The following is a 57671-nucleotide window of genomic DNA, read 5'->3' as shown; positions in this document are numbered from 1 at the left end:
ACTTTCATAAAGGTGGCTCCCTATTAAATACTATTGCTGGAATGGCGTTGTTGTTTTCTGCAACCAAGATAGCAATACATAATGTTTTATTGGTGAACTGAGTTCACAAAGAAATATTTGATCATCATCTCATTTTATCACTAAGCTTAAGTAATACCAATCGACCTAACAGCCTGATCATATAAAGAAAGGCTGTATCGATATTAATTAATGATGTTGCCGAGCTTATTAATTTCAATGAATTTAATTATTTGCTAATAAGTGCAATAAATTTAGCGTTATTATGGTCAACTAGGAGCATGGTAGTGAACCTTTTATGCTTAAGTCAGCCATAAACCAATATGTAATTTTGCTCGAAATTTTAACTTAATGAATCATTAGGTTGTGTTGTGTATTTTCTCGGAGTATTCATGCCCACTGTTAAACGTTATTTTTTGTTATTATTCTCTCTTTGTATTTTTTCCATTAATGCATTAGCACTGGCACCTGAAACAGGATGGATAAGTAATCTTAATCATCTTCCTGTCAAAGTTAATTTACAGCTCACTGGTCAAGCTCAACAAAATACAGCCAATGCATTGTTAAATGTAAATCTCGATGCAGATTGGAAAACCTATTGGCGATCACCTGGTGAAGGTGGCGTTGCACCTACTTTTGAGTGGGAAGCTGAATCGACTAATATAAAAGCATTCGACTGGTCTTGGCCTACTCCAAAACGCTATCCTGTACTAGGTGTTGAGACTGTGGGGTATAAAGATAAAATTCACTTTCCTCTGCATATTACTGTTAACGATCCCGAACAACCTAGTCGTTTAAAGGGGACGCTGACATTAGCTTCATGTACCACAATTTGTGTATTAACAGATTATAATATAGATCTGCGTTTTGATTTGGCTCAATTGAGCATCAATGAAGACATTGCTTTTGCTTATGCTCAGGCTGTAAGTAGTGTGCCTATCCTCGTAGACCAAAGTGCCATTGATACACAAAAAAATAATGCGAATATTACGCATATCACTAGTTCTTGGGATCAGTTCAATCAACAAGTGGTCGTACAGCTATCTCATCAAATAGGTTGGCAGCAACCCGATCTTTTCATTGATAGTAGCGACGCTGAACTAGACAATGTGTTTTTTTCTAAGCCTACTATCTCAGTGTCTGAGAAACAGGTTACTGCGACCTTTGCCGTAAGCAGTTGGGGAGGAGAAGTTGATTTAAGTAATGCCAATGTGAATATCACGGTGGTAGACGATAGTGTTGCTGTTGAAGTTGCTACCACATTAGGGAAGCAAATTATTTCAACTAATGAAGAGTCCATTGCATCGATTTTCTTGATTGCATTATTGGGTGGGTTAATTCTCAATATCATGCCCTGCGTATTACCGGTATTAGGTATGAAGTTAAGCTCCGTGCTAGGCGTCGAAGCCAGTCAACGAGGAAAAGTGCGTAAACAATTTTTAGCCTCTAGTGCGGGTATTATTAGCTCTTTTTGGCTGCTAGCTGCTTTCTTACTCGTTCTTAAGTTGTCAGGTGAAGCATTAGGTTGGGGTATTCAATTCCAAAGTCCTTACTTTATTATTTTTATGATTATCGTGACGGCCTTGTTTACTGCCAATATGCTAGGTTTATTTGAAATCCAACTACCTTCTTCGATGCAGACTTGGTTAGCGAAAAAAGGTGGAAACTCTTATCTTGGACACTATCTACAAGGTATGTTTGCTACCTTATTAGCGACTCCTTGTTCGGCCCCTTTCTTAGGGACTGCGGTAGCGTTTGCCTTAGGCGCGAGTGCTTGGCAGCTATTTGCAGTCTTTACCGCCTTAGGGATGGGGATGGCATTACCTTGGTTATTAATTGCTTTATTTCCTAGCATCGCATTATTAATGCCTAAACCAGGTAAATGGATGGGAACAGTTAAAAATGTGTTTGGTGTGTTAATTTTAGCCACTTGTTTATGGTTAGTGAGCCTACTAAGTAGCTTTATTAGCGTGTTTTATACTGTTTTAGTTGCATTGTTAGTATTGCTTTTATTGGCTGTCTTGATTATTAAAAAGCATGGTAAACGTATCTTTTTTATTATCTTCAGCATTTTTATGATGGTCGTTTCTGTTGTATTAATTGTTGGGAGCTTAACTGCTAAACATTGGGCCAATCCTTTACAGGATGAAATTAGTTGGGTGCCATTAGATGCACAAGTTATTCAACAGCAGGTTGATCAAGGTAACGTTATTTTTGTGGATGTCACCGCAAAATGGTGTGTCACTTGTAAAGCTAATAAAGTAGGGGTTTTATTACAAGATCCTGTGTATAGCGCATTACAAGAAAGGGGAGTGATCGCAATGAGTGGAGATTGGACTGTGCGATCGGACTCTGTCACTGCGTATTTACAATCATTTGGGCGCTATGGTGTACCTTTTAATATTGTTTATGGACCTGCCGCACCAAACGGTATTGAGTTATCGACCATTTTAAATAGCGAAGATGTCATTAATGCAATGCAACAAGCAAAAGGGCAGTAGGGTGACAGAGAAGAAGCTCAAAAGGACATGGTTGTCACGACTTAAAACCGTGACAATGTATGGGCTTTTTATACTCGCTGTGGGTTGGGGAGCTGACTTCTGGCGAGCTCAGTCAATTGTTTCAGGAAAAGCACCTGAGTTAGTTGCAATGAGTATCCAAGGAAAACAAGTCGACTTAATAGCGATGAGTCAAGACAAGCCAGTATTGGTTTATTTCTGGGCAACTTGGTGTAGTGTTTGTAGCACTGTTTCACCTTCAGTTGATTTTGTGAGTGGCAATATGCAAGTTGTTACCGTTGCATTAAACTCAGGCGACGATATGCGTATTCAGCAATACATGAGTGCAAAAGATTATGACTTTACTGTGCTTAATGACGCTACAGGATTAATTGGACGCGCATGGGGGATTAGTTTGACGCCAACCTTGATGGTGATAGATAAGGGGCAAATTACTTCTGTGACAACCGGGTTTACTAGCCCCTTTGGCATGTGGGCGAGAATGTTATTAAGTTAAGCCTTTCAAATTCAGCCTTTCTTAGATTCAAATAATAAAAAACTAACATTAATCAGTTATTAATTAATGTTAGTTTTAAGTTTTAAGTTTTAAGTTTTAAGTTTTAAGTTTTAATTTAACCGTTACTTCTTAATTTAACAGTTATTTATCAAGCGTAGGGCCGGCAGATAATAATACCTTACCTTCTTCCTTGTCCGTATAACGTGCAAAGTTATCAATGAATAGATGTGCTAGTTTTTCAGCTTTCTCATTCCATTCCGATGCATCGCTATAAGTATCTCTAGGGTCTAAAATATTGCTGTCTACATTAGGTAATGCAGTCGGTACTTCTAAGTTAAATAGTGGAATCGTTTTAGTTTCAGCATGTTCAATTGATCCATCTAGAATCGCATCAATAATCCCGCGTGTATCTTTAATTGAAATACGTTTACCAGAACCATTCCAACCCGTATTTACTAAGTACGCTTCTGCACCACATGCTTCCATTCGTTTTACTAATTGTTGTGCGTATTGAGTTGGATGTAAGCTCAAGAATGCTGCGCCAAAACAAGCAGAAAATGTAGGAGTCGGCTCTGTGATACCACGTTCAGTACCAGCTAACTTGGCAGTGAAACCAGATAAGAAGTGATATTGAGTTTGTGCTTTAGTCAATTTAGAAACCGGTGGTAAAACCCCAAATGCATCTGCTGATAAAAAGATTACTTTTTGCGCGTGTCCACCTTTAGAAATTGGTTTTACTATGTTTACGATATGATCTATCGGATATGAAACACGTCCATTTTCAGTTTTACTTGCATCGTCATAATCAACTTCACCTTGCTCATTAATCATCACATTTTCTAGTAAAGCATTACGTCGAATTGCACCATAAATATCAGGTTCAGCTTCGGCACTTAATCGAATAGTTTTCGCGTAACAACCACCTTCAAAATTAAATACACCATCATCATCCCAGCCATGCTCATCATCACCGATTAATGCACGTTTAGGATCTGTTGAAAGTGTTGTTTTCCCTGTTCCTGACAAACCAAAGAAAATTGCCGTATCGCCAGCTTTGCCTATATTTGCAGAGCAATGCATTGACGCCATACCATTCAGCGGTAATAAATAGTTCATCACAGAGAACAAACCTTTTTTCATCTCTCCGCCATACCAAGTGCCACCAATTACTTGTATTTTTTCTGTTAGATTAAAGGCAACAAAGTTTTCTGAGTTGAGGCCATTTTTTTCCCAATCGGGATTAGTTGTTTTAGAGCCGTTCATTACAACAAAATCGGGTTCAAAATCAATTAGTTCTTCAGCAGTTGGGCGAATAAACATGTTCGTTACAAAGTGTGCCTGCCATGCAACTTCCATTATAAAACGTACTTTTAAACGAGAGTTGGCATTAGCACCACAATAGGCATCAACAACGAACAAGCGCTTACTAGAGAGTTGTTTTGATACAAGGCCTTTTAGGTGTGCCCAAGTATCTTGATCAATTGCTTTGTTGTCATTTTTACCCTGATCACTCCACCAAACGGTATCGCGAGTTGTATCATCTTTTACTATATATTTATCTTTCGGTGAACGACCAGTAAAGATGCCTGTATCAACTGCAACAGTGCCATTATTAGTAATCGTACCTTTTTCATAACCACTTAATGAGTCTGCAGTTTCTTCTGTAAACAAGGTTTCATAACTAGGGTTATAAAGAACTTCTGAAACATCGGTAATACCGTACTGTTGTAACTGTTTGGTCGATAGTGCTATTTGGGTCATAGTTAGCTCCATTATGACGTGTAATTTTATTGTAAAAGAAATGAAAACAAGAGTGTGTAGGGTAGGGGAATTGAAGTTATTTTTGTGGGAGCAGGCTCAAATAATCGATTAAAAAAAAGCCACAATAAAAATTATTATGGCTACTTCGTGATGTGACAACAATAGTTGATCAAATTAGTGTTTTTGATCCGTAGAAGTGAATAAAATCTGTAGATCTTTTTCCTTAAATGAATAAGTGGTTGCGCAATATTCACAACGCATATCAATACTCTCTTGTTCTTCTAAAATTTCTTTTATTTCAGATTCTTGAAGAGATGCTAAAGACGATAAACAGCGTTCTTGAGAGCAGCCACACTTAAAGCTAATGGGTTGTAGCTCAAATAAACGTACTTGTTCTTGATGATACAAACGGAATAATAGTTCTTCATTACTTAAGGTAAAAATTTCTTCTGCTTTAATGGTGCCGGCTAATGCACAAACATGCGCAAAATCTTCTTCATGCGTATCGCTGTGTGCAGGTAACGTTTGTACTAATAATCCCGCTGCTTGTGCTGGTGTTGCTTGACTATCGGCAAATAAACTAATTTTAGTCGCTAATTGCTCTGACTGTACAAAATAATCTTCTAAACACGCCGCTAAACTATCTTTTTCTAATGCCACTATACCTTGATATCGTTCACCGTTCTCTGGTGTGATAGTTATCATCAGGTTGCCTTTTCCAATTAACTGTAAAAAAGATAAACCAGTGGTATCGCCTTGATAACGCGCCGTACCACGCACTTCTAAATCTTGATTTGCATTAATGACAGCCATGCTCAGTGGACCATCACCCTGTATTTGAACGGTGATTTTTCCCTCAAATTTTAACGTTGCCGTTAATAAACTGGTGGCAATTAACAATTCACCGATGGTATTAGCTATTTCAACGGGATAGTCATGGTTATTGATGCATTGTTGAAAAGCTGTGTGTGCTTGTGCAATTTCGCCGCGAATTTCAAAATCATCAAATAGGAAGCGTTGTAGTTGGTCTGTCATAGTTTCTCTCAATATTTATTCTGCAACGATTAATCAAAATTCGCTGTGTTACGTTGTGTTTTTGCGTGTATTAATTCACGGCGTTCTTTTTTATTGGGCTTACGGTCTGGATGTGGTGCATTTTGTAAACTGAGTTTACGTAAAACTTGGTATTGTTCTCGCTTAGCGATACTTTTTTCTGTTTCTTTATAAAGCGTTTGCGCAATTGGCGCACCGCGACGCTGTTCTGAAAGGGCTTCAATGCAGACTTCAAATAAAAGCTCACCCTGTCGAATTGACAATAATGCCCCTAACTCTACATTTTTGCTCGCTTTACAGCGTTGGCCGTTATAATGGACTTTACCACCTTGCACCATTTCACGAGCTAAGCTGCGGGTTTTATAGAATCTCGCAGCCCACAACCATTTGTCTAATCGTACCGTTGTTTCTTTCATATTTTTCACTCAAAAGCGGATTTTAGTTTAGCAAAAATCAACTTTGTTATTAAGTTAAAAGAAAATAATGAATTATTAAGGTAATTAAATTGGGGCAAAATTTGATAAATCAAGGCATAGTTGTGTGATAATGCTATATTCAAAGGGCTATTCTATCGCCAACTAAAGCATAAAGTTCCAGGATAGATCTCATTATTTGAGCTTACCTAGTTATGTTGATTTATAAAGATTGGCGTTGGCATTAGTATGGTAAATAAGAATGGTTAATATTCAGTGTAAATAAATAGGATGTAAAGAGTGGCGATAATATCCCTACTACCGAAAATAATATTGGCAGTTATCTGTGCTTTAATCGCCTATCAGATAGCGTTATTTACTTGGGCTGTTTATCCCATAAAAGACAGCACATATGAGTGGACTCCTCCTTCCATTGACCCAAAGACAAAAGCGGTAGCATTAAACTCTCAAAAAATTCAGCAGCAGCATTTATTCGGAGAATTTCAAGGGCAACGTAAGCAGCCTGTCCAATCTACTCAAACAGATGCGCCTAAAACGCGCTTAAAACTGACTTTAGTAGGCATTGTTGCGGCTTCAGATCCTGAGCTTTCAAGTGTTATCATTGAATATAAAAATGTCCAGGATAGTTATTTTATTGATTCTGAGATTGAAGGGACTGATGCAAGTGTGAGCCAAATATATAGTGATCGAATTATTATTTCGGTAGGTGGTGAGGAACAAACGTTAATATTAGATGGTCTAGAACAAGCCAATAAAAGAATGGCCAGAATTGAAAATGGTCAAATATCTGCAAAAGGTCAAACTAGATCAAGTAAAAGAACTGAAATTGCACTTGATAGGAAGGCATTGTTGAAAAACCCTAGCAAGCTGCTCGATTATATTAGGATCTCCCCCGTTAGAGAAGGCAATCAGATCCAAGGGTATCGTGTGAGCCCTGGTAAAGATCCTAGTTTATTTGAAGAAGCAGGATTACAAGAAGGTGATTTAGCAGTAGAACTAAACGGTATTGATTTAACCGATATCAGCCAAGCGATGGGGCTAATGAAAGAATTCCCCACCATGACAGAAATGAGCTTAACCGTTGACCGCGATGGTGAGTTAAACGAGTTATTTTTTAGTATTCCGTAGTATAAAAATAAGTTTAAGCTGCTGAAACAAGTAAACAATGAGGTTGTTGTAATGATTTTAGGGATAAAGAAAAAATTGGTTGGATTGATCGGAGCCAGTATTTTTGTTTTGTTTTCACAGGCCACTTTGGTACAAGCTGCTGAATATTCAGCGAGCTTTAAAAATGCGGATCTGAATGAGTTCATTAATATTGTCGGTAAGAACCTACAAAAAACGATTATTCTAGACCCAGCTGTGCGTGGAAAAATCAATGTTCGCAGCTATGACTTACTAAATGAACAACAATATTATCAATTCTTTTTAAATGTTTTGGAAGTATACGGATTTGCTGTTGTTGAAATGGATAATGGGGTCCTTAAAGTCATTAAAGCAAAAGATGCTAAAGTAGCCGCAATTCCAGTCGTGGATGATGGAAGTCGCTTTAAAGGTGATGAAATGGTCACTCGAGTGGTGCCTGTTATTAATGTCTCGGTGCGTGAACTTGCGCCGCTATTACGTCAGTTAAACGATAGTGCGGGTGGTGGTAACGTGGTTCATTATGATCCTTCTAACGTTATTATGATCACTGGCCGTGCTTCGGTGGTTAATCGTTTAGTGAAAATTATCCAGCGCGTTGATAAAGCCGGTGACCAAGAAGTTGATATCGTTAAACTAGAGTATGCAAGTGCGCTAGAAATGGTCAATATGATCAATTCTATTCAGCAAACACCAAAAACCTCAAAAAATAGTACGAGTAGTGTACTTAAACCACGTTTAGTTGCTGATGAGCGTACTAATTCAGTGATTGTTAGTGGTGAACCTAAAACACGTGCCCGTGTTATTAAATTAGTGAGGTCACTCGATAACGAATTAAAGAATAATGGTAATACCCGTGTATTTTACCTTAAATATGCCAATGCAAAAGAAGTCGTCGATGTGTTAACAGGAGTTAGTAAAGGCATTGAAGATGCGTCTGGTGGTCAGTCTGGCTCCTCTAAAAACATGTCTTCTTTAAATATTCAAGCGCATGAAGGGACGAATGCCATTGTGATTTCAGCGCAGCCAGCCTTGATGTCATCATTGAGTAGTATTATTCGTCAGCTAGATATTCGTCGAGCACAAGTATTAGTAGAAGCAATTGTGGTAGAGGTATCGGAAGGGAATGGTATCAACTTAAGTGTGCAATGGGCTTCTACGGCAGGTGCTGGAACGCAGTTTAATGATAATGGCATAACCGCGAGCGAGCTTGCAACTGGCGTTTATGCGATTAACAATGATGAAGACGATTATGAAGACCTCGCTTCATCGCTAGCATCAATTGCTGGTGGTGTGGCTGGTTATGTGGGTAGTGATTGGGGAGTAATATTACAGGCACTAAGTACGACAACAGGGTCTAATATTCTTGCTACACCTAGTTTGACTACGCTTGATAATCAAGAAGCTAGCTTTATTGTGGGTGATGAAGTGCCTGTATTGACAGGCTCTACATCTAGTTCATCGAATGATAATCCTTTTCAAACCATTGAGCGTAGAGAAGTCGGTATAAAACTGAAGGTCACTCCGCAAATTAATGAAGGTGACTCAGTGCAAATGGTGATTGAGCAAGAAGTCTCAAACATTAAAGGAAAAACCTCGGTAGATGTTATTTTTGCTACTCGTGCAGTAAAAACTACTGTGTTAGCTAAGTCAGGTGAGACCATTGTTATTGGTGGATTAATTGATGAAACAGTGAATGAAACTGTTGATAAAGTGCCGTTATTAGGTGATATCCCTTATTTAGGGCAGCTTTTTCGATCGACTAAAAGTAGTACTGAAAAACGTAATTTAATGATTTTCTTACGTGCAACCATTATTAGAGATGATCAAACTATGATGGAATTGAGCCAACGTAAATACGGTTTAATTCGTCAAATACAATTAGGTCAAACTGAAGATGGCATTGAATTGATGCCAAATAGTAATGTGCCAGTATTACCTGAATGGGGACAACCTGTTGAAATAGACCCTAACATGTTCCGTAAAAATCAAGAATATAATAAAGCGAAGCAAGAGGCGGCACAAAACAAAGAAGAGACAGGTCAAGTGAATGAGTAATTTAAGCGATATCGACGCGATTGACGAGGCTGAAGTAGTCGAGTTTACTCCTTCAGGACAGTTGCCTTTTGCTTTTTCCAAAAAGCATGAATTAGTCATGCAGCACAATGGACAACAGAGTGAGTTGTGCTTTAAAAAAACGCCGAATGTTGAGCTATTGATAGAAGTACGCCGTGTTATTGGTCAGGCTTTTACGATTAAACAAGTAGAGAGTGATGAGTTTGATAAGTTAGTGGCTCGCGCTTACCAATCATCTTCCTTAGAAACGCAACAATTGATGGAAGATTTAGGCGCTGACGATTTCTTTACTTTGGCCGAAGAGCTGCCAGCTAACGATGATTTATTAGAAGCTGAAGATGATGCTCCGATTATTAAATTAATTAATGCGATGTTAGGTGAGGCGATTAAAGAAGAAGCGTCTGATATTCATATTGAAACCTTTGAACAAACATTAATTATTCGTTTCCGTATTGATGGTGTATTAAGAGAAATATTAAAACCACATCGTAAATTAGCAGCACTGTTAGTGTCACGTATTAAAGTGATGGCAAAACTGGATATCGCTGAAAAGCGCATTCCACAGGATGGTCGTATTTCATTACGTATTGGCGGTCGCGCAGTAGATGTACGTGTATCAACTATGCCTGCAAGTCATGGAGAGCGTGTTGTACTACGTTTATTAGATAAAAATGCAGTTAAGCTAGAGCTTTCTACATTAGGCATGACCAAAGAAAATCACGTATTATTACAAAATCTTATCCATAAACCACATGGTATCGTATTAGTGACCGGGCCCACTGGCTCGGGTAAAAGTACTACGCTTTATGCTAGCCTATTGGAGATCAATTCTAGAGATAGAAATATCCTCACAGTCGAAGATCCTATTGAGTATGCCATCGATGGTATTGGTCAAACTCAAGTAAATACCAAGGTTGATATGACATTTGCTCGTGGTTTACGTGCTATTTTACGTCAAGATCCTGATGTTGTGATGATTGGTGAAATTCGAGACCTTGAAACTGCTGAAATCGCAGTACAAGCGAGTTTAACTGGGCATTTAGTATTATCTACATTACACACCAATTCTGCAGTAGGTGCGGTGACCCGTTTACGTGATATGGGCGTTGAACCCTTTCTTTTATCTTCTAGTATTTTAGGTGTACTAGCGCAGCGGTTAGTGCGCCGTTTATGCCCACAATGTAAAGCTCCGCATTCAGCAAGTCCTTCAGAAAAAGAAATATTAGGTATTACTGAGCTTGAAGAGGCCACTATTTATCGCCCTGATGGTTGTCGTCAATGTAACCATACTGGATATCGAGGGCGTACCGGGATCCATGAACTGTTAGTCGTTAATGAGGTGGTGCGTGAATTAATTCATACCGGGGCTGGTGAGCAAGCTGTGGAACGAGAAATTCGTAAAACCTCTGCGAGCATTCGAGATGACGGAATTAAGAAAGTATTACAAGGTCAAACGACGTTAGAAGAAATTTTACGTGTGACAAGAGAGGATTAGTGTGGCTACTTTTTCCTATAAAGCGTTAGACGCAAAAGGCAAACAAACTCAAGGAACACAAGAGGCAGACTCTGCTCGAATGTTGCGTCAACAATTGCGTAATGTAGGCTTGATGCCCTTAGAAGTTGAAGCAATAGCCTCAAAACGTAAAAGGGTTGGTAAGGCTTTTATTCAAAGTAAAATAAAAACTGCTGATTTAGCTTTGATCACTCGTCAGCTATCTACCTTAGTTGCTTCTTCCATTCCCCTTGAAGAGTCATTGCAAGCAGTAGCGGAGCAATGTGATAAGCCTAAAATTAAAAGCATGCTAGCGTCGGTACGTGGTGGAGTAATTGAAGGTCATACACTCGCAGATAGTATGCGCAATTACCCTATGATTTTTGATGATCTATTTTGCGCGATGGTCGCGGCGGGAGAAAAATCAGGACATCTAGAAAAAGTACTAGATAGGCTCGCTGATTACGCCGAACAACGACAAGAAATGAAAAGTAAGATGATGCAAGCGCTGATTTATCCGCTCGTATTAACCTTAGTGGCTATCTCTGTTGTTGCTATTCTATTAACGTCAGTAGTACCGCAAGTGGTTGGACAATTTCAGCATATGGGAGCAGATTTACCTGGGTCGACACTTTTTTTGATTGCGGCTAGTGATGCAGTAAGCGCCTATGGTTTGTACTTTGTAGGCTTCTGTATTATTGCTTTGTTGTTGTTTAAACATCATTTGCGAAAAGCGAATAACCAATTACGCTTCGACCGGTTTTTATTACGTATTCCGGTTGCAGGGAAAGTCGCAAATGAATTAAATACAGCACGATTTGCACGTACATTAAGTATTTTAAATAGCAGTGCTGTGCCATTGTTAGAGGCAATGGGTATTGCCGGTGATGTATTAAGCAATCAATATATTCGCTTAAAAGTGAAGGAAGCCGCTGAACGTGTTCGTGAAGGAACAAGTTTGGGGAGAGCATTAGATAGTACTAAGTTGTTTCCTCCGATGATGTTACACATGATCGCCAGTGGAGAAAGAAGTGGTGAATTAGGTAATATGTTGGAACGATCTGCCGATAATCAAGACAAACAGTTTTCGGCACAAGTAACATTAGCACTAGGGGTATTTGAACCTGCGCTCGTTATCTCAATGGCGGGAGTGGTTTTGTTTATTGTTACAGCCATTTTACAGCCAATTTTGGCTCTTAATAATATGGTTTCAGGATAACTGAACTATACAATTTATATAATAAAAAAAGGTGAAAGCGTGAAAGATTTAAAACCAAAAATGAAACAAAAAGGTTTTACATTATTAGAAATCATGGTGGTTATCGTTATTTTAGGTGTATTAGCAGCAATGGTTGTACCTAACTTAATCGGTAATAAAGATAAAGCAGATGTACAAAAAGTTAAATCAGACATTATTGCCTTAGAAAATGCATTAGATATGTATAAATTAGATAACAGTGTTTATCCGACAACCGATCAAGGTTTAGAAGCATTAGTTTCAGAGCCAAGCGCATCTCCTGCACCACGTAATTATCGTGAAGATGGTTACATCAAGCGACTTCCTCAAGATCCGTGGGGTAATGATTACATTCTAAATAGTCCAGGTGAGAAAGGTAAAATCGATGTACTTTCAGTCGGTTTGGATGGTGAAGAAGGAACTGATGATGATATCGGTACATGGAACCTCAATGATAAATAATGCATAAATGTATTTGTGGCCATTCCAATGCATAATGTGAAAGGTTTCACTTTATTAGAAGTCATGCTGGTATTAGTGTTAATGGGCATGATTTCTGTTGGCGTGGTCATGACATTAACCAGCTCAGGTAACACTGCGCAAAGCAGCCAATGGCATGCGCAACGTTTTAGTACTTTATTACAGCTAGCACAGGATCAGGCATTAATTTTAAATACTGAATTTGGTATTGAGTTTAATGAGCAAGGTTACACTTTTGCTTTTTATAACTTTAGTAAAAGACAATGGCAACCTTTAGTAAACTCGCAGATCAATGGTTACATAACATTCCCAGACAATATTAGTGTCGAATATAATCTAGTGGGCAACGTTTGGGGGGAGTTAGAACAAGCACAGAAAAAAGCGGACTCTGACACTTTTGTAGAGCAATCATATCTAGTTAACATTGACGGTCAAACAAGACAGTCATCTATTAACCCACATGTTTTTATTATGTCTAGTGGTGAAGTGACACCTTTCAGCTATCAATTTTCTAGTGCAGAGAATGTATCGCGTAAAATAACCGTTAAAGTGGGTATGAGCGGTCAAGTTGAATTAACTAATGAGTGATTTATGAGCAAATTGTTCACTTATCAAGGTATTAAAAAACATCAAGGCATGACGCTATTAGAAGTGATGCTAGCGTTAGTGATTTTAGCCTCTGCTGGTATTGCGGTAATGCAAGCCGCATCACAATCATTAAGTAATCAAAGTTATTTACAGCAAAAAACATTCGCAATGTGGGTAGCAAGCAACCGCCTTGCAGAGCTTAAATTACAACAGCAGTGGCCTGAATTACACTGGCGTCGAGAGGAAGTGGAGTTTGCGAATACTAAGTGGTATCTGCGCTTTCAAGGTGTAGCAACAGGTAATACGGATTTCAGGGCATTAGATGTTGAAGTGAGTGACCAAAAAGATGGGCAAGCGCTTGGGTATATAAGGACTTACATTGCCAAACCATAAGTACCATCAGCAGGTTAAACAAAATGGTTTTACCTTAATTGAAATTTTGATTGCCATTGCTATTTTTGCAACATTAAGCCTCGCTGCTTACCAGATATTGCAAGGTGTTTTACGCAGTGGAGAAATCAGCCGTGAGCATGATAAGCACTTAGTTGAAATTCAGCGTGGTATGTTATTAATTGAACGTGATTTTGTACAAATGGTGGCACGCATTTCACGAACAGGTAATGCCGAAGATGAAAAATTACAAGTATTGTATGTGGGAAAAAAAGTATTGGATTCAGATTCTGAAGGCATAGAGTTTAATCGCTTAGGTTGGACTAACCCACTTAATTTATTGCCTCGTTCAACTATTTTACGAGTAGGTTATCGCGTTAAGAATAATCAATTACAGCGTTTGTATTATTTACACCCAGATATTGTCGCGGGAGAGAAACCGGAACAACAAGTAATATTAAACGATGTTAATAGTTTAAGTTTTAGATTTTGGGATGATGATTGGATAGATACTTGGAATGCAGATAAAACAATACCTAAAGGTATTGAAATGACGATTAACAGCCAACATTACGGTGAATTAAAGCGAGTTTTTATATTGCCTGATAGTACGGTAGAAGATTAATGGTGAAACATCATAAGCAACGAGGTATTGCATTAATCACTATTTTAATGATTTTAGCCATCATGGTGACCATTGCTGCCACTATGACAGGGCGAATGACCTCTAGCTTATTGCGCACAGAAGGACTTTCGTATTCAGAAAAAGTATATTGGTACGGGCAAGCGACCGTGGATTTTAGTCGCATGGTATTAGAAGATGATTTTGCCGATAGCGAAGTGATTAGTCTAGATCAAATATGGGCCACGCCAGATATCGTTTTTCCTGTCGACGAAGGATCGATTACCGGCAACATGGTAGATTACCGTCGCTGTTTTAATATTAATGCCATTGCCCAAGCTGACCAAGATGATACTCGTGCTTTACCTATTAGCCAATTTCAAATATTACTGATTTCGCTAGGTGTTGAAGAGTATGCTGCTGAAATAATTGCAGAGTCTACGCGGGATTGGCTGGATAACAATGATACTGTCGATGTTTCACAGGGTGCAGAAGATAGATATTACGAGTCAGTGGGAGTACCACATTTAACCGCTAACCATTTGATGGTTGATGTTTCAGAGTTAAGAGCAATACAAGGGGTTACTGATCAGATTTATGAACGCATAAAACCTTTTTTATGTGCTCTACCTGCATCAAATCAGTTGATTAATGTGAATACGGTTAATAAAAAACAACCACAAATACTATTTGCTTTATTTCCACCTGAATTGCTTATTACAATAGAGGATATTCAATCTATATTAGACGATAGACCAATTAGTGGTTGGGCATCTGTTGATGAATTTTTAGCATCAGAATTAATTGCCGATAAGTTAATACCTGATGTGATCAGTTCACAGTTAAGTGTCACGAGTGATTTTTTTCAATTATTTGGTTTAGCAGAGTTTGATCAGCGAGTAATGGTTTTCAAGCTATTATTTAAAGTAGAGAATAAAAAAGCGACGACTATTCGTTTCCAATATGCAGGAGTTGAAGAGGTGGTTGGCATGGAGATGTTCAAGTGAGTGAACAATTAATTATCCGCTTAGCAAGTGAAGCACACCAAACTATCCATTGGTTAGTTTGGTCTGAAAGTGAAAAAGAGATCATTGCGTCGGGTGATTTAGATAATGCACAGGCATTGAAATTGTTAGCGGAAAAAGCACAGTCTCGTAAAGTTATTTGCTTAGTGCCAGGCGTCGATGTCACATTAAAATCAGTAGTGATTAAAGGGACCTATACACGTCAAATGCAACAAGCTCTGCCTTATATGTTGGAAGATGACTTGGCTAGTGATGTTGATAAGTTACACTTTTCAGTTTTAGCTAAAAAAACAGACTTAGTTGAAATTGCCATTTGTTTTAAAAGTAAATTAACAATGTGGTTGGGTTGGTTAGCTGATGCCGATATTTTTTGTCAACGTTTGATTCCAGAGGCATTAACACTGCCCCTACCTACGGAGCAACAATGGCAAGCATTACAACTTGATAACCAATGGTTAATACGTACCGATGAATATCAAGCTTGGTGTTGTGAAAGTGATATGTTAAATAACATTTTGCAATTACATTTATTAGATAAACCAGAACAGCAAATTGAAAGTTATAGTGCCATTCCCCATGATTGTATAGGCCAGTGGCAGCAAAAAGCAGTTGTATTGCCGATGCAATTGTTAGCAGAGGGGTGTCTTAATAATTCTATTAATCTGTTAACTGGTGAGTTTAAAGTTAAAAAAGAAAGTAATTTTCAATTCGCTAAGTGGAAGCTACCTGCAATTGCCGCTGCTATCTTGTTTATTGTGGTATTAATTAATGCTGTTATCACCACAAAACAAGCAGCTCGAGAAACCTTATTAGTAAAACATCAAGTAGAAACTCTCTACCAAAAAGCTTTTCCTAATCAATCACCTTTACGATACAGCCGAATTAAGAAAAAATTGAAAAGTTTGTTGGCTGAATCATCGATTGGTACACAGGCAGATGGTTTGTTACCGATGTTAAATGATTTGCTTCCAGTTTTTCAAGCGGTACCGAGCTTACAAATTTCAACGTTAAAATTTAATCGTGCAAACCAACAAATAAGTTTAGCGGTTAGTGCCGATAGCTTTCAGGCCTTTGAATTACTCGCCAAAAAAGTTCCTACTAAATATACGCTTGGCCAAGGGGCATTGAGTAATAATAAAAACCGTGTCAGCGGTGTATTAACGGTGAGGGTTAACTAATGTTTGAACAAATCAAAGAGTGGTGGGATAACATTTCAGAAAGAGAGCAACAGCTGACCTTTATTTCGCTGGTGGTTATATTCATTGCGATTATTTATTTTCTTATTTGGCAACCTATTGCGACTAATTTAGCAGAGAGTCAGCAAAAACTACAAAGTAGCCAACAAACATTACATTGGGTAGAAAGTAATGCTAATAAACTCGTTGCTGCGGGTGTTGGAAATAATAAGACAACGGCGAGAAAACAAAATTTATCACAGTTGATTAGTAGTACTGCAAAGCGTAATAAAATTGTTATTTCTCGTATTCAAAACCGTAATGGCAGCGTTGATATTTGGATTAATCAAGTTGAATTCAACCAATTCTTAAAATGGATCACTGCATTACAAAATCAATACCAAGTACAAGTTAATAGTGCTGATTTAAATCAGGATAAAATACAAGGTATGGTTAAGATTAACCGTTTGTCATTAAGTTATTAGCATTGTAAAAGGGTTCAAATGAAAGTCAAAATAGCGGTACTTGTTGTATTGGTTTACTGTGGTAGTTTATTAGTTAATCTACCTGCTGCTGCTGTTGTCAGCTGGATGCCAGCTTCAACGGTTAAAATCAATAATGTTTCTGGTAGCCTATGGAATGGACAAGCCAAACAAATTATCATCAACCCTAAGGTTACGCTCCATAATGTGCAATGGAATGTTCAATTAAAAGCATTATTGAATTTAGCAATAGGTGCTGATGTCTCCTTTTATAATGGCCCTAATAAAATGTCAGGCAAAGGTTTTGTGCAATATGGTTTAACAGGTGCAAGCGCATCAAATGTTATGGTTGATTTAACCTCCGCAGAATTACTCACATTGATACCAACTAAATTACCAGTAAAAATAGAAGGTGATTTTTCTGCAGTTATTCAGCAGATAAAGCAAGGTGACCCTTACTGTGAGCAATTACAGGGAACAGTGGTATGGCATAATGCCTTTGTTTATAGTCAAATGGGTAATGTAAATTTAGCTTCTCCTTCCGTAGACTTAGGATGTGATAATGGCAATATTACTGCTTTTGTCACTCAAGAATCTGAGCAATTAAATACAAACTTAGATATTAATCTTGGCGAGGGCGGTATCTACCAATTAAATGGTGAAATTCAAGGCACAGATAAACTCCCCCCATCGATAGCACAATCATTAACTTGGATTGGTCCTAAAAACGACAGCGGTGCAACCACTGTTAGTTTTAAAGGTGTGTTATAAGCGGTCTACGTTGTCTGAATTTACTTGCGAGCTCTTCGACGTGCAGTCTAAAATCGCCTTGACGTTCAGTTCACTGATGATTGTAAGTGGAATGGTGAGTGGGATGAATAAATGTCGAATTTTAGAGGCCTGTGGTTTTTTATTGTTACTTCGAACAGTACGTCCTTTGTCCATTTCTGAGCTTTTTAAATAGGTTTAAAATCATTAATCTATTCAAACTGATAGTAGTCGCATAAATTCCTATAAAAACGGCGCTAAAGAGAAACAGCCCCTAGTAATTATCCATGTATAAATATACACTGTGTTTGTTTACAGTTTTTTATTGCTTGGAGTTCATAATGAAAGAATTAACCAAACGCCAAGGCGAAGTCTTAGACGTTATTAAAGATCAGATTGCAAAAACTGGCATGCCTCCTACGCGTGTTGAATTAGCGAAAATACTTGGGTTTAAAAGCGCCAATGCAGCAGAAGAGCATTTGAAAGCTTTAGCACGTAAAGGTGCAATTGAAATATTGTCAGGCACCTCTCGTGGTATTCGTGTTGTTAGCGACCATAAAGATAATGAAATAGTGGCCGATGAAGGTTTACCTTTAATTGGCAAAGTCGCTGCTGGTGAACCTATTCTTGCTCAAGAGCATGTAGAAGCACATTACGATGTTGACCCCGCTTTATTTCATCCTGCGGCAGATTTTTTACTGCGCGTTGAAGGTGAAAGCATGAAAGATATTGGTATTATGGATGGCGACTTATTGGCTGTACATAAAACTCAAAACATAAACAATGGCCAAGTTGTAGTTGCGCGTGTTGAAGACAATGTCACCGTAAAACGTTTTTATCGTGATGGTAAGCAGATAACATTAAAAGCAGAAAATGCTTTATTTGATGCGATAAAGGTCGACTTAGAGTATCAATCTTTTGATATTGAAGGGATTGCGGTCGGGGTTATTCGTACTGCAGATTGGATGTAATTGGCAATTAGTGTTATTAATAACCCTCTTCCAAACTTATAGTGTGAATTAAATGAAACGTTTAATAATAATTTTTAGTGCGCTGTTAATGATTTTATTTTTTATTATCGGTAGCACCCAATCTTTTCATTTAGTTCACAGTAAAACTGCCAGTAAAAATGATGCCTTAGTGTTACAACAGACACGGCAGCCATTACCTGAATTTGCCTTTGAAAAAGCTGGGGAAGTCGCTTTTACCAACCAATCTTTAAAAGGAAAGTGGACCTTATTTTTTGTGGGTTATACTTATTGCCCCGACGTTTGTCCAACCACATTAGCAGACCTAGACCGTATTTACCCAAGCTTAGCCAATGATCAAAATACAACCACACAAGTTGTATTTATTTCTGTTGATCCTAATCGAGATAAAGCAGAACAACTGGCAGATTATGTGCACTATTTTAATAAAGCATTTATTGGTGTAACCAGCACCCATCAACAACTTTGGCCATTTGTTACTCAATTAGGATTGATTTATAGCTTGGTTGAAGAGGGAGAAACTGATGATTTTTATTTAGTTGACCATAGTGCTTCTATTGTTCTAATCAATCCTGAAGGTGAGTTTCATGCTACGTTTAAATCGACAATTAATGCACAGGGCATTAATCATGTTGATATGGATTTAATGGTTGAAGACATTAAAGCAATACAAGCGAATTATTAAAAGCGCTAATGGATTTAGCCTCATTTAGGGTTGCTGCTAAATCAGTAAGGGCTGTTTACCGTTGAGTTGATGTATAAACTAAACGGTAGGTGATCGCAGTTTATAACTTTTTTGTCCAAAATAATGCACTACCAAACTCAGGATCCAGCTGATAATCAGAAAAGCCAAGGCGCTGATAAGCTTTACAAGCAATGGCATTACCACTTAATACTTCTAGCGTTATTTTGCAGCAATCCTGCTGTTTTGCGACTTCTTCAATTTTTTCAAATAAATGTTTAGTAAGGCCTTGGCCTCTAAAATCATTGTGTACGACAACATCATGAATATTAAATAATGGCTTACAAGCAAAAGTAGAGAAGCCTTCTATCGCAGTTAGTAATGCAGCTGGATGCTCATCACTAAAAATTAAAACAATAAAAACATCATTCCTAGCAAGCAAGTTTGCGATTAAGTTCTCTTTGGCAAAGTCACTCAAATCTTCACCTCCACCCATAGGGTCACAAGCATAATGCGACATTAAGCTTAAATAAGCCTGTGCATGTTGTGGATTATGTAAGTCCGCTACAACCGTTTGAATATTAAGCATTACTATTCCTTTTATTTTTAATTATTGGTGTTTTTTTAGTCTAACTAATGTATCAAAATTATTCTACATAAAGTGAGGGCAAGCTGGTGGAAGCGCTAGCATCGATAAAAATAATCAAGGATCAACATAGGAAGTAGTTAACTTTTGACAATAATTGAGGTCAAAAAATAGAGATAAAAAATAAATACAGCTGCTAAATTAGATTTAAGTATTCAAAATAGTTACTTTAGTGTTAGACTTCTAGATGTCTAAAAGGCCATTTTAAGGGAGTAATTATGCCAATTCGTATTCCAGATGATTTACCTGCATCAAGTATTTTAAAATCTGAAAATATTTTTACGATGTCAGAAACACGAGCTAGTCACCAGAACATTCGTCCTCTGCGCGTTCTGATCCTTAATTTAATGCCTAAAAAAATTGAAACTGAAACGCAACTCATGCGTTTATTATCTAATACTCCCTTACAAGTTGATATTGAACTGTTACGAGTGGACGCTAGAGCAACACGAAATACACCGCAAAAGCATTTAGATAAGTTCTACGGTGACTTTGAGCGAATCAAAAATCAAAAATGGGATGGCTTTATTATTACTGGCGCACCACTTGGCACCATTCCATTTGAAAATGTATATTATTGGGAAAAGTTCACGGAAATAGTTAACTGGTCTCGCCATAACGTTACCTCAACGCTATTTTTATGTTGGGCGGCACAAGCAGCATTAAACATACTGTATGGATTAGAGAAAGAAACCCGTGATGATAAACTCTCTGGTATTTATTCACACCGAACGTCACATCATCATCATCCACTAGTAAGAGGGTTTGACGATGAATTTTGGGCGCCATTATCTCGTTATGCTGAATTTAATAGCCGTACTATTAAAGATAAAACAGATTTAACAGTATTTGCAGATGCGCCTGATGCGGGAGTATATCTTGCGGCAAGTCCTGATTGTCGTCAGGTTTATATCACTGGGCACCCCGAATACGATGCAAATACACTAAATAACGAATATTTAAGAGACCTTGAAGAAGAGCTAGATCCGGTCATGCCAATTAACTATTATCCGAATGATGATGAGAATGAAATTCCACATGCAATTTGGCGTAGCCATGGAAACCTCTTATATAGCAACTGGCTAAATTATTGTGTTTATCAGGTAACACCATACGATCTCAGTGACTTAATCTAAATTTTGTAAATAATTTATAAAGATGAAAAATAGTACTGGAAAAGGTAAAAAGCTCTCCTACAATTATTAGTAGCTAAGAGAGCTTAAGAGGAGTAAAGTCAAATATAGGCAATGCTTCTGCGCAGTTAGCAGGTTGGTTATTCAGGAAGCTTAGTTATTAAAATTAGCTTCACAATCGCATTAAATGCACTTGACCAATTTAAGCATTTTCACGTTAACAAACATAAAACGGAGGTATAAGATTATTTTAAATTTTACTCGTACCAGTGTACTGAAACCGCATCAAATACTGAGTTGTTAATTTAAACACTCACCTACCCAACGGGGTAATTAGATACAGTTTTAGAAGTTAATACTGGTTGTATTCATTAATACAGGAGGATTAATTATTTTTACGTTTTATCATTTTATTGAAAGTGGGTGTCGGAGTTAGGAGTTTATATTGATAAACTCATTGCCAACGGGCGTTTCTAACATTCACTTTTATCAAATTAGATAGTGGATTATTTGTAAAGTTTTATTAGTATCAAGTGAATTTTTATTATCGATATTAATGCCTCTTTTAATAATCACAACTCAATTGTTCTTTATATTTTAAAGCGAGCTAAGTAGCTCGCTTTTTTTATATACAATTTTTACGATTCGATTGAAATCTTCCCTTTAAGCTAAGTTGCTTTCCTGCGCTGCCTAGATCACTTCCTTAATATAATTGCTATTACATTAGTGAATATATGACCTGTTTCAACCATCAAAAAATTCATAATTTATAACAGAATATTTCAAGATAGAAATGGCTTTGAAAGGTTATGACTACAAGTTTTATGCTATTATTCACACTCATTTTTTACTCAGAATAAAGTAGCAGGGAACTCTATGTCGATAAGTGATCGTAGTGCATTAATTAAAGCACAGTTAGAAAAGCACATTCTTCTGATCGATGGTGGTATGGGAACCATGATCCAGGACCATAAATTTGAAGAAGCTGACTTTCGTGGCGAACGTTTTAAAGACTGGAAAAGCGACTTAAAAGGCAATAACGATCTATTAGTTTTAACGCAGCCAGAAGTCATTGCTAATATTCACCGTGAATATTTAGATGCGGGTGCAGACATTCTTGAAACCAATACATTTAACGCAACAAGCATTGCTATGGCTGATTATGCAATGGAATCTATTTCTGCTGAAATCAATTATGAAGCCGCACGTATTGCGCGTCGTGTTGCCGATGAAAAAACCGATGAAACACCTGACCGTCCTCGTTTTGTAGCGGGTGTGCTAGGTCCAACAAACCGTACTTGTTCAATCTCTCCTGATGTTAATGATCCTGCTTTTCGTAACGTTACTTTTGACGAACTGGTTGTTGCTTACATTGAATCGACTAAAGCCTTAATTAAAGGTGGTAGTGACTTAATTCTGATTGAAACTATCTTTGATACTTTAAACGCAAAAGCCGCTGTTTTTGCAGTTGAAACGGTATTCGAAGAGCTCGGTTATAAAATTCCTGTGATGATTTCCGGTACTATTACCGATGCATCGGGTCGTACATTATCAGGTCAAACAACAGAGGCTTTCTACAATTCATTGCGTCATGCGGAACCCCTAACATTCGGTTTAAACTGTGCCTTGGGTCCCGATGAGTTACGTCAATACGTACAAGAGATGTCGCGTATCTCAGAAACTTATGTTTCTGCACATCCTAATGCCGGTTTGCCCAATGCCTTTGGTGAATATGACTTAGAAGCCGATGAAATGTCGGTGCATATTAAAGAGTGGGCTGAAAGTGGCTTTTTAAATTTAGTGGGCGGTTGTTGTGGTACAACGCCTGCGCATATTAAGGCGATGGCTGATGCCGTTGCGGGTATCAAACCGCGCGAATTACCAGAGATTGAAGTTGCTTGTCGTTTAAGTGGTTTAGAGGCGTTAACTATTCGTTCTAGTTCACTCTTCCAAAATGTTGGTGAGCGAACAAACGTAACCGGTTCTGCCCGTTTTAAACGTTTAATTAAAGATGAATTATACGATGAAGCGCTTGAAGTAGCGTTGCATCAAGTAGAAGCTGGCGCAGATATTATCGATATTAATATGGATGAAGCGATGCTTGATTCATTATTTGCGATGAAGCGTTTCTTAAACCTATGTGCTTCTGAACCTGATATTTCACGCGTACCAATCATGGTTGATTCTTCTAAGTGGGAAATTTTAGAAGAAGGGCTTAAGTGTGTTCAAGGGAAAGGTATCGTTAACTCAATCAGTATGAAAGAGGGCGTTGATAACTTTATTCATCAAGCTAAATTGATTCGTCGTTACGGTTTTGCGGTAATTGTGATGGCCTTTGATGAAGATGGACAGGCGGATACCCGCGAGCGTAAATATGAAATTTGTAAGCGCTCCTATGACATTTTAGTTAACCAAGTTGGCTTTCCACCGGAAGATATCATTTTTGACCCTAATATTTTTGCTATTGCCACCGGGATCGAAGAGCATAATAACTATGCTGTAGACTTTATTGAAGCAGTGAAAGATATTAAAGATAACTTACCTCATGCAATGATTTCTGGCGGTGTTTCAAACGTATCTTTCTCATTCCGTGGTAACAATCCTGTACGTGAAGCGATTCACGCTGTATTTCTTTATTACTGTATTCAAAACGGGATGGATATGGGGATCGTAAACGCTGCACAGCTTGCGATTTATGATGATATTCCCAAAGAATTAAAAGATGCCGTTGAAGATGTGGTCTTAAATAAACATGCTAATGGCACAGATGCTTTATTAGAACTTGCAGAAAAATACCGTGGTGATGGCGCTGAAAAAGCAGACGAGACCAAAGTATTAGAATGGCGTGGTCTGCCCGTTAATGAACGTATTGCACATGCATTAGTTAAAGGCATTACAGAATTTATTGAAGAAGATACCGAAATAGCACGTCAAAATGTGGATATGCCAATCGAAGTGATTGAAGGGCCATTGATGGATGGCATGAATATCGTTGGTGATCTGTTCGGCGAAGGTAAAATGTTCTTACCGCAAGTAGTTAAGTCTGCACGCGTAATGAAACAAGCCGTTGCTTACTTAAACCCTTACATCGAAGCGACTAAAGCTGTTGGCGCAACCAATGGTAAAGTAGTGATGGCGACGGTAAAAGGTGATGTACATGATATTGGTAAAAATATTGTTGGTGTTATTTTACAATGTAATAACTATGAAATTATCGACTTAGGTGTAATGGTGCCTACTGAGAAAATCATTAAAACAGCGTTGGAACATAATGCGGATCTGATTGGATTATCGGGTTTGATTACTCCGTCATTAGATGAAATGGTATATGTAGCAAAAGAGATGCAACGCCAAGGACTAACGATTCCATTATTGATCGGCGGCGCAACCACGTCGAAGGCACATACGGCAGTTAAAATTGAACAAAATTACGATCAACCCGTGGTCTATGTATCGAATGCTTCTCGTGCGGTAGGTGTATGTCAAAAATTATTGAGTCCAAAGCATAAACCTGAATTTGTTGAAAAATTGAATTTAGATTATGACCGTGTACGAGTACAGCATGCCAATAAACGCCCACGCAGTGCACCAATTGGTTTAACACAAGCACGTGCTAATGCTGCTAAATTAGATTGGGTTAACTATCAGCCTAAAGTGCCTAATAAACTCGGTGTACAAGTATTCAAAAGCCTTCCTATTAGTGTATTACGTGAATATATCGACTGGACACCATTCTTTATGACATGGGGGCTAGCGGGTAAATATCCTCGTATCCTTAAAGATGAAGTGGTGGGCGAAGAAGCAACGCGTTTATTTGCAGATGCATTAGAAATGCTAGACAAAGTTGAAGCTGAAGGTGAAATTAGCGCTTCTGGCATTGTGGGTATTTTCCCTGCAAATAGTGTTGGTGATGATATTGAAATTTATAGTGATGAAACGCGCTCTGAAATTTTACAAGTCAGCAATCAGTTACGTCAGCAAACAGAGAAAAAAGCACCATTCGTAAACCATTGTTTAGCTGATTATATTGCCCCTAAATCATCAGGTGTTGCTGACTATATTGGTGCCTTTGCTGTAACAGGCGGAATTGGTGAACGTGAAGTGGCGGAGCGTTATAAAGCAAATAATGATGATTATAATGCTATTTTAGTTCAGGCCGTATGTGACCGTTTGGCTGAAGCATTTGCAGAGTATTTACATCAACAGACACGTAAAGACTATTGGGGGTTTGCAGCAGATGAAACCTTAAGTAACGATGATTTAATTCGTGAAAAATACCAAGGTATTCGTCCAGCACCAGGTTATCCTGCTTGTCCTGAGCATACTGAAAAAGCGACTATTTGGGCATTGATGAATGTTCAAGAAGAAATTGGAATGGAGCTAACTTCTAGTTATGCGATGTATCCTGGCGCTGCTGTTTCGGGGTGGATATTCTCTCACCCTGAAAGTCGTTATTTTGCTATTGCCGGTATCCAACAAGATCAAGTAGAAGACTATGCACAACGTAAAGGTTGGGATATGTTAACTGCAGAACGTTGGTTAGGTCCAAACATCGGTTAGATCCATAGTTTGTTAATAAAATATTGAAGAATACGGCCAGTTTAGCTGGCTGTATTCTTTTAAAACCTGCCAAATGGCTGAACATATAGTAGCTATAGCTACTTAGTCGTTATGTACTTCAATGTTGAATCCACCCATTATCGTTCATCATCTGAGCGCATATTTTTCACATAGATGTAGGTTTTGGTAAATGAATTAATGTTGTAATCTTGTCTTACTCAGGGTAAATAAATTAATTCAGTGCATGGCTAGAAACTTATTCAAGCTAACGCGTCTCTGCGTATTTTTTATTGGAATGTCTTCAGAGTACCGGAATTTGTGTCGAATCAAAAAATATAGTCCCCTATCTAGAAATTGTCATTTATTTTGATTTTGTTCACATTTTTGATTCAAAGTATCGTCGTTAATTATCCTTAGCAGCAATCTAAAAAGAAGGCTGATACCAGCATTTTATTTCACTCGTTGTGAGTATTTTATTCTTCAGCAGTTTGTTTTAGCTCAGCAGGCGAGTCGGGTGGAGTGTAAGCTAACCCTATGAATAAAGGCGTAAACGATTTTTTTAGCCGCAAAAGGTAATTAGAACGATTATTCCCTATGTTTTTAATCATCTATCCGAAACTGACTGCTCTTTATTTTGAATCAGTTAATAAAATTAGGATCTGTGAGTGAATTAAATTCTCAGTTTTAACATTATGATTTGTTTTGATTTTGTTCACGTTTTTGATTTTAGGTTTAATGGATAATCTTTACTCAACATTAATCTTATGAGAGTGGCTGATGGTAGAGTTTGATCTGAGTACGGATAAGAATCGAATCATTCAGGAGTTTGTTCCTGGTAAGCAGATCACTTTAGCCCACCTCATTGCAAATCCTACTGAAGAGCTATGTGAACGAGTCGGTGTTGATAGCCAAGGAGCGATTGGAATATTGACTCTTACTCCAGGTGAAACATCGATCATTGCAGGTGATATTGCTACAAAGGCTGCTGATGTTGGAATTGGCTTTCTAGATCGATTTTCTGGTGCGTTGGTAATTACTGGTTCAGTTGCTTCCGTTGAAGAGGCCCTTAAAACGGTTATTCAAGTACTGGATGACAACCTTTCTTATACCACCTGTAAGCTAACCCGAACTTAGGTATTTATATGAGCAAAGATGGTTTAGCTAGTATTGCGATTATTGGAGAAGTTGATGCGGGTAAGTCTGCATTATTGGATAAGTTAATTGCTCAGAAAACTGCTACTGGTAAAACTCAGGCTCCTATCTTTTATTGCGGTCATGTTGTTGATACTCCTGGTGAATTTGTAGATAACAGGTCTTGGAACGGCGCTTTATTATCAACAATCGCCAGTGTTAAAACCATCGTTTGCTTACAACCTGCAAATGCGAAGCATTTTGCTGTCCCTAGTGGGCTGCTCAGAGTTTATCCAAATAAAAATATTGTTAGTGTGATTAGCAAAATTGACGCAAACGATGCTGATATTGCCAAAGCCTCTAAGCTATTCAAGCAGAATGGTTTACCTGAGCCATACTTGCAAATTTCGATTTTTGATCAAGCATCGATTGATAGTCTCTATCAACATTTATTAGCGCTGCAGTCCGACCCAGTGCATGTTGTATAAATACCAATAAGGATTGTAGTTAATGAAAATACTTATTTCGGCAGCTGATATTCGACGCGTAAAGTCTGAAAAAAAAACGTATATAGTTGCTCCTGCTAAAGATTTTATTATTACTCCAGAAGCTCGGGATCTAGCCAGTACCAACGAAATTGCTATTCTTGAACACGAAGTTGAGACTAATCTTAATCCTGCCTCTATGGCCACTAAAGAAGTAGAAGCTTCAACAACGTTAACGACCGCACAATCTATACAAGCAGAAATTGAGGCGAGATTACCCAATGTAGATGGAAGCCAAAGTGACTTAATAAAGTCGTTAGTGGCTAAGGCAATGGCTAATTTTGATAGTAAAGCGCCAGCTTCTCCACGTCAGATTAACGATGATGGAATCGTGATGATTCGTGGTAATGCGGTTGAATTAGAGGTGTTTGATGGTGCGCCCGGCAAGAATATTGGATTGACGGATGTTTTAGGCGCTGCAGATGGCAGTAACATGGGGGTGGGTTATATGGGCTGGGAAAATGCTTTTTTTCCTTGGACCCTAAATTATGATGAAGTTAATGTGGTACTCGAAGGTGAATTACATGTGAAAACTGCATCCGGTACTACGATAGGTAAACCGGGTGATGTGGTTTTTATTCCTAAAGGTAGCTCTGTAGAGTTTGGTACACCAACCCACGTCCGTTATGTCTATGTGACCTACCCAGCAGAATGGTCGTAACCAATGACTAGTGTGTCTGACCCTAAATTTATTACTGAAGATTATCTACGTCAGCACTTCGGTTTAGCCCATGGTAGTGAGATTCAACTTACCCCTGGGTGTCGATTCACGCCCGCTGCACATGGGCTTTTGAATGATAAGAATATCAAAGTGCGCTGGCGTGACGAAAAAGGTCAGATGTTTATCGCTGAAAGTAGATCTGTTTCCAATGATGAGTCCGCAGACGTGCTAGTTAAGGTACACCCATTAAAAAGCAATAACATACGTCCTAAGAATGGCTGTTTGTTATGTGGCTCAGAAGTTGTAGATAAGCCTGCACTCATGACGCATCTTAATGACAAATTACTGGTACCCAAAACACATCCTAGAATTGAGCTGCGAGGCAAACTAGATAGCTGCATTAGTTATTGTGTCATCGTACAAACACAGATGGAAGAAAGCCCTCCCATGTTAAAAGGGTTTGTCGCAGATATTCGTTCCTATCTTGGACATGTACTACAAGCTGAAGTAACAGAACGAGAGTTGGAATTACCTGGATTAGGCGATTTTTGTGCTGACACAATTCATCAGTGGTCACATTATCCTCTCAAGTATTTAGAGCATGACCATATGCTACCAGATGTGAGTTATGGACCACTCGTTGCTCAACTGAATTACCTGCGTGCACTCATTCGAGAGCTGGAATTAATTTCTAGCCGAGTCTTTTTAGATGCCAGCATGCAACTTTCTCGTCCGGACATCATTGCTGGTCTCAATAGATTGTCGAGTGCAGTCTACGTGGTCATGATTCTGACCTGGCAATGTCAGAACGGGAAACAATCGTTGTTAGGGGAATTGCATAATGGAACTGCTTGAACGCTGTAGGGCTCAGTGCCGAAAACAGCCGAAGCGCATTGTTTTCCCTGATTCTGCAGATGTCCGTTTGTTGCATGCTGCTAATGAACTTAAATTACAGGGGTTAGCTGAGCCTATTTTGTTAGGTAACCCTTTTATGTTACGTGATCGGGCCCATCAAAGTGGGATTGCAGTACCCAGTTTAACTACTCTGACACCGGAATTTGCAGGTTGTTTTGATCAGATGGTTAGCCTTTATATGGCAAAGCAGAAGAAACCGATTAGCAAAGAGGATGCAGAGGAATTATTAAAACAACCACTGTATTTTTCTATGATGATGGTTGAACAGGGGTATGCCGATATTTGTATTGGCGGCAATATTTCTTCTACTGGTGACATGATCCGAGCCGCTATTAAAGGTGTTGGTGTATTACCTGGAGCCAAAACGGTCTCAAGCTTTTTCTTGATGCTTTCTCCCGATGGCAGTCAAGTGCATGCATTTTCAGATGCTGGGGTGATTCCTGAACCTACAGTCGAACAGTTGGCTGATATCGCCATCGATACAGCCACTAATTATAAGCGTTTAACTGGAATAGAGCCAAAAGTCGCGATGTTGTCTTTCTCGACTAAAGGCAGTGCGAAACATCCGGCTGCCAGTAAGATGCTAGAAGCGACGGAATTAGTAAAGCAGCGCGCGCCAGATTTGATTATTGACGGTGAAGTACAGTTCGATGCTGCATTTGTGCCTTCTGTCGCAGCTCAGAAAATGCCTAACAGTCCTTTGGTTGGGCAGGCTAATGTATTTATTTTCCCGTCGTTAAATGCGGGCAATATTGCGTACAAGGTGGCGCAGCGTCTGGGGGGGTATATCGCCCTAGGGCCTATGCTACAAGGGCTTGCACACCCTGTACACGATTTGTCACGTGGTTGCAGTGCTGACGATATTGTAGACATTGCCGTATTGGCATCAAATATATGTGATTAACATATTAACTTGTTGAATTTTAAGGAGAACATAATGGAAGCACTGGGCATTATTGAAACAAAAGGCATGACTGCATTAATTGAAGCGTCGGATGCGATGGTAAAAGCCGCGCGTGTTGAGCTGGTTGGTTACAAACAAATTGGTTCGGGTATCGTATCTGCCATGGTACGTGGTGATGTGGCTGCCTGCAAAGCAGCAACAGATGCAGGTGCTGCTGCTGCACAACGACTTGGTGAATTGGTTGCAGTACATGTAATCCCTCGTCCGCATTCAGATCTAGAAGGTATTTTTCCAATTTCTAATGCTGAAAAAACGACAGTTCCAGCAACTAAATCGACTAACAAAAAATAATTAACTCATTTTAAGGAAATAAAAATGGATGCTTTAGGTATTTTAGAAACAAAAGGTCTTACTGCACTGATTGAAGCATCAGATGCAATGGTAAAAGCAGCACAGGTTGAATTAGTGGGTTACCAGCAAATTGGTTCTGGCTATGTCACAGCTTTTATCCGTGGCGATGTCGCCTCTTGTAAAGCGGCGACTGATGCAGGTTCTGTTGTCGCTCAACGCCTTGGTGAGTTAATTGCTGTTCATGTGATTCCTCGCCCACACAGTGATCTGGAAAAAATATTTCCAATTAAAGCTAAGTAGTAGCCTCCTTCCAAGCCATATAGGGCTGAAGGTGGTGTTGAATAAAAAGGATAACTCATGAGAATAGCTCGCGTAATTGGCCATGTAATCGCCACAGTACGAAGTAACAACATGAGAATGGATAAGTTGTGTTTAGTTGAGTATATCGATAAACAAGGCAAGTCTTCTGGTGATGTTCATGTGGCAATGGACCAACTTGGGGCGGGTGAAGGTGAATGGGTCTTGGTTGTTGCAGGTAGTTCTGCACGAACTGCTTATAACAGTGCGGAACAAGCCTCCCCAGTTGACCTTTGTGTTGTTGGTATTATTGACATAGTCGCATCTGAAGACGGGCAAATATATTGCAAATAGCAACAGTAAAAATAGTTAAGTAGCGATAACTCGTGTGTAGCGAGTTTGAATAAAAACTTAAACAACACTGGATTTAAGCAATGTGATATAGCGAAAAATTGCAGGAGTATCTCTACATGAAACAACAGGAAATAGAAGAAATTGTCAGACGCGTGGTAACGCAGTTGAGTGGACAGGTTACTGCTCCTGCATCGTTGAATGGTAATGATGGTGTATTTGAAAGTCTGGATGATGCGGTTGCTGCTGCAACTCAAGCACAAAAGCAGATTCGCAATGTCGCAATTCGAGATAAGATTATCCAAGCTATTCGTCGGATGACAAAGAAATATTCGCGTGAGCTGTCAGAAATGGCAGTAAAAGAAACGGGTTTTGGACGAGTTGAAGACAAAATTAAAAAACATCTTTTGGTCGCTTGTCGTACTCCAGGCACTGAAATTTTGGTCCCACAAGCTGTAACCGGCGATGCGGGTATGAGTTTGATGGAAAATGCGCCTTGGGGTGTTATTGCATCGGTGACTCCGAGCACCAACCCAACCTGTACTGTAATCAATAATGCTATCAGTATGATTGCATCAGGCAACTCGATTGTTTTTGCACCCCACCCAGCTGCAAAAGGTGTTTGTCAGCATACGATCCAATTGATCAATCAAGCATCGGTAAGTGTTGGCGGTCCAGAAAATATTTGCACTACTGTTTTGAAACCCTCATTAGATAATGCACGTGCCTTATTTACCTATCCAGGAATTCGTCTTTTAGTGGTTACTGGCGGTGATGCAGTAGTAGATGCTGCTCGCGAAATTACCGATAAACGCATGATTGCAGCAGGCCCTGGTAATCCACCAGTCGTTGTAGATGAAACTGCTGATATCGAACGTGCAGCTATCTCTATTGTCGATGGTGCTTCGTTTGATAATAATATTGTTTGTGCATTAGAAAAAGAAATTATTGCAGTGGACTCAATTGCCGATGAGTTAAAGGCAGCAATGTGTCGCAATGGTGCATATGAGTTGAGCGCTACGCAAGCAGAAGCGATTGCTCGTGTCGTATTAAAAGGATATCCAGGTGATAAACCATCTGCTGATCCTCGTTGGGTTGGTCGCGATGCCTCAAAAATTGCAGCCGCTGCTGGTATCGAAGTCCCGGATGAAGTCCGTCTATTGATATTTGAAGCAGACAAATCACATGTTTTTGCTGTGACAGAACAGATGATGCCTATTTTACCGTTGATCAGAGCGGCTAACGCGGATCAGGCAATTGACTGGGCTGTTGAATTAGAAAATGGAAATCGTCATACCGCTGCTATTCATTCAAAAAATATTGATGTATTAACTCGCATGGCACATGAAATGGATTGTAGTTTGCTGGCAAAAAATGGTCCTGCTCTAGCTGCAATTGGTGCAGGTGGAGAAGGTTGGACTACCATGACTATTTCAACACCAACAGGAGAAGGGGTAACCAATGCATTAACCTTCACCCGCAAACGTCGTTGCACGCTAGTTGACTCCTTTAGGATTGTGTAAATGACAACTACAACAATGATACCAACCATGGTAAATGACACAAAGCAGATCGTCGATAGTCAACGTCTTACTCTGATTGATCAGTATCTGCTGACAATCGAGAAGTTAGTTAATGATGTAACACCCGTGAAAGCACCAGCAACTTGGCAGGTCGGCATTGATCTTGGGACAGCGGATATTCAGACTGTTGTGGTAGATGGTGAAGGAGCTCCTATTGCAGCCTTTCTAGATTGGGCCGATGTGGTTCAGGATGGTGTAGTGGTAGATTATTTTGGTGCGTGTCAGATCGTGCGTAAACAACTAGAAAAAATAGAGCTAAAACTAGGATGCTCTGTGACTGAAGCGGTAACATCATATCCTCCTGGTACCGATGCTCGGATCTCTATCAATGTGGTGGAGTCTGCCGGCGTCGAGGTGACGAAAGTGATCGATGAACCAGCCAGTGTTGCTGCTTTATTAGATATTAACAGTGGTGCCGTGGTTGATGTTGGTGGTGGTACAACGGGTACTGCCATTATCGAAAATGGTGAGCTGGTTGTGTCACTAGATGAACCCTCTGGTGGGCGGCATGTTACCTTGACCATTGCGGGTGGCATGAAGATAACCATTGAAGAGGCAGAGCAGTTAAAACGGGGTGGTGAAAACGATCTAGTTATTGCCTCAATGACTAAACCTGTGATTGAGAAAATGGCTGATATCGTTGCAGGACACATAACAGGCTATCAACCGAATGCTATTTACCTCACTGGTGGTGGCACACTGATCAGTGGTTTTGCTCAAGTATTTAAGAAACGACTTCCAGATATTGACATTATTGAATTCTCCAAAGCACTATATTTAACCCCATTGGCGATAGCTAGTTATGGCTTAATGATCAAAGGGAATAGTTAAGTTATGGAAAAACACATGTCTGCTAACGATATTGCAACCGTGGTAAATCAGACTATCACACAATATTTGAGTGAATCTGGTGAGCAGCAAAAAAAACGACCATGCTCAGGTAAAAGTTTTACCTTCCGCTCTCCAGCAATAACGGTAACAGGTGCTTATTGTGTTAGCCAGTTGGGGGATACGCTTCTAGAATTAGGCGCGACTCATGTGCTACTCGTTGCGGACAAGCTTGTACATCAACTAGGTCTTGTGTCTGGCTGTGAACAATCAATCACTCTTGCTGGTATCGGCTTGACTCTTTTTACTGAAGTGGAAGGAGAGCCGGATACTGTAATTATCAATCAGGGAATCAAGGTCTTAAAGCAAAGTAAAGCTGACTTTGTGGTTGGTATCGGAGGTGGATCTGCACTTGATGCAGCCAAGGGAATGGCGGTGATGATTGATCATCAAGGGCCTTTGGCTGATTTGAAAATTGGTGGTATAGCGTCACGTAAAGTGGGTCTTGGATGTATTCCAACTACTGCAGGTACGGGATCTGAAACGACCGATATTACGGTTATTCAAGATCTAGAGTACGGTATTAAGGTACCAGTAAAAGGACCTGCCTTGGTACCTGATTTTGCATTGCTCGATCCCGTGTTAATGCTAGGGGTGCCCGATCATGTTACTGCTGCGACTGGTATCGATACCCTGACACATGCAATCGAAGCATATGTATCACGTGAGACTAATCCTTTATCTAAAGCTTACGCCTATCACGCAATTGAAACGGTTATTAAATCTCTTCCGGTAGCTGTTGGATGTGGAGATGATTTGGATATGCGTTATGAGATGTCTATTGCCGCATATAAGGCTGGAATCGCGTTTAGTAATGCAGGACTTGGGTTAACTCATGCGATAGCACACCAAATTGGTGCTCAATACCATATACCGCATGGTGTTGCGAATGCGATCTTGTTGCCTTATGTGATGGCATTCAATGCACTGACCTGCGAAAAAGGTTACGCCGAACTGGCCGTTGCGATGGGCATAAAAGTTGAATCCATGACCCAGCGTGAGAGTTGTAATGCGGTTATTCAGATGGTTCGAAGCTTAGTGCAGGATCTAGGGTTACCAAACTCACTAACTGTTTATAATATTAATACAGGTGACTTACCGCAACTTGCTGAAAGAGCAATGTTAGATATCTGCCTCATCGGGAATCCACGCCAAGTCACTGCCACACAAATAGTCGTCTTACTTAATCGCGTACTTGCAAATGACTTTCCTGAAGGGTACTGCTAATGGAACGCAAAATCATTCACAGTGTCGGTATTGATATCGGCACCACAACAACACAAGTAATTTTTTCTGACTTGACTGTGGTTAACCGCGCACCCGCTAGCCAAGTCGCTGTTTATGAATTTGTGGATCGTTATATTTCTTATCAAAGCCCTGTTGTCTTCACGCCAATTAATCATCAAGGCATGATTGATACCGATCGTTTGCGTGTTTTTATTGACAGCCAGTTTGAATTGGCGGGTTTAGCGGGTAAAGGGGTAGAAAGTGGGGCAATTATTATTACTGGAGAGACGGCCAAAGCAGATAATGCGCGTGTCGCTGTGATGGACTTGTCTCAACAGTTAGGTGATTTTGTCGTTGCGACGGCAGGCCCAAATTTAGAATCTGTGATTGCAGGACGTGGTAGTGGTGCACAGAAGTATTCTCAGGATAATCACCAAAAAGTGATGAATATAGATGTGGGCGGTGGTACTTCAAATTTTGTTATTTTTGATTGCGGTCGGGTTGTTGATACTGCTTGTCTCAATATCGGTGGTCGCTTGATTGAGCTTAATGAACAGGGAGGATGTCATTACATTCACAAACCAGGCGTTGCTGTGATCAAAGAGTTGTTTGGTGACAGTTTTAACCCACGTGATTTGACACTTGATCACCTTAATCGTGTCGCAGTTCGAATGGCGGAATTAATTGTTGAACTGATTCAGGGCAAGATGACAAAGCTTACAGCACATTTGCTACAAACTCCTGAACTCAAAGATATTGCTAATATTGATGCAATTTTCTTTAGTGGTGGCGTTGGTGAGTGTTACTACCAACAACAAAAAAAATCATTTGATAGCACTCAATTTGGAGATATTGGCCCCCTATTGGCACGTGCGTTATTACGCAATAGTGCGATCAGTGCAATGCCTATTTGCAAGCCAAGTCAAACATTACGTGCCACCGTTATTGGCGCAGGCGCTTACTCTTTGTCACTGTCTGGATCAACCATCTGGTTATATGCCGATGAACTACCACTAAAGAATATACCCGTCGTGCATCCGGCGATCGATTGGCAACAACCTACACCTGATATATGTAATGAAATTGTGATTGCCGCAGAGCGTATGGATCTGGTGCTAGGTTGTGACCGTTATGTGGTTGCACTGGATACCGGAATGCCTGAAAAATATTATGCGGTTCAACATGCAGCTAAAGAATTGGCCAAGTTTTATCGTGATCATGGCAACCATAATGATCCGGCATTGGTTGTTGTACAGAATGATATTGGCAAAGCATTAGGTATGGAATTACAACCTTTGCTCCTTCCTCAGGCGTTAACGGTTATCGATGAAGTGATAACGCGTGAGGGAGATTATATAGATATTGGTAAAAGTTATTTTGGCGGGGAGATAGTTCCTCTTACAGTGAAATCACTCGCTTTCCCGTCTTAAAAAGGAGTTGTGCATGAAATTGAAAACGAGCCTATTCGGTCAGACTTACCAATTTAAGGATGTTAAAGAGGTACTTGCTAAAGCTTCGGATTTACGTTCTGGTGATATTTTAGCTGGCATTGCCGCAAGAACCGCACAGGAACGAGTTGCAGCTAAGTATGTTCTGTCTGAATTAACCTTGAAAGATCTCAGGGAAAATCCAGTGGTAAGTTATGACATTGATGCCATTACCCGAATCAATCAAGACGGGCTTAACCATTATGTTTACCAACAAATTCAGAATTGGTCTGTTAGTGAATTAAGGGAATACGTGTTATCCGATGAACCTTCTCTGGAAGAATTTCAGCGTTTACGTAAAGGCCTTAGTGCAGAAATGGTATCTGCGGTCGCTAAGATTTGTTCAAATTCAGACCTAATGTACGGTGCGAAGAAATTGCCTGTCGTTTCAAAAGCAAACGGCACTTTGGGGATTCCTGGGCGTTTTAGTTGCCGTTTACAGCCCAACGATACTCGCGATAATGTTGCATCAATCATGGCGCAAACCTATGAAGGGTTGGCTTATGGGTGTGGTGATGCTGTTATTGGGATTAACCCTGTTACTGATAGTGTCGAAAATACTACGCAGATGCTTAACTCTATTCAAGACGTGATCGATAAATGGAATATTCCAACACAGCCTTGTGTACTTGCGCATATTACTACGCAGATGGAAGCGGTACGCAAAGGCGCACCAGGTGGTTTACTGTTCCAAAGTCTTTCCGGTTCTGAAAAAGGCTTAGCCGAGTTTGGTGTTGACATTGATATGTTAGATGAAGCCTATGAAGTAGGCAAAGAGTATTGTCGATTGGCAGGTGACGATATGATGTATTTTGAAACTGGACAGGGTTCTGCATTGTCCGCAGATGCGCACTATGGAGCAGATCAAATGACATTAGAGGCGCGTTGTTACGGTTTAGCTCGACGTTATAAACCCCACATGGTGAATACGGTTGTCGGCTTCATTGGACCTGAATACCTGTATAACCACCAACAAATTATTCGTGCAGGTTTAGAAGATCATTTCATGGGTAAACTTTCTGGTTTGCCAATGGGTTGTGATGCTTGTTATACCAATCATGCAGATACTGATCAAAACTCCAATGAAAACCTAGTCACATTATTGGCCGCATCGGGTATCAATTTTGTTATTGGCATGGGTATGGGTGATGACATTATGTTGAATTACCAAACGACTTCTTTTCATGATACCGCAACGACTCGACAGCTGTTGGGGTTACGTCCTGCACCAGAATTTGAAGCATGGATGGAAACTATGGGGCTGATGGAAAATGGCCGCTTAACTAAAAAAGCGGGCGATCCGTCAATCTTCTTTAAGTAAGGGCGTGGCAATGAACGAACAAAAAATTCAGGACATCGTATCAACTGTGTTATCGCAGTTAGGGGAAACCAGCATTACGCCATCTGCAGTTACTAAAATTGTAGATGCGACCTTAGCTCCTCAACCGACGAAAAATGATGATGCACTACCAGATTTGGGTGGAATAAAATTCAAAAAATGGAACGGTGTCGTTGATGCATTGGATCCTAAAATTAATGATGACCTGATCAATCAGACCGATGCTCGAGTATGTAAAGGCCGTGCTGGGCCTCGTCCGCGTACATCTGCACTTTTACGCTTTCTTGCGGACCACTCTCGCTCGAAAGATACCGTGATTAAAAATGTTGAATCATCTTGGTTACAGGAGCGAAATTTAATAGAAATTCAATCCTGTGCGACCGATAAGGATGAATATTTAACACGTCCAGATTTGGGGCGAAAACTGAATGACGAAGCAAAAAGCTTGTTACAGGAAAAATGTATTAAATCGCCACAGGTACAGGTCATCTTGTCTGACGGCCTGAGCTTAGATGCCGTAACGGTTAATCATGATGAAATTCTACCCGCATTGATGAATGGCTTGAAGAATGCGGGACTTACGGTAGGTTCACCTCTGTTTCTCCGCTATGGTCGAGTTAAAGCGCAAGATGAAATCGGGTTGTTGCTAAATGCGGAAGTAAATATATTGCTTATTGGAGAGCGGCCTGGATTGGGCCAATCGGAGTCGCTCAGTTGTTATGCAATATATAAACCTACTGAAGAAACAGTCGAATCCGATCGAACAGTAATTTCAAATATTCATGCGGGTGGTACACCGCCAGTTGAAGCTGCCGCTGTGATTGTAGATCTTGTCAAAACCATGTTGGCTCAAAAAGCTAGCGGTATTAATTTAAAGCGTTAATAGGAGTTAAGGATGGCTATTTTAGACAAAATTCAATCCTCGGTATTAGCAACGCGAGTGATCGCCTCAGTTGATCCTGCCTATGCAAAAGAGTTGGGCTTGAAACCTCACCATTACAGCATTGGTCTGATCACCTCTGACTGTGACGATGTTACCTACTGTGCCCTCGACGAAGCTACTAAAGCGGCTAACGTTGATGTGGTATATGCCAAATCTTTTTATGCGGGCGCCGACAATTCATCGGGCCCAACATCAGGCGAAGTGATCGGTATCATTGCGGGTAGTTGTCCTGCAGATGTAATAGCTGGGCTTGAGCGCTGTAAAGAATTTATTGAAAATGAAGCGGCTTTTCAATGTGCAGATGAAGCGGGAGAGCTCGTTTTTTTCGCTCATCTAGTTTCTTCGACAGGTTCATATCTATCGAAAGAAGCAGGTATTGATGAAGGTGGAGCACTGGCTTACCTTATTGCGCCACCGCTTGAAGCTATGGTGGGCTTAGATGCAGCGCTCAAAGCTGCCGATGTGAAGCTGATGAATCTATTTGCTCCCCCTTCTGAAACTAACTTTGGTGGTGGTCATTTAGCTGGTTCACAGGCTGCTTGTTTGGCTGCCTGCGAGGCATTTAAAGCTGCTGTTTTAGATATCGCCCAGAACCCAATCGCTAACTAATACGAGAATAACTAAATGGATCAATTCTTACAGAAAATTCAAGCTGGTGGCGTGATCGGGGCCGGTGGAGCTGGCTTTCCTACTTACGTGAAACTCGAGTCTCAAGCGGATGTTGTGATCGCTAACGGGGCAGAATGCGAACCATTACTGAATAAAGATCAGGTTTTGATGCAATGTAGTGCTCCATCGTTGATCGGTGGCATGATGTTAGCAATGCATCAAGTGGGTGCAAGTCGTGGCGTGATTGGTATTAAGAAAAAGCATGCGGACACGATCGCTGTGCTCCGTGATGCCATACCTGACAACATTGAATTGTTGGAGATGGATGATGTTTATCCTGCCGGTGACGAAGCTGAAATGGTTTATGAAGCAACAGGTAACCGTATTCCATCCGGTGGTCTTCCCAAAGACATCGGGGTGATGATCAACAATGTAGAGTCTTTTATCAATCTATTTCATGCGGCACAGGGGATACCTGTTACCGATACTATGGTCACCGTACATGGCGAAGTAAAAGAACCGTTCACTGCTTGGTTGCCGATAGGCATGAGTTATAGTGAAGTCATTGCACTTGCGGGTGGCATCACCTGCGATGACTTTATAGTCGTCGAAGGTGGTCCGATGATGGGCTCTGTTACAGATGACTTAAGCAAACCTATCACTAAAATATCTAGTGGGTTATTAGTATTGCCTGCCAGTTCTCGCGTCGCCACGATCAAAAATCGTAGTGAAGCTGCGCTTCGTCGAATTGGTAAATCGGCGTGTGATCAGTGTTCTATTTGTACTGATATGTGCCCTCGAAATCTGTTGGGTTACCCTATACATCCTCATTTAGCGATGCGCTCATTACAAGTTTCTGCCAATGATAACTCCAGCCTAACACAGGCTGCGCAACCTTGTTCAGAATGTAATTTATGTACTATGTGGTCTTGTCCAGAAGGGTTAGATCCGAGTCAAGTTTGTGCTACGACGAAACGTGACTTACGTGAAAATAATCTACTCATGACGCCCGCCCAGTTACAGGCAAAAACTAAAGATGTACATCCATTAAGGGATTACCGAAAAATACCTACTAAGCGCTTAATGCAACGATTGGAAGTATTGCAATACAGTCATAGGACGGCAAATCTTCTTGAGCCAATGTTAAATTTGGAAAAAGTATCAATACCGTTATCTCAACATATCGGTGTCCCCGCTTTAGCGGTCGTCAAGGTTGGAGACATTGTGAGCAAGGGCCAACTAATCGGAGCTGCAGTGGATCAAGCACTAAGTGTTTCTGTACATGCCAGTATCGACGGCACAGTGACTGAACTCAGTAATATCGTGGTAATTGAACGCACCGCTGACTTAATAAACAATAATTAGAAGAGTGAAAAAATGATAAATGCCATTGGTTGTATTGAATTGAATTCGATTGCGCGAGGCTACGTAGTGGCAGACGCAATGTTAAAAGCCGCAGAGGTTAACATCTTGTTTAACCGCACAATTTGTCCCGGCAAATTTATGGTGATGGTAAGTGGTGATGTTGCATCTATCAATGCCGCAGTTGCGACTGGATTACAGGTTGGTGCAGGTGAGGTTGTTGATGATTTAATCATTGCGAATGTACATCCTGATGTATTTCCTGCCATTTCTGGATCTCGCATTATTGAGCGTTCAGATGCATTGGGAATCATCGAAACATTTTCGGTTGCAGCAATAGTAGAGGCTGCCGATGCAGCGGTGAAAGCGGCAAATATCGAACTGTTAGAAGTACACATGGCAATGGCGATTGGTGGTAAAGGTTTTGTGACCTTCACTGGTGATGTTGCTGCGGTACAGGCAGCTGTGGATGCCGCGGTTGAGTGTATTAAACATAAAGGTGTTTTAGTGAATATGGAAGTCATTGCACAACCACGAAAAGAAATTCTAGAAGGAAAAGTTTAATTTCAAGCTAATACTTGAAAATAAAGCACGAAGAAGAAGTCAAATACCACTTGGAAAATAGGTTTGATGTAGGGATTGAAAGGATGCTGTTCAATTTGGAGGTCTCCGCCAAATAACCTTAACGCCAACATAATAATTTTAATTAAAGGGAAAATTTATGTCAAATCACGAAGAGTCATCAGGTATTGGTTCCAAAGAGTTTATGGAACATCGACAGCTGAAAAAAGGGGTAGCGGGTTGGATGCTACTTGCGACACTCGGCGTATCATATGTAATATCTGGTGATTATGCTGGTTGGAACTTTGGTATCGGAACTGCTGGTTGGGGTGGTATGCTTATTGCCACAATCGCGATGGGGCTGATGTATTTTACATTAGTTCTAGTCTTAGCCGAATTATCAGCTGCTATTCCGACTGCAGGTGGTGGCTATAGTTTTGCTCGTCGAGTTATGGGGCCTGTTGGTGGGTTTGCGACTGGGTTAGCGGTGTTGTTGGAATATGTAATCGCACCAGCTGCGATTGTTATTTTTATTGGTAATTATGTTGAAGCACTAACTGGCTTGAATGGACCAATGGTTTACGCTGTATTCTACATCGTCTTTATCGGTGTGCATTTGGTTGGTGCCGGTGAAGCGATGAAGACCATGATGGTAATTACTGCATTTGCCGTGGTGGCGATCATCGTTACAGCAATAGGTCTGCTTCCGCACTTTGAAGCGGCTAACCTATTTGATATTGCCCCCAATCCAGAAGTGATTGGTTCAACAACATTCTTACCTGAAGGTTGGGTTGGTGTTTGGGCTGCATTACCTTTTGCCATGTGGTTATTCTTGGCGGTTGAAGGTGTACCGCTAGCTGCAGAGGAAGCGAAAGATCCAGCAAAAGATTTACCTCGCGGTATTATTGTCGCAATGGTATTCCTACTCGTTTCAGCTGGGGTTGTATTGTTCCTCGTTCCTGGTGTTGCAGGCGCCTCTGCTGCTGGTGGTTATGGCGCTCCATTGGTTGATGCGTTGCGTGTTGCTTATGGTGAAAACTCAATGTTAGCTAACTTTGTTAATGTTGTTGGTTTAAGTGGTTTAATTGCTTCTTTTTTCTCTATTGTTTATGGTTATAGTCGTTTGGTGTTTGCACTTTCTCGTGCTGGGTATTTACCTGCGTCATTATCCCTTACAACGAAAACTAAAGTACCACTGTGGGGCTTGATCGTACCAGGGATTGTTGGCTTTATTGCCTCGCTTACTGGTGAAGGCGATATGATGATCCAAATTGCTGTATTTGGCGCCACGATCTCTTATGCACTACAAGCTTATAGTTTTATTTTATTACGTCGTAAAGAACCTGAACTACACCGTCCTTACCGAGCTCCTGGTGGTGTTGTGACTGCATGGATCACTATTGTTCTTGCATTGATTGCATTAACATCTTGTTTTGTTTATGACATCCGTGCTGCATTTTGGGCAATGGGACTTTATGCCGTTGGTATGGCATATTTCTTTGTATTTAAACATAAAGAAGTATCAAAACATTCAGCTGCTGAAGAGTTTGCTGCTATTCAGCAAGCTGAAAACGAGCTAGATTAAGTTTCAAATCTTTTACAAATAATGATTCATGATCCTTTTATTTGGTTACGCATGAATAAGCTGTTGCGGTGTTCGCCCGACAGCTTTGTACAAAGATATATATCCATCCCACTTCACGATGCAGACGTTATCTTTTGAAAGTTGTCATTAATTAGACTCAATAATGAGTCTCCTATTTCTGGCAGTTTTCTTTCAAAAAAATCATCTATTTATTATCGAAACTCTTTCGCTTTATTTTTAATAATATTAGCACGATGGCAAGCTGCACCATCTACTACTAAATGAACACAAAGATTAAATGGATGCTGTGCTCTCAGCTTCTCTAAGAAGAAATTAATATATTCACTGTTCACTTTTTCATAACCTTTCACAATGGCTGACCCAATTTAATTCAAATTTATGCAACAATGATGTTTAGTCGCGTTAGGCTTCCTGTTGTTTTAATGCTTTTATCATGACCGGTTCGAATCTATCCTCATGTCACTTTAGTCGAATGAATGGGGGCATTGTATCCATGAATAAAATAGGCTTTTTACCTGAATTGGCTTTAAGGTGATCGTAATATTCAATAAATTTTCAGCATCAAATTTATGAGGGACACCTTTGGGATATTTATAGCTAAATTCATGTTGATGTAACTATTTATTTAACCCAGAAATACTGAATGATATGCGCCAAAGGTCAAAAATATAATCAATAATTTGATAGGAATATCGATAAGTATTCTGGGATAAATGAAGTATTAACGTTTCTGTTTGAGCAATGGATAAATAACCTCGGGAGCTTCCATTTTCAGGTTTTAATTCACCCTTGAAAGATCCTCATTGATATGTCGAATAACACTTATATCATGAATAAGTAACGCTTCGGCAATCGATGGGTAGACCTGCCATTTGAATGGTGGATAATTGCATTAATACGGTCACAAACTTGCTTATCACTAGTTGAATGATGCAACTGCATTAATGTATGTTTTTGGTCAGAGGTTAAGTTGATTTTTTGCATTGAGATAGCATGATCATCATTAGACCAAAAAATTAAGTATCTTCATTGATCTCGGATATAGGTTGCTAAATAACCTCAGTTATGGATAAGCAAAGCGATACAACACCGCTATTTCTGCGGATTTCTTCGTTAAATTACCTATCAATAACCAGTTATTGCTTCAATAATTCGCCTTGAACTACGCAAAACTAGCGACACTGTGTAGCCAAAAAATATAATGTTATGATTTTAAATATAATTTCGCTTTCATTAACCAGAACTGAGGTTAAATAAGAATAAAATTAATGTCGAAACCAAGGTGTTTGTTAATTAATCAAGGTATTTGTTAGTTAACTCTTAATTGGCTCGTTGTTTATTACTTCAACCCTTTCTTGATCAAATAGCGGTAAGGCAGTGTTTCAATTTGTGCTTCTACTAATTGATGTTCCATAAAGCGACAAAAACTAGGGATATCGCGTGTGGTGGCCGGGTCGTCTGCAATAATTTCTAATAAATCACCCGCTTCCAATTTACGTACCGTTTTTCTGATCACCATTACTGGTTCAGGGCAGCGTAATCCAAGTGCATCCAGTTGTTGTATTGCTATATCGTTAGTCATTTTTTTACCGAGTTCTTGTCAAAAATGGATTTTATCATATTCACTCTTATCAAAACCACCATAAAAAAGTTGAAAATAAAGACATCGTGTTATCAGACAAAAAGCTAAGCAGGTTGAGTAATTAAGGCAGGGCTATGACAATATGATTTTTCTACTGCTTTGGTGATTGAAGATTTGGTTACTGAGCTATTTAGTTTTAATGTGGACAGAAGATGAGGATAATTATCAGCAGGGACAGAGCAGAATATAATTAATGATAAAAAAACAGCCCTTTTATATCATTACAAAAGGGCTGCTAAAGCAATATTATGAAATTGCTATTTTAGTTGTTTATTAAACCTTAACCTGTATTACGTAAACCAGCCGCGATACCTGCAATAGTCACCATTAACGCTTGGTCAATATCTGGGTTAATCGTTTCATTTTTCTCACATGAACGTGAACGAGACAATAACTCAGCTTGCAACATATTTAGTGGATCAACATACGGGTTACGTAGTTTGATTGACTCTTTTATCCAAGGTTGTTCTTGCATTAACTGGTGATCTGGAATGGTTTCTAAAACCGTTTCACGTGTTAACTTCAGGTTCTCACGTAGGCGTTCGCCTAAAGGCCATAACTCTTTTGGTACTAAACGTTCTTCATAAAACTTAGTTAACTCTTCATCAGCCTTCATGAATACCATTTCAAACATTTCTAAACGAGTATGGAAGAAAGGCCAGTTAACATACATTTCTTGCAACAGGTCTTTTTTACCTTCGTCGAGTAATGTTTTAAGTGATGTACCTGCGCCTAACCAGGCTGGCAACATCAAACGGTTTTGACTCCAAGCAAAAATCCATGGAATTGCACGTAAACTTTCAACGCCGCCGTTAGGTTTACGCTTAGCGGGGCGGCTACCCAAAGCTAATTTTCCTAACTCTAACTCTGGTGTCACGCTACGGAAATAAGGCACAAAGTCAGGCTCATCACGTACAAAGTGGCGATACTCTTCACATGACTGCTCTGCAAATTGTTGCATTACATCTCGCCATTCTTGTTTTGGTGCTGGTGGTGGCAGTAAGTTAGCTTCTAAAATAGCCGCGGTATAAAGGTTCAAACTGTGTACCGCTACTTTTGGTAAGCCAAACTTAAAGCGGATCATCTCGCCTTGCTCTGTTACACGTAATCCACCTTTTAAAGAACCTGGAGGTTGTGACAATAATGCTTGTTGTGCTGGTGCACCGCCACGACCAATTGTACCGCCACGGCCGTGGAACAATACTAATTGAATGTCGTTATCTTCACTGATTTTAATTAGCGCTTCTTGTGAGGTGTATTGCGCCCAGTTAGCCGCCATTACGCCAGCATCTTTAGCTGAATCAGAATAACCAATCATGACATGTTGCTCACCGTTAATATAACCACGGTACCAATCAACTGCATATAAGCGTTTCATAACGTCGGCTGCATTATTCAAATCGTCCAATGTTTCAAATAATGGAGCAACAGGAATACGGAATGGACAACCGACTTCTTTAAGTAGCAATTGCACTGCTAGCACATCAGACGCTTGGCGAGCCATTGAAATAATATAAATGCCTAAGGCTTCAGGGTCAGTTGCTGCAACAACTCTACAGGTATCTAATACTTCTTGAACGTCAGCGGAAGGCTTCCAAGCAGAAGGAATAAGCGGGCGTTTACTATTTAGCTCTTGTAATAAGAAGGCTTGTTTGTCCTCTTCATTCCAAGCGTTGTAATCGCCAATACCTAAGTAACGTGTTAGTTCAGATAAGGTATCACCATGACGTTCACCATCTTGACGGATATCTAACTTAACCAGGTTGACACCAAAACAGTTTACACGGCGCAAAATATCTAATAGCAACCCGTTCGCAATAGAAGCCATGCCCATATTGATCAGAGAGTTGTAACATAACTCTAATGGCTGTTTAAGCTGCTTAGTTGTGATGATGATATCTTTTGCATTGCTTTCATGGCCTTGCAAGGTTGCGCTTAATGCCGTTAAGGTTTCTTTTAGTTCTGTACGTAATTTACGTAGGATTGCACGGTAAGGTTCATCAACACCTTCACCCACAATAGCGCGTAAAGCTGGATCGCAGTTATCCATTGATAACTCTTTTGTTAGTTCCTGAATATCTTCAAGGTACAAACTGACAGCGACCCAACGACTAGTAATTAATACTTCTTTGGTAACTTCAGCCGTTACAAATGGGTTACCATCTCGGTCTCCACCCATCCATGACGTAAACTTAATTGGCGATGCATCAAGTGGCAATGAGATACCTAAACCATCTTGTAAGGTTTTGTCTAATTCTCGCACATATTGGGGAACTGCTTCCCATAAGCTGTTTTCAATAACCGCAAAACCCCATTTTGCTTCATCAACAGGTGTCGGGCGGTTTTTACGAATGTCATTGGTGTGCCAAGCTTGTGTAATTAACTGTTCAAGGCGTACTAACAGTTGGTCGCGCTCTTTATCAGAGATATCAGTGAGTTCTAAAAGACTCAAGCATTGGTTAATGGCACTGTGTTTGTGGATCAAAGTACGACGTGTTATTTCCGTTGGGTGTGCTGTTAGCACCATATCCATTTTTAATTCAGCAACTGTTTTTTGCATCTCTTCTTCTGAGATATCGCTGCTTTTTAACTTTGAGATTAATTGCTGTAGCGGCTCAGGTGCACAAACGCCAGTATCACAATGGCGAGAAATGCCATGGAATTGTTCTGCGATATTGGCTAGGTTTAAAAAGTGCGTGAATGCACGTGCCACTGGTAATAATTCATGGTCACTTAAGTTTGATAACACTTCAATCAAACGCTCGCCATCTTGGTTATTACCTGCGCGAGATGATTTAGAAAGCTGACGAATGTTTTCAATTTTTTCAAGGAATGATTCACCCAGGTGGTCGCTAATACTTTTTCCAAGTAATTGACCTAATAAACTAACATTGCCTCGCAGGTTTGCATATTCTTCTGTCATCGTACTTCCCTATTCCTGTAATAAAATTACAATTTCTTGTCGTAGAACTAAATAAAATACCACAATGAAGAGGCTAGTCAATCTAGCTTCGCTTGCATTGCGTATTTCTTTTCTTGTAAATAATTTTCTCGTAATTTAATTACGGAAAAAAATACACTTATATTTTATGAACAATAATGTTGAATAAGTTTTGTTATTACCTCTTGCGTTGGTTTTACAAAGGAAAGATCTAAAAATTCATTAGGTTGATGTGCTTGAGTAATATGACCCGGGCCTAGGACGATGGTATCGCAACCTAATGCTTGAATGAATGGCGCTTCAGTACAATAATTGGCGCTGGTCGCTTTATTACCGGTATAAATCTCTGCATTATCGATCAAATCTGAATGAAGTGGGCACTGATAAGATGGGATCGGCTCATGTAAATGAAACATTTCTATACTATTCGGGTAGCGTTTTTCAATTTCAGTTAATGCCTGTTTCACCGTAATAAATAATTCATTAGTGGTGACACCAGGAATTGGACGCATATCAATATGTAATTCACAGCAGCCACAAATACGGTTAGGGCTATCACCCCCAGTGATCGCACCAAAGTTGAGTGTCGGGTAGGGCACTTCAAAGTGTGGGTTGTTATATTTTTCTTTGAAAGTTTGCTGTACTTTCTTAAGTTCAGATAAGACTAAATGCATGACTTCAATGGCATTTAATCCTTTGTCTGGATCTGAGCTATGACCGCTTTTGCCGGTAATGCGGATCCCTTCAGACATGTGCCCCTTATGCATGGTCACCGGTACCATCCCAGTTGGCTCACCAATCACCGCATAATCAGGCTTGAAATGTTTTTGCTCGGAGATCTGTTGTGCACCAGACATGGTCGTTTCTTCGTCTGCGGTAGCTAAAATACGTAACGGTTTGGTGAGTTTGCTTCGGTCAATTGTTTTTAATGCTTCTATAACAAAAGCAAAAAAGCCCTTCATATCGATAGTACCTAAACCATATAAACGGTTGTCCTTTTCTACCACTTGGAATGGATCCGTCTGCCATTTTCCTTCGTCATAAGGAACCGTATCGGTATGGCCTGCAAGCAATAAGCCACCGTCACCTGAACCTAGGGTTGCCACCAAGTTAAACTTTCCCGGTGCAGCTTTTACTTCTATTATTTCGGTACTAAAGCCGAGGTCAGTTAACCATTCTGCAAGTTGATTGATCACGGCAACGTTACTTTGGTCCCATGCACCATCTGTAGAGCTAATGGAAGGTAGTTTGATAAGGTCTTTATATAAGTCGATGAAAGCTGGTAATGACATACTGTTCCTTAATATTGAGCTTAAGCTCATTGTATTAACTCACTGTTCCACTGTTGTGGCTAAAATAAATGATCTATTAATAGGAAAATCACTTATTTTATTGATACAAGATCACACTCTTAATACAACGAGTCATAAAGATGATATTTATTAATGAATAAACCTACTTTGGCATATTCTGTGTTTACTACAATTTTTTACATTACTCCGTGGTGGCTCTAAATACTTAAGCATTTTTATTTTATGCCTGATTGTGCGTAATATTAAAGCTATTTTTATGCTCATAAAAAAATAATGGATTAGCTGACTTTTTATCTTTTATTCAACGCAATCAAATTTATCATTTTATTGGACCTGTAAAACAGGGCGGTAATTAGCTATAACACGGTAATAACCAATAAAAGAATGAATTTAAAAATAAGATTATTCAAATAAAATCGCTTTATATTCATATCCTTACAATAGATTTTTGTGTGGCTTTTATAAGTCAAAATAAACAAATTGATACAAGCAAAAAACAATTTAACATTTTTTATATATTTATTCACATTTATTGAATAAATAGTCACTTTGATTTAGAGTATAGCTTTATATCAAGTGACTCTACCTTTATACTGTTAATCGAGTTTATTTATCACGTATTAAGTTAGTAATTAAACAGGAATTTTCTTTATGTTAAAAGCGATTGTAGTGGGAGCTAGCGGTTACACGGGAGCAGAATTAGCGACGTTTTTAACGCGCCATCCGAGTATCGAATTATCTGGATTGTATGTTTCTGAAGGTAGCTTAGATAAAGGCAAAAAAATCTCCGATTTATACGGCAATTTACGCGGTTGCGTGGATTTACCATTACAACCTCTTGGTGTAAGCGGAATTAAAGCGGCCTGTGAAAATATTGATATCGTTATTTTAGCGACCGCTCATGAAGTGAGCCATGACTTAGCCCCTTTGTTTTTAGCTGAGAATACGGTGGTATTTGATCTATCAGGTGCATTTCGTGTTCAATCAGTAGGTTTCTATGAAAAATATTACGGCTTTACACATCAATACCCTGAATTATTAGCACAGGCTGTTTATGGTTTAGCAGAATGGAACGCTGAACAGGTAAAAGAGACTGACCTAATTGCAGTACCTGGCTGTTACACAACAGCTTCTTTAACTGCATTAAAACCTTTGTTTGAAGCTGGTTTTATTAAACAAGGTATAAAACCAACGATTAATGCGACTAGCGGTGTAAGTGGTGCAGGGCGTAAAGCGAATGTTGCGAGTAGTTTTTGTGAAGTGAGCTTACAGCCTTACGGTGTTTTCACTCATCGTCATAAACCTGAGATTGATCAACACTTAGGCACTGACGTGGTATTTACACCACATTTAGGCAGTTTCAAACGTGGTATTTTAGCCAGTATTAATGTGGTACTAAATGAAGGTGTCACGGCTGAACAAGTAAACCAAGCATATCAAACTGCTTATGCAGATAAACCGATAGTGCGATTAATGGAAGGGACTTTCCCTGCCCTGAAGAATGTAGTCGGCACCCCATTCTGTGATTTAGGTTGGGCGCTTGATGGCCAAGACCTAGTGGTATTTAGTGCGATTGATAATTTGCTTAAAGGCGCTTCTTCACAAGCAATGCAATGCATTAATTTACGTTTTGGTTTTGATATGACGACTTCTATTTTATAAAACGGATTTTCAATGACACAATCACAATCACAATCACAACAAAAACCACTGCTCATTAAGCTAGGTGGAGCAGTATTAGAAAACAATCAAGCATTGACCAATTTATTCACTGCGTTAACGGAATATTTAGCAACACAACAGCGCCCGTTATTGCTGGTACACGGTGGTGGTGTGATTGTTGAAGACGTGCTCAGTAAAATGAACATTAAAAGTGAAAAGAAAAATGGTTTACGTATTACACCATTTGATCAAATTCCTTATGTTGCAGGTGCCCTTGCAGGTACATCAAATAAATTATTGATGGCAAAAGCATTACAAGCAGGTTTGTCAGCTGTTGGCTTATCACTCGCAGATGGCTTTAGTTGTTCAGTAAAACAGATGGATCCAGACTTAGGTGCCGTAGGCATATGTAGCCCTAATAACCCGACACTGATTAATACGTTATTAGCGGGTAACTTCTTACCGGTTATTTCTTCAATCGCAATTGGTGAAGATGGTAATTTATATAATGTAAATGCAGACCAAGCGGCTATTGCTATCTGTGAGCTAGTGGGGGCAGAGTTGGTATTTTTATCCGATGTTGATGGCGTATGGGACGCACAGAAACAGGTTATTCCTGAGTTAAATACGCAACTAGCTGATACACTTATCGCTAAAAATGTGATTCAAGATGGTATGGCTGTGAAAGTAAAAGCCGCATTACAAGCCGCCGATGAATTAGGTTATGTGATGTTAGCAAGTTGGAAGAATCCTGAAAATTTAGTGTCATTGCTTGCAGGTAAAGCAGTGGGAACCAAAGTAATTAAATAAAGATTAAATAGAGAGTGACAATGGAAAATTTATTAACCGGCATGGAAATGACTCAACAACAAGCATTAGACTTGATTGCATTGGGTAAAGATTTAAAAGCAAATCCAAGTAAATATGCACAGGCATTAGCCGGTAAAAGCGTTGTTACTTTATTTGAGAAACAATCACTGCGTACGCGTGTCACCTTTGATATTGGTGTGAATAAATTAGGCGGTCATGCGGTTTATTTAGATCAGACTAATGGTGCAATGGGTAGCCGCGAAGACGTTAAAGATTTTGCCGCAAATATATCTCGCTGGGCAGATTGTATTGTTGCACGTGTATTTGACCACAATACATTGGTTGAGATGCAAGAGTACGCTTCAGTACCTGTTATTAACTCATTATGTGATTTATACCACCCATGCCAAGGCATGGCTGACTTTTTAACCATCTCGCAAAACTACGATGATTTAACAAAAGTGAAATTGGCTTATATCGGCGATGGTAATAATGTTACACATTCGTTATTCATTGCTGGTGCTATCTTAGGTGCAACCGTGACTGCAGTTTGTCCATTAGGACATAGTCCAGATGCACAAATTCTTAAAAAAGCAGAAGAAATCGCAAAAGAAACAGGTGCTACAATTACTGTAACTAATAATATTGAAGATATTAAAGGTTATGACGTTGTTTATGGCGACACTTGGTTATCAATGGGCGATGATACGCCATTAGAGCAAATCAAAGCTAAATTTATGCCATACCAAATTAACCAAGCATTACTTGATGACACAGGTATTAAACATATTTTACATTGTCAGCCTGCACATCGCGGTTTAGACATCACGTCTGATGTAATGGATGGTCCAGCTTCATTGATTTTTGATCAAGCTGAAAATAGAATGCACATACAAAACGCTATAATGCTTACCTTAATTAACAAATAGATGTAGACGAAAGGAAATAATCAATGAGTAAAGTTAAAAAAGTTGTTCTCGCTTATTCAGGCGGTCTAGATACATCAGCAATCATTCCATGGTTAAAAGAAACTTATGATGATTGTGAAATCGTAGCGTTTTGTGCCGATGTGGGCCAAGGAGCAGAAGAATTAGTTGGTTTGCACGAAAAAGCAATTGCTTCAGGTGCTTCTGAATGTCATATCGTTGACTTGAAAGAAGAATTTGTTAAAGACTATATCTACCCAACGATTGCTTCTGGCGCTGTATATGAAGGTACTTACTTATTAGGTACTTCTATGGCGCGTCCAATCATCGCTAAAGCACAAGTTGAAGTGGCTTTAAAAGTAGGTGCTGATGCAGTTTGTCATGGTTGTACTGGTAAAGGTAATGACCAAATCCGTTTTGAAAGCTGTTTTGCTGCACTAGCACCAGAGCTACGAGTTATTGCACCTTGGCGTGAGTGGGATATGGTTTCTCGTGAAGATTTATTGGACTACCTTGCTGAGCGTAATATTGAAACAACAGCAAGCGCGACTAAAATCTACAGCCGTGATGCAAATGCATGGCACATTTCGCACGAAGGTGGCGAGCTAGAAGACCCATACAACGAACCAAGTAAAGGTGTTTGGACATTAACGGTTGATCCGCTTGATGCACCAAATGAGCCTGAATACGTTACGTTAAAAGTTGAAAATGCACGTGTTACTGCGGTTGATGGTGTTGAACTTTCTCCTTACGATGCGTTAATGGTATTAAACGAGAAAGCAGCCGCTCATGGTGTTGGCCGTATCGATATCACAGAAAACCGTACGGTTGGTATGAAGTCTCGTGGTTGTTACGAAACGCCGGGAGGTACAGTGATGGTCACTGCACTGCGTGGTATTGATGAACTAGTACACGACAAACCTTCTCGTCGCTGGCGTGATCAAGTGGGCCAAGAATTTGCTCACTTAGTGTATGACGGTCGTTGGTTTACACCACTTTGTGGTTCTTTATTAGCGGCATCTGAGTCACTAGCAAAAGATGCAAACGGTGAAGTGGTTGTTCGTCTTTACAAAGGACAAGCAACAGCGGTTAAGAAACGTTCTCCAAATAGCCTTTACTCTGAAGAGTTTGCTACATTTGGGGATGACAACGTATATGACCAAAAACATGCTGAAGGTTTTATCCGTTTATATTCACTGTCTAGCCGTATTCGTAAGCTAAACAGTAACAAATAAACAAAAATACCTTTAAAATTCCTGCTCCGATTGTCGGGGCAGGAATTTCTATTTATAAGCGCTTTTAAAAATAAGTGTGTTTATAAATAGAATAGAATTTAATATCAATCCTTTAACGAATCGGTTTGGCATCATTGCCAAGTCAGAATGGAGTAACAAATGGCACTATGGGGCGGACGTTTTAGCCAAGCGGCAGACGTAAAATTTAAATTATTTAATGATTCCTTGAAGTTTGACTACCGTTTAGCTGAACAGGATATTATTGGCTCAATAGCATGGTCAAAAGCGTTGTTAGCGGTAAATGTATTAACTTCTGATGAACAAATTAGTATTGATAAAAGCTTAAATGAATTACTAGTTTCAGTGCAAGCCAACCCAGAGCAAGTTTTACAATCTGACGCTGAAGATATCCATTCTTGGGTTGAAGGGCAGCTAATCAATAAAGTCGGTGATTTGGGTAAAAAACTACACACTGGACGCAGCCGAAATGACCAAGTTGCTACCGACCTAAAATTATGGTGTAAAAAAACCGCCCAAGAGTTAATTGTTCACCTTAATACATTAGAAGCTAAGTTGATTGAATTAGCACGTATCCATCAATCTGTTGTATTACCAGGTTACACGCATTTACAACGTGCTCAGCCGGTGACATTTTCACATTGGTGTTTAGCGTATTTAGAAATGTTAGAGCGTGACCATAGTCGTTTAGAAGATTGTATTGACCGTATGGATACTTGCCCATTAGGCAGTGGCGCATTAGCCGGTACTGGTTATCCGATGGATAGAACTGTACTAGCACATTCGCTAGGCTTTAAACGCGCAACACGCAATAGTTTAGATTCAGTATCAGACCGTGACCACGTTGTTGAATTGATGAGTTGTGCAACATTATCAATGGTACATCTATCACGTATGGCTGAAGATTTAATTTTCTATAACAGTGGTGAGTCTGGCTTTATTGAAATGTCAGATCAAGTGACATCAGGTTCTTCATTAATGCCACAAAAGAAAAATCCAGATGCAATGGAATTGATTCGTGGTAAGTCTGGCCGTGTATTTGGTTCATTAGCAGGTATGTTAATGACATTAAAAGCGTTACCGCTTGCGTATAACAAAGATATGCAAGAAGACAAAGAAGGGCTATTTGACGCATTAGATACATGGGGCGATTGCCTAGAAATGGGTGCAATGGCCTTAACAAACCTTAAGGTTAATGAAGAGCGTACTAAAGAAGCTGCACAAGGTGGTTACTCAAATGCAACAGAATTGGCCGACTATTTAGTAGCCAAAGGGATCCCTTTCCGTGAAGCTCACCATATCGTAGGTGTCGCTGTGGTGTCGGCGATCGAAAAAGGCGTACCATTAGAAGAGTTAACCGTTGCAGAGTTTAAACAATTCTCTAGCGTGATTGAAGATGATGTTTATCCAACCTTAACATTAGAAGCAACGTTAGCTGCGCGTACCGCATTAGGTGGTGTTTCACCACATCAAGTGGAGTTTGCATTAACAGAAGCTGAGCAACGTTTATCTAAACGCGGCAAGTCAGGTATTGTGATTAGATCAGCAAATGTTGACGATATAGACCGTATTGAGTCAATGGTTAATTACTGGGTGGAAAAAGGTGAAAATTTACCACGTGATAAATCAGATTTAGCAAAATCAATTGATGAGTTTGTTGTCACTGAACTGGACGGAATAGTCGCAGGTTGTGGCTCGGTTCATATTTATGACACTGGTTTAGCTGAAATTCGTTCAATAGGTATCGAACCTGGTTATGAAGGTCGTGGCCAAGGTAGTGCAATCGTAGAGCTTCTAGTTAAACGTTCTGAAAAATTAGCGATTAAACGATTGTTTGCATTAACTCGTATGCCAGATTTCTTTATGAAACTAGGTTTTAGTCCTGAAAGTAAAGCAACCATGCCTGATAAAGTGTTAAAAGATTGTGCGATGTTTGTCAGTGAGCATGCTAATAGTGAAAAAGCGCTAGAGTTAAACTACAAAACAAGTATGTTATTGCATAAAGAAATGACTAAAAGTTAAAACAAGAAAAAAGGTATTATTTCTGTTTAAGAAATAATACCTTATCTTATTAAGTAGGCTGGTCTGCACTGGTGTAGATCAACTATATTGAGAATTAACTCTTACTATAAGCACCTAATACAATTTTTAACTGTTATGAAGTACCGCGTCAGGAAAGTGTTGACGTAAAATACGATTTTGAAAGGTATCGTTAAAACGAGCATTAATAATAATGATAAATCGCTCAAAAGGTTGTTGTTGATCGAGTGGTTGCACAGATGAGATGTTATGAAAAACCTCATTATCGCGAATATGCATCATTTCACCCGGCGCTAATGTGCTATCCGCTATTAACTGTTTGCCCGCTTTATCCTTATAGATAGTATTTAACCCCCCAGTTACATTTTCTCTATTAATCACCAGAATACTTAAAAACTGACTACCATCTTGATGGATGCCTTGACCTTGTAAAGGATCTAACGACTGCTTTCCTTTGACACCTGTGATTTGCATCAAGATCGGCTCTTGTGGGTTGATATTCCAAAGTTCCGCCCATGCTTTAATAAACTCTTGCACATCTTCACGCTGTAAAAAGGTCTTATCCATTGCAGGATAGTGACGTAATTTATCAGCCATCGTATCGGCATCGTTATAAGCACCACCCTGTGCCATAGGACAGTTATCTAATGTTTTAAGATCGCCACCCTCAGTAAAATAAAGCCAAGACATACTTTTCCAACGCGTCTCAACATAAGGGTCTTTTGGTAAGTCATGCAAATATTGTTGCCATTCAGCTAAATTTATCTGCTCATTAATATCCGTTTGACTCCAGCTGCGCGCTGCAATATCTCGTTTAACATGCGTTGGCCAATAAGGAAGTTTTGCTAGTAGTGAAGGTATTGCTGGGGTTTGGACATGATCAAAGTATACATTTTTCATCGTATTTCCTTTTATAAATAGATTGTTTAAAGAAAGCCGTTAGAGGTGTTTATGTTCTAACGTGACAAAAGGTATAGCCTTGTTATTTAGGTATCAATTTAGAGGTGTAAAATAAAACCCTTATTAATGCAGAAAGTGAGAGCAAACGAACGCGAGAGACAGAAAAATAATGTGGTAAGTAGGTAGCTGAAAATAAGTAATATTTAAAAATAATGAAATTGAATCATCAAGTGGATTTAGCAGCTTAATATAAAGTGCGTCATTATTGGCTGCTCACTAAAGTTGTTAGAACAATGCGAATTAATAGGTAAGCGGCAATCATTAAGGTGTTAGTAATGTGATCGCTTATTTGAATTGCTGACGGAAAACGTCGCAATCACATAACAACGCTTTAAATAGCTATTATTTATATGAATAAGAATCCAGTGATTACAAAACACAGATAAGAAAGTACAGATAAGAAAATAAGGATAAGAAGATAAAAAAGGATAGAACTGATAAAGGTATAGATATAGGTAATGTAGAGGTGATGAAGAAACGATAGGTTTTGAGTAAAAGAAGTAGCAGTACATGGGGCTTAATATAAAGAGTCCAATATACTGCTTAATAATCTAGCGCGATTTAATAATATAAGTATGAAAGTTGTTTCTACTTATGACTATCACCGTTATGAAGGTGTTTCTTCAAGATACTCATTTTTTAAATTAACATAGTGGCTAGCAGAGCGTTTTAAAAAAGCAAACTCAGCTTCTGTTAATGCACGAGCAGGTTTTGCAGGTGAACCCACATATAAAAAGCCAGAAGCTAATACTTTATTAGGGGGCACTAATGAACCAGCCGCAATAATAACATCATCTTCAATGTGTGCATTGTCTAATATAATGGCTCCCATACCAATCAAAACACGATCGCCAATTTGGCAGGCATGTAACATTGCCTTGTGTCCTACAGTAACGTCTTCGCCAATGACCAGCGAGTAGCCAGTAGAAGAAGCTTCTCCTTTTCTGGCTACATGTAATACAGAAGCATCTTGAATATTGGTGCGAGCACCAACAGAAATAGAATGTACATCACCGCGTAATACACACATAGGCCAAATACTGACATCATCAGCGAGTGTTACATCACCAATAATAGAAGAAAAAGGGTCAATATAAACAGCATCACCGATTGTAGGATAGATATTCTTATAAGGACGTAGTGTAGGAAACATAATAAACCTTCTTGATCGACATAATAAAAGGCCACTATACGACACAAAAGTGTGGATAACAAAAGCAAAATTGTGGATAACTTGTGTTCAAACTAGGTATAAAAATTAATTGCAAATAATCGTAATAAAACACTTGCCAATGTGATCTCAATCCCTATAATGCGACCCCACAGACACGGGATGTAGCGCAAGTTACCCACCGAGTTTGAGAATAGTTTTTAACGTATTAACGCTTCGTAGTTCGCTTCGAAATTAAGTTAAATTAAAACGTTGACAATGTTCGAAAGGCGCGTAATATACGCCGCCTAGCCGCAAGGCACGCTCTTTAACAATTTAATCAAACAATCTGTGTGAGCACTTGTTGTTGATGTGATTTCAAAAAAATCAAAAATGTAATTCTTCTGCTTGCAGAAAGTTACAGCCTTTCTTGTAAAGGCAACAT

The 57671-nt window shown here is 39.5% G+C and carries 52 protein-coding genes (1 of these 52 cut by a window edge); 41 read left to right on the top strand and 11 right to left on the bottom strand.

Going from position 1 to position 57671, the window contains the following annotated elements; translation table 11 throughout:
• Positions 1 to 8 carry the 5' portion of a 2-hydroxyacid dehydrogenase gene (locus H592_RS0105000; RefSeq protein ID WP_028867814.1) on the bottom strand. Its footprint begins 982 nt before the window's first position, so 8 of the gene's 990 nt are visible here — the first part of the coding sequence; the start codon lies at positions 6 to 8; the stop codon falls past the left edge of the window.
• A gap of 402 nt (positions 9 to 410) precedes the next feature.
• Between H592_RS0105000 and H592_RS0104995 the strand changes: the two genes are divergently transcribed.
• Both H592_RS0104995 and H592_RS0104990 read left to right on the top strand, forming a co-directional pair.
• Positions 411 to 2519, top strand: coding sequence for a protein-disulfide reductase DsbD family protein (locus tag H592_RS0104995; protein ID WP_028867813.1), 2109 nt, complete (start codon positions 411 to 413; stop codon positions 2517 to 2519).
• Between the two features lie 31 nt (positions 2520 to 2550).
• A complete protein-coding gene (locus H592_RS0104990) occupies positions 2551 to 3033 on the top strand; it encodes a protein disulfide oxidoreductase (protein WP_028867812.1) in 483 nt (160 codons plus the stop codon).
• Positions 3034 to 3174: 141 nt separating this feature from the next.
• On the opposite strand, the gene pckA is transcribed toward H592_RS0104990, so the two are convergent.
• From pckA to hslR, 3 genes are all read right to left on the bottom strand, one after another.
• A complete protein-coding gene (gene pckA, locus H592_RS0104985; protein WP_028867811.1) occupies positions 3175 to 4794 on the bottom strand; it encodes a phosphoenolpyruvate carboxykinase (ATP) in 1620 nt (539 codons plus the stop codon).
• 174 nt (positions 4795 to 4968) lie between these two features.
• Positions 4969 to 5829, bottom strand: coding sequence for an Hsp33 family molecular chaperone HslO (gene hslO / locus H592_RS0104980; protein WP_028867810.1), 861 nt, complete (start codon positions 5827 to 5829; stop codon positions 4969 to 4971).
• A 29-nt stretch (positions 5830 to 5858) separates the two neighbouring features.
• On the bottom strand, positions 5859 to 6263 hold the full coding sequence (gene hslR / locus H592_RS0104975; RefSeq protein ID WP_037070927.1) for a ribosome-associated heat shock protein Hsp15: 405 nt from the start codon (positions 6261 to 6263) through the stop codon (positions 5859 to 5861).
• Positions 6264 to 6560: 297 nt separating this feature from the next.
• On the opposite strand from hslR, the gene gspC reads away from it, so the two are divergent.
• From gspC to H592_RS0104905, 14 genes are all read left to right on the top strand, one after another.
• Entirely contained in the window at positions 6561 to 7409 is an 849-nt protein-coding gene (gene gspC / locus H592_RS0104970; RefSeq protein ID WP_028867808.1) for a type II secretion system protein GspC, read from the top strand.
• Positions 7410 to 7460: 51 nt separating this feature from the next.
• Positions 7461 to 9482: a type II secretion system secretin GspD gene (gspD, locus tag H592_RS0104965; protein WP_028867807.1), complete on the top strand. Its 2022-nt coding sequence runs from the start codon at positions 7461 to 7463 to the stop codon at positions 9480 to 9482.
• Positions 9475 to 10995 carry a type II secretion system ATPase GspE gene (gene gspE, locus H592_RS0104960; protein ID WP_028867806.1) on the top strand — a complete coding sequence of 507 codons (1521 nt, stop codon included), beginning with the start codon at positions 9475 to 9477 and terminating at the stop codon, positions 10993 to 10995. Before gspD ends, gspE begins: the two co-directional genes overlap by 8 nt.
• Position 10996: 1 nt before the next feature.
• The gene (gene gspF, locus H592_RS0104955; RefSeq protein WP_028867805.1) at positions 10997 to 12211 is read left to right on the top strand and encodes a type II secretion system inner membrane protein GspF; all 1215 of its coding nucleotides are present in this window, start codon (positions 10997 to 10999) and stop codon (positions 12209 to 12211) included.
• A 60-nt stretch (positions 12212 to 12271) separates the two neighbouring features.
• On the top strand, positions 12272 to 12691 hold the full coding sequence (gene gspG / locus H592_RS0104950; RefSeq protein ID WP_037070963.1) for a type II secretion system major pseudopilin GspG: 420 nt from the start codon (positions 12272 to 12274) through the stop codon (positions 12689 to 12691).
• A gap of 27 nt (positions 12692 to 12718) precedes the next feature.
• Complete coding sequence (gene gspH, locus H592_RS0104945) at positions 12719 to 13297, top strand: type II secretion system minor pseudopilin GspH (protein ID WP_156916074.1); 579 nt, start codon at positions 12719 to 12721, stop codon at positions 13295 to 13297.
• 3 nt (positions 13298 to 13300) lie between these two features.
• On the top strand, positions 13301 to 13690 hold the full coding sequence (gspI, locus tag H592_RS0104940) for a type II secretion system minor pseudopilin GspI (RefSeq protein ID WP_051368997.1): 390 nt from the start codon (positions 13301 to 13303) through the stop codon (positions 13688 to 13690).
• A complete protein-coding gene (gene gspJ / locus H592_RS0104935; RefSeq protein ID WP_028867801.1) occupies positions 13677 to 14312 on the top strand; it encodes a type II secretion system minor pseudopilin GspJ in 636 nt (211 codons plus the stop codon). Before gspI ends, gspJ begins: the two co-directional genes overlap by 14 nt.
• Complete coding sequence (gene gspK, locus H592_RS0104930; protein WP_028867800.1) at positions 14312 to 15316, top strand: type II secretion system minor pseudopilin GspK; 1005 nt, start codon at positions 14312 to 14314, stop codon at positions 15314 to 15316. Before gspJ ends, gspK begins: the two co-directional genes overlap by 1 nt.
• Positions 15313 to 16512, top strand: a complete 1200-nt coding sequence (gene gspL, locus H592_RS0104925) for a type II secretion system protein GspL (protein ID WP_028867799.1) — start codon at positions 15313 to 15315, stop codon at positions 16510 to 16512. The genes gspK and gspL overlap by 4 nt, the downstream gene beginning before the upstream one ends.
• Complete coding sequence (locus H592_RS0104920; protein WP_028867798.1) at positions 16512 to 16994, top strand: type II secretion system protein M; 483 nt, start codon at positions 16512 to 16514, stop codon at positions 16992 to 16994. The genes gspL and H592_RS0104920 overlap by 1 nt, the downstream gene beginning before the upstream one ends.
• 18 nt (positions 16995 to 17012) lie before the next feature.
• Positions 17013 to 17762 carry a type II secretion system protein N gene (locus H592_RS0104915; RefSeq protein ID WP_028867797.1) on the top strand — a complete coding sequence of 250 codons (750 nt, stop codon included), beginning with the start codon at positions 17013 to 17015 and terminating at the stop codon, positions 17760 to 17762.
• Positions 17763 to 18100: 338 nt separating this feature from the next.
• On the top strand, positions 18101 to 18730 hold the full coding sequence (lexA, locus tag H592_RS0104910) for a transcriptional repressor LexA (protein ID WP_028867796.1): 630 nt from the start codon (positions 18101 to 18103) through the stop codon (positions 18728 to 18730).
• Positions 18731 to 18782: 52 nt separating this feature from the next.
• Positions 18783 to 19433 (top strand): SCO family protein, encoded by a 651-nt coding sequence (locus H592_RS0104905; RefSeq protein ID WP_028867795.1) that lies wholly within the window; start codon positions 18783 to 18785, stop codon positions 19431 to 19433.
• A gap of 100 nt (positions 19434 to 19533) precedes the next feature.
• On the opposite strand, the gene H592_RS0104900 is transcribed toward H592_RS0104905, so the two are convergent.
• Positions 19534 to 20019, bottom strand: coding sequence for a GNAT family N-acetyltransferase (locus tag H592_RS0104900; protein ID WP_028867794.1), 486 nt, complete (start codon positions 20017 to 20019; stop codon positions 19534 to 19536).
• A gap of 275 nt (positions 20020 to 20294) precedes the next feature.
• Between H592_RS0104900 and metA the strand changes: the two genes are divergently transcribed.
• The 20 genes from metA to eat all read left to right on the top strand — a co-directional run bounded on the left by metA (position 20295) and on the right by eat (position 42508).
• Positions 20295 to 21212 (top strand): homoserine O-acetyltransferase MetA, encoded by a 918-nt coding sequence (gene metA / locus H592_RS0104895; protein WP_028867793.1) that lies wholly within the window; start codon positions 20295 to 20297, stop codon positions 21210 to 21212.
• Between the two features lie 873 nt (positions 21213 to 22085).
• The gene (metH, locus tag H592_RS0104890) at positions 22086 to 25769 is read left to right on the top strand and encodes a methionine synthase (RefSeq protein ID WP_028867792.1); all 3684 of its coding nucleotides are present in this window, start codon (positions 22086 to 22088) and stop codon (positions 25767 to 25769) included.
• Between the two features lie 777 nt (positions 25770 to 26546).
• Complete coding sequence (eutS, locus tag H592_RS0104885; RefSeq protein WP_028867791.1) at positions 26547 to 26903, top strand: ethanolamine utilization microcompartment protein EutS; 357 nt, start codon at positions 26547 to 26549, stop codon at positions 26901 to 26903.
• Positions 26904 to 26911: 8 nt separating this feature from the next.
• On the top strand, positions 26912 to 27388 hold the full coding sequence (locus H592_RS0104880; protein WP_028867790.1) for a EutP/PduV family microcompartment system protein: 477 nt from the start codon (positions 26912 to 26914) through the stop codon (positions 27386 to 27388).
• A 22-nt stretch (positions 27389 to 27410) separates the two neighbouring features.
• Entirely contained in the window at positions 27411 to 28106 is a 696-nt protein-coding gene (gene eutQ, locus H592_RS0104875) for an ethanolamine utilization acetate kinase EutQ (RefSeq protein ID WP_028867789.1), read from the top strand.
• A 3-nt stretch (positions 28107 to 28109) separates the two neighbouring features.
• Complete coding sequence (gene eutT, locus H592_RS0104870; RefSeq protein ID WP_028867788.1) at positions 28110 to 28961, top strand: ethanolamine utilization cob(I)yrinic acid a,c-diamide adenosyltransferase EutT; 852 nt, start codon at positions 28110 to 28112, stop codon at positions 28959 to 28961.
• On the top strand, positions 28948 to 29925 hold the full coding sequence (pta, locus tag H592_RS0104865) for a phosphate acetyltransferase (protein ID WP_028867787.1): 978 nt from the start codon (positions 28948 to 28950) through the stop codon (positions 29923 to 29925). Before eutT ends, pta begins: the two co-directional genes overlap by 14 nt.
• A gap of 33 nt (positions 29926 to 29958) precedes the next feature.
• On the top strand, positions 29959 to 30276 hold the full coding sequence (gene eutM, locus H592_RS0104860) for an ethanolamine utilization microcompartment protein EutM (protein ID WP_028867786.1): 318 nt from the start codon (positions 29959 to 29961) through the stop codon (positions 30274 to 30276).
• A 24-nt stretch (positions 30277 to 30300) separates the two neighbouring features.
• On the top strand, positions 30301 to 30576 hold the full coding sequence (gene eutM, locus H592_RS0104855; protein WP_028867785.1) for an ethanolamine utilization microcompartment protein EutM: 276 nt from the start codon (positions 30301 to 30303) through the stop codon (positions 30574 to 30576).
• Positions 30577 to 30633: 57 nt separating this feature from the next.
• A complete protein-coding gene (locus tag H592_RS0104850; protein ID WP_028867784.1) occupies positions 30634 to 30927 on the top strand; it encodes a EutN/CcmL family microcompartment protein in 294 nt (97 codons plus the stop codon).
• Positions 30928 to 31043: 116 nt separating this feature from the next.
• A complete protein-coding gene (locus H592_RS0104845) occupies positions 31044 to 32447 on the top strand; it encodes an aldehyde dehydrogenase family protein (protein WP_028867783.1) in 1404 nt (467 codons plus the stop codon).
• The gene (gene eutJ / locus H592_RS0104840; RefSeq protein WP_245600365.1) at positions 32448 to 33338 is read left to right on the top strand and encodes an ethanolamine utilization protein EutJ; all 891 of its coding nucleotides are present in this window, start codon (positions 32448 to 32450) and stop codon (positions 33336 to 33338) included.
• A 15-nt stretch (positions 33339 to 33353) separates the two neighbouring features.
• Positions 33354 to 34622: an iron-containing alcohol dehydrogenase gene (locus H592_RS0104835; protein WP_245600364.1), complete on the top strand. Its 1269-nt coding sequence runs from the start codon at positions 33354 to 33356 to the stop codon at positions 34620 to 34622.
• Entirely contained in the window at positions 34622 to 36052 is a 1431-nt protein-coding gene (locus tag H592_RS0104830) for an ethanolamine ammonia-lyase reactivating factor EutA (protein ID WP_028867780.1), read from the top strand. Before H592_RS0104835 ends, H592_RS0104830 begins: the two co-directional genes overlap by 1 nt.
• Before the next feature lie 13 nt (positions 36053 to 36065).
• Entirely contained in the window at positions 36066 to 37430 is a 1365-nt protein-coding gene (locus H592_RS0104825; protein WP_028867779.1) for an ethanolamine ammonia-lyase subunit EutB, read from the top strand.
• A gap of 10 nt (positions 37431 to 37440) precedes the next feature.
• On the top strand, positions 37441 to 38331 hold the full coding sequence (gene eutC / locus H592_RS0104820) for an ethanolamine ammonia-lyase subunit EutC (RefSeq protein ID WP_028867778.1): 891 nt from the start codon (positions 37441 to 37443) through the stop codon (positions 38329 to 38331).
• 12 nt (positions 38332 to 38343) lie between these two features.
• Positions 38344 to 39000 carry an ethanolamine utilization microcompartment protein EutL gene (gene eutL / locus H592_RS0104815; RefSeq protein WP_028867777.1) on the top strand — a complete coding sequence of 219 codons (657 nt, stop codon included), beginning with the start codon at positions 38344 to 38346 and terminating at the stop codon, positions 38998 to 39000.
• 15 nt (positions 39001 to 39015) lie between these two features.
• Complete coding sequence (locus tag H592_RS0104810; RefSeq protein ID WP_028867776.1) at positions 39016 to 40365, top strand: 4Fe-4S dicluster domain-containing protein; 1350 nt, start codon at positions 39016 to 39018, stop codon at positions 40363 to 40365.
• 12 nt (positions 40366 to 40377) lie between these two features.
• Complete coding sequence (locus tag H592_RS0104805) at positions 40378 to 40926, top strand: BMC domain-containing protein (RefSeq protein WP_028867775.1); 549 nt, start codon at positions 40378 to 40380, stop codon at positions 40924 to 40926.
• Between the two features lie 157 nt (positions 40927 to 41083).
• Positions 41084 to 42508 carry an ethanolamine permease gene (eat, locus tag H592_RS0104800; RefSeq protein ID WP_037070923.1) on the top strand — a complete coding sequence of 475 codons (1425 nt, stop codon included), beginning with the start codon at positions 41084 to 41086 and terminating at the stop codon, positions 42506 to 42508.
• Between the two features lie 212 nt (positions 42509 to 42720).
• Here eat and H592_RS24365 read toward each other — a convergent pair whose 3' ends face one another.
• The 4 genes from H592_RS24365 to argE form a co-directional block, all read right to left on the bottom strand.
• Positions 42721 to 42861 (bottom strand): hypothetical protein, encoded by a 141-nt coding sequence (locus H592_RS24365; RefSeq protein WP_156916073.1) that lies wholly within the window; start codon positions 42859 to 42861, stop codon positions 42721 to 42723.
• Positions 42862 to 43868: 1007 nt separating this feature from the next.
• A complete protein-coding gene (tusA, locus tag H592_RS0104790; RefSeq protein ID WP_028867773.1) occupies positions 43869 to 44111 on the bottom strand; it encodes a sulfurtransferase TusA in 243 nt (80 codons plus the stop codon).
• Positions 44112 to 44451: 340 nt separating this feature from the next.
• A complete protein-coding gene (gene ppc, locus H592_RS0104785; RefSeq protein ID WP_028867772.1) occupies positions 44452 to 47094 on the bottom strand; it encodes a phosphoenolpyruvate carboxylase in 2643 nt (880 codons plus the stop codon).
• A gap of 164 nt (positions 47095 to 47258) precedes the next feature.
• Positions 47259 to 48404 (bottom strand): acetylornithine deacetylase, encoded by a 1146-nt coding sequence (argE, locus tag H592_RS0104780; RefSeq protein ID WP_028867771.1) that lies wholly within the window; start codon positions 48402 to 48404, stop codon positions 47259 to 47261.
• Between the two features lie 672 nt (positions 48405 to 49076).
• On the opposite strand from argE, the gene argC reads away from it, so the two are divergent.
• The 5 genes from argC (at position 49077) to argH (ending at position 55098) form a co-directional block, all read left to right on the top strand.
• On the top strand, positions 49077 to 50087 hold the full coding sequence (gene argC, locus H592_RS0104770; protein ID WP_028867770.1) for an N-acetyl-gamma-glutamyl-phosphate reductase: 1011 nt from the start codon (positions 49077 to 49079) through the stop codon (positions 50085 to 50087).
• 12 nt (positions 50088 to 50099) lie between these two features.
• Positions 50100 to 50897, top strand: a complete 798-nt coding sequence (gene argB, locus H592_RS0104765; protein ID WP_028867769.1) for an acetylglutamate kinase — start codon at positions 50100 to 50102, stop codon at positions 50895 to 50897.
• 20 nt (positions 50898 to 50917) lie between these two features.
• Complete coding sequence (locus H592_RS0104760; RefSeq protein ID WP_028867768.1) at positions 50918 to 51826, top strand: ornithine carbamoyltransferase; 909 nt, start codon at positions 50918 to 50920, stop codon at positions 51824 to 51826.
• Between the two features lie 23 nt (positions 51827 to 51849).
• Positions 51850 to 53058 carry an argininosuccinate synthase gene (locus tag H592_RS0104755; RefSeq protein ID WP_028867767.1) on the top strand — a complete coding sequence of 403 codons (1209 nt, stop codon included), beginning with the start codon at positions 51850 to 51852 and terminating at the stop codon, positions 53056 to 53058.
• A gap of 159 nt (positions 53059 to 53217) precedes the next feature.
• Positions 53218 to 55098, top strand: a complete 1881-nt coding sequence (gene argH / locus H592_RS0104750; RefSeq protein ID WP_028867766.1) for an argininosuccinate lyase — start codon at positions 53218 to 53220, stop codon at positions 55096 to 55098.
• Between the two features lie 126 nt (positions 55099 to 55224).
• Here argH and H592_RS0104745 read toward each other — a convergent pair whose 3' ends face one another.
• Positions 55225 to 56016, bottom strand: coding sequence for a 2OG-Fe dioxygenase family protein (locus H592_RS0104745; protein ID WP_156916072.1), 792 nt, complete (start codon positions 56014 to 56016; stop codon positions 55225 to 55227).
• A gap of 667 nt (positions 56017 to 56683) precedes the next feature.
• A complete protein-coding gene (locus H592_RS0104740) occupies positions 56684 to 57229 on the bottom strand; it encodes a gamma carbonic anhydrase family protein (RefSeq protein WP_028867764.1) in 546 nt (181 codons plus the stop codon).
• Positions 57230 to 57671: the final 442 nt, after the last annotated feature.

This window comes from Psychromonas arctica DSM 14288 (assembly GCF_000482725.1).
In the GTDB taxonomy this organism is placed as follows: domain Bacteria; phylum Pseudomonadota; class Gammaproteobacteria; order Enterobacterales; family Psychromonadaceae; genus Psychromonas; species Psychromonas arctica.
This window is presented reverse-complemented; position numbering and strand designations above follow the sequence as displayed.

Coding starts and splice junctions, on each gene's coding strand:
- eutS (WP_028867791.1), top strand. CDS start 26,547: ATGGTAGAGTTTGATCTGAGTACGGATAAGAATCGAATCATTCAGGAG.
- H592_RS0104995 (WP_028867813.1), top strand. CDS start 411: ATGCCCACTGTTAAACGTTATTTTTTGTTATTATTCTCTCTTTGTATT.
- argE (WP_028867771.1), bottom strand. CDS start 48,404: ATGTCATTACCAGCTTTCATCGACTTATATAAAGACCTTATCAAACTA.
- metA (WP_028867793.1), top strand. CDS start 20,295: ATGCCAATTCGTATTCCAGATGATTTACCTGCATCAAGTATTTTAAAA.
- H592_RS0104920 (WP_028867798.1), top strand. CDS start 16,512: ATGTTTGAACAAATCAAAGAGTGGTGGGATAACATTTCAGAAAGAGAG.
- H592_RS0104830 (WP_028867780.1), top strand. CDS start 34,622: ATGGAACGCAAAATCATTCACAGTGTCGGTATTGATATCGGCACCACA.
- H592_RS0104905 (WP_028867795.1), top strand. CDS start 18,783: ATGAAACGTTTAATAATAATTTTTAGTGCGCTGTTAATGATTTTATTT.
- argC (WP_028867770.1), top strand. CDS start 49,077: ATGTTAAAAGCGATTGTAGTGGGAGCTAGCGGTTACACGGGAGCAGAA.
- argH (WP_028867766.1), top strand. CDS start 53,218: ATGGCACTATGGGGCGGACGTTTTAGCCAAGCGGCAGACGTAAAATTT.
- gspE (WP_028867806.1), top strand. CDS start 9,475: ATGAGTAATTTAAGCGATATCGACGCGATTGACGAGGCTGAAGTAGTC.
- gspI (WP_051368997.1), top strand. CDS start 13,301: ATGAGCAAATTGTTCACTTATCAAGGTATTAAAAAACATCAAGGCATG.
- eutM (WP_028867785.1), top strand. CDS start 30,301: ATGGATGCTTTAGGTATTTTAGAAACAAAAGGTCTTACTGCACTGATT.
- gspH (WP_156916074.1), top strand. CDS start 12,719: ATGCATAATGTGAAAGGTTTCACTTTATTAGAAGTCATGCTGGTATTA.
- pta (WP_028867787.1), top strand. CDS start 28,948: ATGGAACTGCTTGAACGCTGTAGGGCTCAGTGCCGAAAACAGCCGAAG.
- argB (WP_028867769.1), top strand. CDS start 50,100: ATGACACAATCACAATCACAATCACAACAAAAACCACTGCTCATTAAG.
- eutL (WP_028867777.1), top strand. CDS start 38,344: ATGGCTATTTTAGACAAAATTCAATCCTCGGTATTAGCAACGCGAGTG.
- H592_RS0104810 (WP_028867776.1), top strand. CDS start 39,016: ATGGATCAATTCTTACAGAAAATTCAAGCTGGTGGCGTGATCGGGGCC.
- H592_RS0104880 (WP_028867790.1), top strand. CDS start 26,912: ATGAGCAAAGATGGTTTAGCTAGTATTGCGATTATTGGAGAAGTTGAT.
- eutJ (WP_245600365.1), top strand. CDS start 32,448: ATGACAACTACAACAATGATACCAACCATGGTAAATGACACAAAGCAG.
- eutQ (WP_028867789.1), top strand. CDS start 27,411: ATGAAAATACTTATTTCGGCAGCTGATATTCGACGCGTAAAGTCTGAA.
- H592_RS0104825 (WP_028867779.1), top strand. CDS start 36,066: ATGAAATTGAAAACGAGCCTATTCGGTCAGACTTACCAATTTAAGGAT.
- H592_RS0104805 (WP_028867775.1), top strand. CDS start 40,378: ATGATAAATGCCATTGGTTGTATTGAATTGAATTCGATTGCGCGAGGC.
- H592_RS0104845 (WP_028867783.1), top strand. CDS start 31,044: ATGAAACAACAGGAAATAGAAGAAATTGTCAGACGCGTGGTAACGCAG.
- eutM (WP_028867786.1), top strand. CDS start 29,959: ATGGAAGCACTGGGCATTATTGAAACAAAAGGCATGACTGCATTAATT.
- gspK (WP_028867800.1), top strand. CDS start 14,312: ATGGTGAAACATCATAAGCAACGAGGTATTGCATTAATCACTATTTTA.
- gspG (WP_037070963.1), top strand. CDS start 12,272: ATGAAACAAAAAGGTTTTACATTATTAGAAATCATGGTGGTTATCGTT.
- metH (WP_028867792.1), top strand. CDS start 22,086: ATGTCGATAAGTGATCGTAGTGCATTAATTAAAGCACAGTTAGAAAAG.
- H592_RS0104835 (WP_245600364.1), top strand. CDS start 33,354: ATGTCTGCTAACGATATTGCAACCGTGGTAAATCAGACTATCACACAA.
- H592_RS0104850 (WP_028867784.1), top strand. CDS start 30,634: ATGAGAATAGCTCGCGTAATTGGCCATGTAATCGCCACAGTACGAAGT.
- H592_RS0104740 (WP_028867764.1), bottom strand. CDS start 57,229: ATGTTTCCTACACTACGTCCTTATAAGAATATCTATCCTACAATCGGT.
- ppc (WP_028867772.1), bottom strand. CDS start 47,094: ATGACAGAAGAATATGCAAACCTGCGAGGCAATGTTAGTTTATTAGGT.
- H592_RS0104760 (WP_028867768.1), top strand. CDS start 50,918: ATGGAAAATTTATTAACCGGCATGGAAATGACTCAACAACAAGCATTA.
- H592_RS0104745 (WP_156916072.1), bottom strand. CDS start 56,016: ATGAAAAATGTATACTTTGATCATGTCCAAACCCCAGCAATACCTTCA.
- hslO (WP_028867810.1), bottom strand. CDS start 5,829: ATGACAGACCAACTACAACGCTTCCTATTTGATGATTTTGAAATTCGC.
- tusA (WP_028867773.1), bottom strand. CDS start 44,111: ATGACTAACGATATAGCAATACAACAACTGGATGCACTTGGATTACGC.
- H592_RS0104755 (WP_028867767.1), top strand. CDS start 51,850: ATGAGTAAAGTTAAAAAAGTTGTTCTCGCTTATTCAGGCGGTCTAGAT.
- eutT (WP_028867788.1), top strand. CDS start 28,110: ATGACTAGTGTGTCTGACCCTAAATTTATTACTGAAGATTATCTACGT.
- hslR (WP_037070927.1), bottom strand. CDS start 6,263: ATGAAAGAAACAACGGTACGATTAGACAAATGGTTGTGGGCTGCGAGA.
- pckA (WP_028867811.1), bottom strand. CDS start 4,794: ATGACCCAAATAGCACTATCGACCAAACAGTTACAACAGTACGGTATT.
- lexA (WP_028867796.1), top strand. CDS start 18,101: ATGAAAGAATTAACCAAACGCCAAGGCGAAGTCTTAGACGTTATTAAA.
- eat (WP_037070923.1), top strand. CDS start 41,084: ATGTCAAATCACGAAGAGTCATCAGGTATTGGTTCCAAAGAGTTTATG.
- H592_RS0104915 (WP_028867797.1), top strand. CDS start 17,013: ATGAAAGTCAAAATAGCGGTACTTGTTGTATTGGTTTACTGTGGTAGT.
- gspD (WP_028867807.1), top strand. CDS start 7,461: ATGATTTTAGGGATAAAGAAAAAATTGGTTGGATTGATCGGAGCCAGT.
- H592_RS0104900 (WP_028867794.1), bottom strand. CDS start 20,019: ATGCTTAATATTCAAACGGTTGTAGCGGACTTACATAATCCACAACAT.
- eutC (WP_028867778.1), top strand. CDS start 37,441: ATGAACGAACAAAAAATTCAGGACATCGTATCAACTGTGTTATCGCAG.